At 67.9% G+C, this 56870-nt stretch carries 53 protein-coding genes, 2 tRNA genes and 1 pseudogene (1 of these 56 running past the window's edge); 42 read left to right on the forward strand and 14 right to left on the reverse strand.

Going from position 1 to position 56870, the window contains the following annotated elements:
- Nucleotides 1-253: 253 nt before the first annotated feature.
- The 5 genes from FJX73_07015 to FJX73_07035 all read left to right on the forward strand — a co-directional run bounded on the left by FJX73_07015 (nucleotide 254) and on the right by FJX73_07035 (nucleotide 5265).
- Entirely contained in the window at nucleotides 254-547 is a 294-nt protein-coding gene (locus FJX73_07015; protein MBM3470527.1) for a GYD domain-containing protein, read from the forward strand.
- A 247-nt stretch (nucleotides 548-794) separates the two neighbouring features.
- On the forward strand, nucleotides 795-2417 hold the full coding sequence (locus FJX73_07020; protein ID MBM3470528.1) for a hypothetical protein: 1623 nt from the start codon (nucleotides 795-797) through the stop codon (nucleotides 2415-2417).
- 86 nt (nucleotides 2418-2503) lie between these two features.
- Nucleotides 2504-3424, forward strand: coding sequence for an ABC transporter permease (locus FJX73_07025; GenBank protein MBM3470529.1), 921 nt, complete (start codon nucleotides 2504-2506; stop codon nucleotides 3422-3424).
- The gene (locus tag FJX73_07030) at nucleotides 3421-4290 is read left to right on the forward strand and encodes an ABC transporter permease (protein ID MBM3470530.1); all 870 of its coding nucleotides are present in this window, start codon (nucleotides 3421-3423) and stop codon (nucleotides 4288-4290) included. Before FJX73_07025 ends, FJX73_07030 begins: the two co-directional genes overlap by 4 nt.
- Nucleotides 4291-4299: 9 nt before the next feature.
- Nucleotides 4300-5265, forward strand: a complete 966-nt coding sequence (locus FJX73_07035) for a succinylglutamate desuccinylase (protein MBM3470531.1) — start codon at nucleotides 4300-4302, stop codon at nucleotides 5263-5265.
- On the opposite strand, the gene FJX73_07040 is transcribed toward FJX73_07035, so the two are convergent.
- The 3 genes from FJX73_07040 to FJX73_07050 are packed head-to-tail and all read right to left on the reverse strand — an operon-like array spanning nucleotide 5252 to nucleotide 8877.
- Nucleotides 5252-7015 carry a M28 family peptidase gene (locus FJX73_07040; GenBank protein MBM3470532.1) on the reverse strand — a complete coding sequence of 588 codons (1764 nt, stop codon included), beginning with the start codon at nucleotides 7013-7015 and terminating at the stop codon, nucleotides 5252-5254. The two genes, FJX73_07035 and FJX73_07040, sit on opposite strands and share 14 nt — an antisense overlap.
- 25 nt (nucleotides 7016-7040) lie before the next feature.
- A complete protein-coding gene (locus FJX73_07045) occupies nucleotides 7041-7826 on the reverse strand; it encodes an SDR family oxidoreductase (protein MBM3470533.1) in 786 nt (261 codons plus the stop codon).
- Nucleotides 7819-8877 (reverse strand): ketopantoate reductase family protein, encoded by a 1059-nt coding sequence (locus FJX73_07050; GenBank protein ID MBM3470534.1) that lies wholly within the window; start codon nucleotides 8875-8877, stop codon nucleotides 7819-7821. The genes FJX73_07045 and FJX73_07050 overlap by 8 nt, the downstream gene beginning before the upstream one ends.
- A gap of 69 nt (nucleotides 8878-8946) precedes the next feature.
- On the opposite strand from FJX73_07050, the gene FJX73_07055 reads away from it, so the two are divergent.
- Nucleotides 8947-9022 (forward strand) — tRNA-Phe (locus FJX73_07055).
- A 34-nt stretch (nucleotides 9023-9056) separates the two neighbouring features.
- Here FJX73_07055 and FJX73_07060 read toward each other — a convergent pair.
- A pseudogene (locus tag FJX73_07060) lies at nucleotides 9057-9770 on the reverse strand (adenine deaminase).
- Between FJX73_07060 and FJX73_07065 the strand changes: the two are divergent.
- The 4 genes from FJX73_07065 to gltA all read left to right on the forward strand — a co-directional run bounded on the left by FJX73_07065 (nucleotide 9711) and on the right by gltA (nucleotide 13944).
- Nucleotides 9711-10556 (forward strand): hypothetical protein, encoded by an 846-nt coding sequence (locus FJX73_07065; protein MBM3470535.1) that lies wholly within the window; start codon nucleotides 9711-9713, stop codon nucleotides 10554-10556. The pseudogene FJX73_07060 and the gene FJX73_07065 sit on opposite strands and share 60 nt — an antisense overlap.
- A 293-nt stretch (nucleotides 10557-10849) precedes the next feature.
- Nucleotides 10850-11500, forward strand: a complete 651-nt coding sequence (locus FJX73_07070; GenBank protein ID MBM3470536.1) for an MBL fold metallo-hydrolase — start codon at nucleotides 10850-10852, stop codon at nucleotides 11498-11500.
- A gap of 126 nt (nucleotides 11501-11626) precedes the next feature.
- Entirely contained in the window at nucleotides 11627-12502 is an 876-nt protein-coding gene (locus FJX73_07075; protein ID MBM3470537.1) for a sulfide/dihydroorotate dehydrogenase-like FAD/NAD-binding protein, read from the forward strand.
- Entirely contained in the window at nucleotides 12499-13944 is a 1446-nt protein-coding gene (gene gltA / locus FJX73_07080; GenBank protein MBM3470538.1) for an NADPH-dependent glutamate synthase, read from the forward strand. Before FJX73_07075 ends, gltA begins: the two co-directional genes overlap by 4 nt.
- A gap of 13 nt (nucleotides 13945-13957) precedes the next feature.
- On the opposite strand, the gene FJX73_07085 is transcribed toward gltA, so the two are convergent.
- The gene (locus tag FJX73_07085) at nucleotides 13958-15445 is read right to left on the reverse strand and encodes a leucyl aminopeptidase (GenBank protein ID MBM3470539.1); all 1488 of its coding nucleotides are present in this window, start codon (nucleotides 15443-15445) and stop codon (nucleotides 13958-13960) included.
- Between the two features lie 44 nt (nucleotides 15446-15489).
- The gene (locus FJX73_07090) at nucleotides 15490-16716 is read right to left on the reverse strand and encodes an ornithine cyclodeaminase family protein (GenBank protein MBM3470540.1); all 1227 of its coding nucleotides are present in this window, start codon (nucleotides 16714-16716) and stop codon (nucleotides 15490-15492) included.
- On the opposite strand from FJX73_07090, the gene FJX73_07095 reads away from it, so the two are divergent.
- From FJX73_07095 to FJX73_07140, 10 genes are all read left to right on the forward strand, one after another.
- The gene (locus FJX73_07095; GenBank protein MBM3470541.1) at nucleotides 16639-17814 is read left to right on the forward strand and encodes an amidohydrolase; all 1176 of its coding nucleotides are present in this window, start codon (nucleotides 16639-16641) and stop codon (nucleotides 17812-17814) included. The genes FJX73_07090 and FJX73_07095 overlap by 78 nt on opposite strands.
- Before the next feature lie 96 nt (nucleotides 17815-17910).
- Nucleotides 17911-19272, forward strand: a complete 1362-nt coding sequence (locus FJX73_07100; GenBank protein MBM3470542.1) for a dipeptidase — start codon at nucleotides 17911-17913, stop codon at nucleotides 19270-19272.
- 13 nt (nucleotides 19273-19285) lie between these two features.
- Nucleotides 19286-20518, forward strand: a complete 1233-nt coding sequence (locus tag FJX73_07105) for a GGDEF domain-containing protein (GenBank protein ID MBM3470543.1) — start codon at nucleotides 19286-19288, stop codon at nucleotides 20516-20518.
- A gap of 71 nt (nucleotides 20519-20589) precedes the next feature.
- On the forward strand, nucleotides 20590-21027 hold the full coding sequence (locus FJX73_07110) for a small multi-drug export protein (protein MBM3470544.1): 438 nt from the start codon (nucleotides 20590-20592) through the stop codon (nucleotides 21025-21027).
- 119 nt (nucleotides 21028-21146) lie between these two features.
- A complete protein-coding gene (locus FJX73_07115) occupies nucleotides 21147-22697 on the forward strand; it encodes a glutathione ABC transporter substrate-binding protein (protein ID MBM3470545.1) in 1551 nt (516 codons plus the stop codon).
- A gap of 76 nt (nucleotides 22698-22773) precedes the next feature.
- Nucleotides 22774-23694 carry an ABC transporter permease gene (locus tag FJX73_07120; protein MBM3470546.1) on the forward strand — a complete coding sequence of 307 codons (921 nt, stop codon included), beginning with the start codon at nucleotides 22774-22776 and terminating at the stop codon, nucleotides 23692-23694.
- A complete protein-coding gene (locus FJX73_07125; protein ID MBM3470547.1) occupies nucleotides 23687-24571 on the forward strand; it encodes an ABC transporter permease in 885 nt (294 codons plus the stop codon). The genes FJX73_07120 and FJX73_07125 overlap by 8 nt, the downstream gene beginning before the upstream one ends.
- Before the next feature lie 29 nt (nucleotides 24572-24600).
- Nucleotides 24601-25077, forward strand: coding sequence for an adenosylmethionine decarboxylase (locus tag FJX73_07130; GenBank protein ID MBM3470548.1), 477 nt, complete (start codon nucleotides 24601-24603; stop codon nucleotides 25075-25077).
- Between the two features lie 39 nt (nucleotides 25078-25116).
- Nucleotides 25117-26010: an AEC family transporter gene (locus tag FJX73_07135; GenBank protein ID MBM3470549.1), complete on the forward strand. Its 894-nt coding sequence runs from the start codon at nucleotides 25117-25119 to the stop codon at nucleotides 26008-26010.
- Nucleotides 26007-27188, forward strand: coding sequence for an MFS transporter (locus FJX73_07140; GenBank protein ID MBM3470550.1), 1182 nt, complete (start codon nucleotides 26007-26009; stop codon nucleotides 27186-27188). Before FJX73_07135 ends, FJX73_07140 begins: the two co-directional genes overlap by 4 nt.
- Nucleotides 27189-27194: 6 nt before the next feature.
- Here FJX73_07140 and FJX73_07145 read toward each other — a convergent pair whose 3' ends face one another.
- Complete coding sequence (locus tag FJX73_07145) at nucleotides 27195-27437, reverse strand: Lrp/AsnC family transcriptional regulator (GenBank protein MBM3470551.1); 243 nt, start codon at nucleotides 27435-27437, stop codon at nucleotides 27195-27197.
- 24 nt (nucleotides 27438-27461) lie between these two features.
- Complete coding sequence (locus tag FJX73_07150; GenBank protein ID MBM3470552.1) at nucleotides 27462-27950, reverse strand: YggT family protein; 489 nt, start codon at nucleotides 27948-27950, stop codon at nucleotides 27462-27464.
- On the opposite strand from FJX73_07150, the gene FJX73_07155 reads away from it, so the two are divergent.
- The 5 genes from FJX73_07155 (at nucleotide 27822) to FJX73_07175 (ending at nucleotide 34951) form a co-directional block, all read left to right on the forward strand.
- Nucleotides 27822-29180 carry an alanyl-tRNA editing protein gene (locus tag FJX73_07155; protein ID MBM3470553.1) on the forward strand — a complete coding sequence of 453 codons (1359 nt, stop codon included), beginning with the start codon at nucleotides 27822-27824 and terminating at the stop codon, nucleotides 29178-29180. The two genes, FJX73_07150 and FJX73_07155, sit on opposite strands and share 129 nt — an antisense overlap.
- Entirely contained in the window at nucleotides 29110-29982 is an 873-nt protein-coding gene (locus FJX73_07160) for a cytochrome c biogenesis protein CcdA (GenBank protein ID MBM3470554.1), read from the forward strand. Before FJX73_07155 ends, FJX73_07160 begins: the two co-directional genes overlap by 71 nt.
- Complete coding sequence (locus FJX73_07165) at nucleotides 29841-31388, forward strand: PDZ domain-containing protein (protein MBM3470555.1); 1548 nt, start codon at nucleotides 29841-29843, stop codon at nucleotides 31386-31388. Before FJX73_07160 ends, FJX73_07165 begins: the two co-directional genes overlap by 142 nt.
- Nucleotides 31389-31398: 10 nt before the next feature.
- Nucleotides 31399-33225 (forward strand): ATPase, encoded by a 1827-nt coding sequence (locus FJX73_07170; GenBank protein ID MBM3470556.1) that lies wholly within the window; start codon nucleotides 31399-31401, stop codon nucleotides 33223-33225.
- A 217-nt stretch (nucleotides 33226-33442) separates the two neighbouring features.
- The gene (locus tag FJX73_07175; protein ID MBM3470557.1) at nucleotides 33443-34951 is read left to right on the forward strand and encodes a TrpB-like pyridoxal phosphate-dependent enzyme; all 1509 of its coding nucleotides are present in this window, start codon (nucleotides 33443-33445) and stop codon (nucleotides 34949-34951) included.
- Nucleotides 34952-35056: 105 nt separating this feature from the next.
- Here FJX73_07175 and FJX73_07180 read toward each other — a convergent pair whose 3' ends face one another.
- The 6 genes from FJX73_07180 to FJX73_07205 all read right to left on the reverse strand — a co-directional run bounded on the left by FJX73_07180 (nucleotide 35057) and on the right by FJX73_07205 (nucleotide 40005).
- Entirely contained in the window at nucleotides 35057-35482 is a 426-nt protein-coding gene (locus tag FJX73_07180; GenBank protein MBM3470558.1) for a type II toxin-antitoxin system VapC family toxin, read from the reverse strand.
- Nucleotides 35483-35488: 6 nt separating this feature from the next.
- On the reverse strand, nucleotides 35489-35827 hold the full coding sequence (locus FJX73_07185) for a type II toxin-antitoxin system Phd/YefM family antitoxin (GenBank protein MBM3470559.1): 339 nt from the start codon (nucleotides 35825-35827) through the stop codon (nucleotides 35489-35491).
- A gap of 21 nt (nucleotides 35828-35848) precedes the next feature.
- Nucleotides 35849-36802, reverse strand: coding sequence for an ABC transporter permease (locus FJX73_07190; GenBank protein ID MBM3470560.1), 954 nt, complete (start codon nucleotides 36800-36802; stop codon nucleotides 35849-35851).
- Complete coding sequence (locus FJX73_07195; GenBank protein MBM3470561.1) at nucleotides 36792-37727, reverse strand: ABC transporter ATP-binding protein; 936 nt, start codon at nucleotides 37725-37727, stop codon at nucleotides 36792-36794. The genes FJX73_07190 and FJX73_07195 overlap by 11 nt, the downstream gene beginning before the upstream one ends.
- Nucleotides 37724-38908, reverse strand: coding sequence for an ABC transporter substrate-binding protein (locus tag FJX73_07200; GenBank protein ID MBM3470562.1), 1185 nt, complete (start codon nucleotides 38906-38908; stop codon nucleotides 37724-37726). The genes FJX73_07195 and FJX73_07200 overlap by 4 nt, the downstream gene beginning before the upstream one ends.
- Nucleotides 38909-39177: 269 nt before the next feature.
- A complete protein-coding gene (locus FJX73_07205) occupies nucleotides 39178-40005 on the reverse strand; it encodes a metal-dependent transcriptional regulator (protein ID MBM3470563.1) in 828 nt (275 codons plus the stop codon).
- Here FJX73_07205 and lipB point away from each other — a divergent pair.
- The 17 genes from lipB to FJX73_07290 form a co-directional block, all read left to right on the forward strand.
- Nucleotides 40004-40699 (forward strand): lipoyl(octanoyl) transferase LipB, encoded by a 696-nt coding sequence (gene lipB, locus FJX73_07210; protein ID MBM3470564.1) that lies wholly within the window; start codon nucleotides 40004-40006, stop codon nucleotides 40697-40699. The genes FJX73_07205 and lipB overlap by 2 nt on opposite strands.
- 9 nt (nucleotides 40700-40708) lie before the next feature.
- Nucleotides 40709-41557: a hypothetical protein gene (locus FJX73_07215; protein ID MBM3470565.1), complete on the forward strand. Its 849-nt coding sequence runs from the start codon at nucleotides 40709-40711 to the stop codon at nucleotides 41555-41557.
- A gap of 32 nt (nucleotides 41558-41589) precedes the next feature.
- Complete coding sequence (locus FJX73_07220) at nucleotides 41590-42006, forward strand: M67 family metallopeptidase (protein ID MBM3470566.1); 417 nt, start codon at nucleotides 41590-41592, stop codon at nucleotides 42004-42006.
- Nucleotides 41946-42434, forward strand: coding sequence for an Rrf2 family transcriptional regulator (locus FJX73_07225; GenBank protein ID MBM3470567.1), 489 nt, complete (start codon nucleotides 41946-41948; stop codon nucleotides 42432-42434). The genes FJX73_07220 and FJX73_07225 overlap by 61 nt, the downstream gene beginning before the upstream one ends.
- A 57-nt stretch (nucleotides 42435-42491) precedes the next feature.
- Complete coding sequence (locus tag FJX73_07230; GenBank protein MBM3470568.1) at nucleotides 42492-43133, forward strand: sigma-70 family RNA polymerase sigma factor; 642 nt, start codon at nucleotides 42492-42494, stop codon at nucleotides 43131-43133.
- Nucleotides 43130-43366 carry a mycothiol system anti-sigma-R factor gene (locus tag FJX73_07235; protein MBM3470569.1) on the forward strand — a complete coding sequence of 79 codons (237 nt, stop codon included), beginning with the start codon at nucleotides 43130-43132 and terminating at the stop codon, nucleotides 43364-43366. Before FJX73_07230 ends, FJX73_07235 begins: the two co-directional genes overlap by 4 nt.
- Nucleotides 43367-43439: 73 nt before the next feature.
- Nucleotides 43440-43820: a RidA family protein gene (locus tag FJX73_07240; GenBank protein ID MBM3470570.1), complete on the forward strand. Its 381-nt coding sequence runs from the start codon at nucleotides 43440-43442 to the stop codon at nucleotides 43818-43820.
- 50 nt (nucleotides 43821-43870) lie between these two features.
- A tRNA-Gln gene (locus FJX73_07245) sits at nucleotides 43871-43944 on the forward strand.
- Nucleotides 43945-44380: 436 nt separating this feature from the next.
- Nucleotides 44381-45832, forward strand: coding sequence for a UDP-N-acetylglucosamine diphosphorylase/glucosamine-1-phosphate N-acetyltransferase (gene glmU / locus FJX73_07250; GenBank protein MBM3470571.1), 1452 nt, complete (start codon nucleotides 44381-44383; stop codon nucleotides 45830-45832).
- The gene (locus FJX73_07255; protein ID MBM3470572.1) at nucleotides 45819-46772 is read left to right on the forward strand and encodes a ribose-phosphate pyrophosphokinase; all 954 of its coding nucleotides are present in this window, start codon (nucleotides 45819-45821) and stop codon (nucleotides 46770-46772) included. Before glmU ends, FJX73_07255 begins: the two co-directional genes overlap by 14 nt.
- Before the next feature lie 9 nt (nucleotides 46773-46781).
- A complete protein-coding gene (locus FJX73_07260; protein ID MBM3470573.1) occupies nucleotides 46782-47882 on the forward strand; it encodes an undecaprenyl/decaprenyl-phosphate alpha-N-acetylglucosaminyl 1-phosphate transferase in 1101 nt (366 codons plus the stop codon).
- The gene (locus tag FJX73_07265; GenBank protein MBM3470574.1) at nucleotides 47879-49030 is read left to right on the forward strand and encodes a UDP-N-acetylglucosamine 2-epimerase (non-hydrolyzing); all 1152 of its coding nucleotides are present in this window, start codon (nucleotides 47879-47881) and stop codon (nucleotides 49028-49030) included. The genes FJX73_07260 and FJX73_07265 overlap by 4 nt, the downstream gene beginning before the upstream one ends.
- A 41-nt stretch (nucleotides 49031-49071) precedes the next feature.
- Nucleotides 49072-49383, forward strand: a complete 312-nt coding sequence (locus FJX73_07270) for a hypothetical protein (GenBank protein MBM3470575.1) — start codon at nucleotides 49072-49074, stop codon at nucleotides 49381-49383.
- Nucleotides 49384-49479: 96 nt separating this feature from the next.
- Entirely contained in the window at nucleotides 49480-51279 is a 1800-nt protein-coding gene (locus FJX73_07275) for a hypothetical protein (GenBank protein ID MBM3470576.1), read from the forward strand.
- A gap of 1 nt (nucleotide 51280) precedes the next feature.
- Nucleotides 51281-55675, forward strand: a complete 4395-nt coding sequence (locus FJX73_07280) for a DUF748 domain-containing protein (GenBank protein MBM3470577.1) — start codon at nucleotides 51281-51283, stop codon at nucleotides 55673-55675.
- Nucleotides 55676-55753: 78 nt separating this feature from the next.
- Complete coding sequence (locus FJX73_07285; protein MBM3470578.1) at nucleotides 55754-56404, forward strand: sigma-70 family RNA polymerase sigma factor; 651 nt, start codon at nucleotides 55754-55756, stop codon at nucleotides 56402-56404.
- Nucleotides 56405-56432: 28 nt separating this feature from the next.
- Nucleotides 56433-56870 carry the 5' portion of a hypothetical protein gene (locus FJX73_07290; protein ID MBM3470579.1) on the forward strand. The gene runs 192 nt beyond the window's last position, so 438 of the gene's 630 nt are visible here — the first part of the coding sequence; the start codon lies at nucleotides 56433-56435; its stop codon lies beyond the right edge, outside the window.

Below are 56870 nucleotides of genomic sequence, written 5' to 3' on the forward strand. Positions count from 1 at the left end.
GGTCTCAGGATGAACCTGCGGACGCGGCCTCGGTAGACTGATCGCCATCGTAAGGCTCTCCTTCCTCGCCCTCGTGGGTCAGTAATTTCGGCGGGGAAGTTGTCTCACCTCATGTTGACACGGAGGGTCTCGCCCGCGGAACACTTGCCTGATGTCCGTGTAATCGGGGAGGGGGTGCGGAGCAGGAAAGCCAGAGACCCCAGATCTCGTGCAGGACGGCACACCGGCTGAATGGATCCAGGGAGGTGACAAGATGCCTACGTACGTCATCTTGATGAACCTGACGGAGCAGGGCGTCAAGAACATCAAAGACGCCCCCTCACGGATCGAGGCAGCCTCCAAGTCCCTCGAGGCAGCCGGGGGGAAGATGAAGGGGTTCTACTCAACGATGGGGGAGTACGACTACGTGGTCATCGCGGAGGGTCCCAGCGACGAAGTAGCGATGCTGCAGCTCATAGGTCTGGGAGTCGCTGGCTACGTCAGGACGACGACGCTCAAGGCGTTCCCGCTGCCAGAGTTCGCGGAGCTCCTGAAGAAGCTGCCCTAGTCCGGCAGGTACGGGCAAGAAAGGGTAGAAGGTCTTGAGATCGGGAGCCGGTGTGCCGCCCTGTGCGGCGGTCCATACGACGAACCCGTAGCGGCGCCGCACGACTCCTGGCACATTGCCTCTTCCTCCGGCTGGCGGGCGCCCGAACTCGTTGCCCACAACCGCCGGCACGACGTGTCCCCCCGTCAGGAGCAGCGAAGGTATCGCGCCGGTTGCGGCGAATCACAGGCGAAACGCGGCGGGTGGAATGCACAGCACGCGCCGCAAAGGAGGGATAGGAATGACACGCGCTCGTTTAGGCCTGCTGGCGTCAGCCCTGGCCTTTGTGCTGGCAGCGGCACCGGTTAGTTCAGGGCCGGCAGCGCCTGTTCGGGGTGGCACGCTCACCATCGGTCGGCCGGTGGATGCCGTCTCGCTGGATCCGCACTTCGAGACCACGGCACCCGGCGCCTGGATCTACCAGATGATCCTGGAGCCGCTGGTCACCATGGGTCCGGACATGAGGATCCGGCCCAGCCTGGCAACGGCGTGGCAGGCAATGTCGCCCACGCGCATCCGGTTCACGCTGCGGCGCGATGTGAAGTTCCACGACGGGACCCCATTCAACGCGGCAGCCGTGAAGTTCACCTTCGATCGGGCGTTCGATCCGCGCAGCATCTCACGGTGGGCCAGCCTGGCCGGCCCGATCAAGGGTGTCGAGATTGTGGACGACTTCACGGCAGACCTGGTCACGACCGAGCCCTACGCCCCGCTGCTCCGCAGCGCCGCCATGGTCTTCGCCGGCATAGTAAGCCCCACCGCGGTCGGGCGTCTGGGCGCCGATTTTAGCCGGCGGCCCGTGGGTACGGGCCCGTTCAAGTTCGAGGAGTGGCGCACGAACGACCGGATCACCGTGGTTCGCAACGACGAATACTGGGGCCCGAAGGCGCACCTCGACCGCATCGTCTTCCGGGTGATTCCCGAGGAGTCGGCCCGGATGATCGCGCTGCGCACCGGCGAGGTGGACATGGTGCTTGTGCCGGCGCCGGCGCAGCTCGCCACGTTCGCGCGCGATCCGGGTTACACGCTGGCCCAGGCCACCGGACTGCGCGTGGTCTTCATCGGGATGAACCTCACCCGGTCCCCGCTCTCCGATGTTCGCGTGCGCCGCGCGCTGGTGATGGCATCCAACCGGAAGGCGATTCTGCAGAACATCCTGGAGGGTGCAGCAGGTCCGTCCGACGGCATCCTGGCTCCCGGGGTGTTCGGTTACAAGTCGCTGGGCCTCGACACGCTCTACCCCCACGACCCGGCGCGCGCCCGGGCGCTGATCCAGGAAGCAGGGTTCCGCCCCGGGCCCGACGGGATCATGCAGCGCGACGGCATCCCGCTGACGCTGACCCTCATTACGGCGCGAGGCAGGTACTTCAAGGACGCCGAGATCGCCGAGGCCTACCAGGCGCAGCTCCGCGAGATCGGGGTGCGGCTGGATATCAGCTTCCTGGAGTGGGCCACCGTGTTCACGATGGTGCGGGCTGCAGTCCTGGACGCCCACATGTTCGTGCTGGGATGGGTGACCACGACCGCCGACGCCGACTACACCCTGCTGCCCATGTTCCGATCCGACCAGGTCCCGCCGCGCGGCTGGAACACCTGGCGGTACTTCAACGCCGAGTTCGACAAACTCGTGGACCAAGCGCGCGTCAATCTCAGCCCGCGCGAGCGTGAGGAACTCTACGGGCGTGCGCAGGACATGATCGCGCGTGACATCATGTTTGTGCCCTTCTACGTGACGAAGGAGATCGCGTTGATGCGCTCCCACGTGAAGGATTTCGTGCCACACCCGATCGAGTACAATCAGGGCTTTCAATACGTGTGGATTCAGAAGTAGGCTCGGTTCGCCGTGGGGCGGAGGGGTTGGGATGCCCAGCCCCTCCCGCCCTGCACCGCGCAACTGCCGCCTGATCCTGACCTGACATGATGCGATTCGTCGCCCGCCGCCTCCTGGCGATGATCCCTGTGCTACTGGGGGTCATCCTCCTCATCATGGTGACGATAGACCTGATTCCCGGCGACCCGGCGGCCCTGATGCTCGGTCAAGGCGCGACCCCCGAGATGGTCGCGAAGCTGCGGGCCTCCCTCGACCTGGATCAACCGCTTCCGGTCAGGTACGTTCGATACATCGCCCGCCTGCTGCGCGGAGATCTGGGCCGCTCGGTCCGGGAAGGCCGCCAGGTGAACACCGAGATCGCCGATGTCTGGCCCGCGACCGTGCAGTTAGGCCTTGCAGCGATGACGCTCGCCGTCGCGATTGGCATACCGGTCGGAATGCTGTCGGCCCGCCGGCCCTACTCGCTGCTCGACAACCTGGTCCGCGTCGTCTCGCTGGCAGGTCTCTCGATGCCGATTTTCTGGACCGGGATCATGCTGGTCGTGGTGTTCAGTCTCTGGCTGGGATGGCTCCCTGCAGGCGGCCGGGGCTCGTGGTACCACCTCATCCTGCCGGCCGTGACCCTGGCCACGCCCAGCATTGCGATGCTGGCGCGCATGACGCGCTCGACGATGCTGGAGGTCCTGCGGGAGGATTTCATTCGGACCGCCCAGGCGAAAGGCGTGGCTACGCGCGGCGTGATGGTCCGCCACGCGCTGCGCAACGCGCTGATCCCGGTCGTGACCATCCTGGGCCTGCAGACCGGCCAGTTGCTCGGAGGTGCGGTGCTTACCGAGACGGTCTTCGCATGGCCGGGCATTGGGCGCATGCTCGTGCGCGCGATCTTCGCGCGCGACTACGTCCTCCTGCAGGGCGGCGTGCTGGTCCTGGCGGTCACGTTCGTAGTGATCAACCTCCTGGTGGATCTCTCGTACGCCTACCTGGATCCCCGGATCACCTACCAATGAAAGCGGCGGTGCACGACACACCTCACGTCTCGGCCGGGGCGGCCATGTGGAAGCGATTCCGCCGGAACCGGCTGGCGCTTATGGGTCTGGTGATCGTCGGGTTCCTGATGGTGTTGGCGATTCTATCCCCGGTGCTTGCCCCGGCCGACCCTGCCCGGCAGACGCTCGACGACAAGCGGATGGCTCCGGGCGCCAAGTACAAGTTGGGCGCCGACGAGTTTGGCCGCGACATCGCCAGCCGCCTGATCTACGGCAGCCGCGTCGCGTTGGTGGTGGGGCTTGTCTCGGTGCTGATAGCGCTGCTGTTGGGGATCGCGCTCGGCACCGCGGCGGGCTATCTAGGCGGCGGCGTGGATGAGGTGATCATGCGCGCCATGGACGTGCTGCTCGCGTTTCCCTACCTGCTGCTGGCGATTGCCATCGTGAGTGCCCTGGGGCCCGGCCTGGCGAACACGATCCTGGCAGTGGGCATCTGGGCCACACCCGCTTTTGCGCGCGTGGTCCGCGGGTCCGTGATATCCGTAAAGGAACAGGAGTACGTGCAGGCGGCCCGCGCGATAGGCGCCAGCACCTTCCGCATCGTCGTGCGGCACGTCCTGCCCAACTGCATCTCGGTTGTGGTAGTGTACTCGGCCCTCTACATGGCCAGCGCGATCCTGCTCGAAGCCGCGCTCTCCTTTCTGGGGCTGGGAATCCAACCGCCTACGCCTTCGTGGGGGTTGATGGTCAGCACCGGTCGCGACTACCTTGTGATAGCGCCTCATATCGCCACGTTCCCGGGGCTGGCAATCGCGTTCGCGGTGCTGGGGTTTAACCTCCTCGGCGACGGGCTCCGCGACGCGCTGGACCCAAAGCTCAGGACGTAGAGGTACCGGATGTCTCCTGGAGGAGCCATGAACGCCAACTTGGTCGTGGGCACTGCATCGGCCGGTTCCGGTGAGAAGGGGTTTGGCGCGCTGGAGGTCCCGGGCACCGGGGTGAGCATGCCCGTGGCGGTGATCCAGGGGCGCACACCCGGGCCGCGCGTGTGCATCACCGCAGGCGTACATGGCGCCGAATACGTCGGCATAGAGGCGGCCATACGCACGATCGGTGGCCTGGATCCTCTGGTGCTGTCGGGAACGGTTATCGTCGTGCCGGTGGTGAACACTCCTGCTTTCGCCGCCAGGTCAATCTATGTCTGCCCGCTGGACGGCAGGAACCTGAACCGGGTGTTCCCTGGCTCGCCGGAGGGCACACCCTCGGAGCGCATGGCCCACACGCTCCTTGCCTCCGCGATCAGCGGCGCCGATGCGTACATAGACCTGCACGGCGGCGATCTCAACGAGGCGCTGTTGCCGTTCACCATCTACTTCGGCGGTGCAGACCCCGAGGTCGTTGCGCGCTCATGCGCAATGGCCGAGGCCTTCGGCATCTCCCACATCATCGAGGGCTCGGTGGCGGGTTCCGCGTTCGAGGCCGCATCCGTGGCCGGGATACCAGCCATCCTTCCGGAAGCCGGCGGGCAGGGCATTCTCGACGAGTCCATGGTCGCGATCCACCTGCGCGGGATCACGAACGTGCTTTGCATGCTGGGTATCACCCCTGGGGTTGCGGAGCCGCCGGCCCGGCCGGTGCACGTCAAGCGGTTCCTGTGGCTGCGCTCGGACCACGCCGGTCTCTTCTATCCCCGCGTGGCCGTGGGCGACCGGGTGGTTGAAGGAGAGGTGCTCGGCGAGGTCCGCGACTGGTTTGGCCTGCGCCTCGCCCTGGTGAACAGCCCAGGGGATGGTTCTGTCCTCTTCCTGGTGACAACGCCGGCAACCAACCCCGGCGATCCGCTCCTGGCTATCGGCGCCTAATCCCTGCTCGCGCCTCGCGCGCGGTCGCCTCTGCCACCTCCGCGGCCAGGGACAGCGCGAACCGGACGGCGTTCAGGTCGCGCACCGCACGTACCTCGAGTTGGCAGGCCTCTTCGGGCGCGGCCGCCGCTAGCGCGCGGACCGCGTCCAGCAGCGGCGTGTCGTGCTGTTCGAGCGCCGCGTCGTGATCGAAACGGCCGTTCCTGGTGTAGTCCACGGGAATCAGCACGCGTCCAAGCGCCATCAGGCAGTTGTTCAGCGCGCGCACCGCCGGCTTCCGTGGCGAGGCACGCAAGGCGCTCGCAAGCCGGCCGAGGGCCTCGGTGGCTTCTACCAGGCGCTGCGCCTCGGCGATCGCCGGCCGCAGATCCACCCGCCGACCCGCGCCCTGCCGGAGCGAGCGAAGCTTCTTGAGCCAGGCGCGCGCAGTGGCCTGGTAGTCCAGCGGAAGGACCGGCTCTGTACAGAACGCGTGTACGATGCCCAGGTAGATCCTGCAGTCACGATCGAGCGCATCCGGGGCGATCTTGTCGGGCAGGTCCTCGGTGGTGTGCCACCACCAGCCCAGGCCTCCTGTCACGCCCCCGGTGCGGATGTTGAAGTCCTCACTGGCATTGGCAGAGCCCGCGGGCTGCTCGGACAGGCTCATGAGCAGCGAGGGAATGCCCACACCGAGGAACGACTGATCCCCGGCGCGACCGACGCGCCCTCCCTGGAACCGGCCGCCGGTCACCTCCGATATGACACGGTCGGCTACCCTGCTGGTCTCGGGCATCGCATAGGCGTGGGGGTTTATGACCGCGCCCCGGCCGCCGACCGAGTCCACGTTAACGTGCACGACGCACCGTTCGTCCAGTTCTTGCCAGTGATGGTCCGCATACCAGGTGGATCCCGAGTAGCGGCCGTGCGAGTGCCCGGACCAGAACGCCAGGCGCACTCCCCGGTAGCGTCGCACAGCCGCCAGCACCCGGGCGACCTCGATCATCGTTGCGTTGGCCGTGCCGTTGTCCATCGCGCCGCGGTGCCAGGAGTCCAGGTGTCCGGCCAGCAGCACGAACGTATCCTCGACCTCGCCGGGCAGGTCGGCGGTCAGCAGGGGGATCTTGCGCCAGCGTGTGTCCACCTCAGCGGTGATGCGCGCGCGCATCTCTCCGGCTACGACGGCTTTGCGCAGGATGTCTCCCTCGGTTTGCGCCACCGAGACCACCGGCACGCATGGCAGTTTGCGCGCCCCCTCGGGCGTGGGGCTTCCCCAGACCGGGGAGACGATCATCTCGTGGACGAGTGGGTCGCGGTTGAGGAAGATCAGCCCGGCGGCACCGGCCCTCTCCGCGGCGTGCACCCGATCAGGGGTGGCCAGCCCGTCAATCAATGCGATCCTTCCCGCCACACGGGCCGCGGCCAGTTCGGCGGATCGCCCGCTGCTCGCGTACACGGCCAGGGCCTCGACGCCTCCCGGCCCTGTGCCCGCCGCGAAAGAGTGTGTCACACAGGCCATTGACGCGCGCGGGCCGCGGTCTGGGATGATCACCAGCGAGGCCTCACCCGGCAGGCTGACTAGGGAGTCGTGCAGGATCAGGCGCGTGGAGCACCCGGCTGCGCGCAGCCGGCGCCGTACACAGTCGAAGGATTCCATCTCCTCCGGCGTCCCGGACAGTCGGACCCACCGGGCCAGGGCCTCGACATCGGCCATCAACCTCTTCGCGCTCACTTGATCGTAAGGGGCTGCCCCCTTGCCGCCTCCTGCCATCACGCGCCTCCTCACACCAGCATCCCTAGCCCAACATCCAACGTCCACCGTCCACGCTCAGCGTCTGTCCAGTTACGTATCCTGCTCCCTCCGAGGCGAAGAAGAGCACGGCGTGCGCGATCTCCTCCGGCGTGCCCAGGCGCTTGATCGCCAGGGCATTGAAGAACGCCTTCTGCCCCTCCGCGCCCAGCGCGTCCCACTGGCGCTGGGAGGAAGGGTTCGAGAGCACGAACCCCGGGGCCACCGAGTTCGCGGTGATACCGAACTGTCCCAGCTCGCGGGCGATCTGCCGGGTGAATCCGATCAGGCCGGCCTTGGCGCTGGCGTAGGCCTGGATCCCGGTCTGGCTGTAGCTCCGGCCCGCTCCTGAGGAGATGGTGACTATCCGCCCCCATCCCCGCGCCTTCATCCCCGGGGCCAACTCGCGCACCAGCAGGAACGCGGCCTCCAGGTTGACCGCGACGATCGCGCGCCAGTCGTCTTCCGAGACCTCTTCCACCGGTTGCGCCACCTGCCCGAGCACGCCCCCGGCGGAGTGCACCAGAATGTCTGCGCCGCCGTCTTGCGCGGTGATCTCGGTGACAAGGGCGCGCACCGCGTCCGGCCGGCTGACATCAACAAACCGGCCGACGGCAACGCTGCCCGCATCGCGACACCGGCGCACGGTCTCTTCAAGCGGCTCCTCCAGGACGTCGCACGCCCACACCTTGGCACCGGCCCGCGCCAGCGCTTCGGCGATCGCCGCGCCTATGCCGTGCGCCGTCCCGCTCACCACCGAGACCTTGCCCGCCAGCCCGCCGCTGCTACGCATGGACGCCCTCCGATCCGTAGGCCCGCGCGCTGATCGCAGCCAGGGCCGCGATGTTGTCCCACGACATCTGGCGCGCGCCGGATTCGATCTCAAGGATCATCCCGCCCAACGCCTCCACCAGGGGGATCGGCAGACCGTGCCGGAGCGCGCGGGCGCGCAGCTCGCTCACCATTGATTCCACCTCGGTCTTGCGTTTGCGGACCGCCAGGTCGCGCCAGATGCCGCTCTTCGCCTTCAACGACTTCCTGTTGAACGCCACCAGGGCATCGAGGCTGGCCTCGACTCTGCCGGCATCACGCCGCGGGGGAAAGGCAAAGGCCGGCGGGTCGAACCCGTCGAAGCCTTCCGGCCGCACGCCTTCGGCCGCGGCCACTGCCAGGACCTCGGCGGCCACGTTGCCAAGGACCGGCCGCGCGGTGGAATCGGAAAGCACGTCCGCGATCGGAGCGTCCACGAGCGCCGTGGTCTTCAGCATCGCTCCGTAGGCATGCTTGCCCCACAGATAACCCCAGATGTTGGAAGTGGCCTGAGCGTTTGGCATGAAGTCAAGCAGGACCTTGACCAATCGCCCCAGGCGGCCGCTCTCGGAGCCGTCGAGCTCGCCGACATAGAGTGCGCCCGAACCGCCGTACAGGATGCGGCCCGGCTCGAGGTAGTCGGCGCCGAAGTTCACGAAGGCCCCGATCGTCCTCTCACGTCCGACGATCGCCGCGATCCGTTCCTCGTTGAAGCCGTTCTGCATCGAGACAACCACACCGTTCGCTGCCAGGTAGGGGGCCAGCTGCGCCGTGGCCGGGTCGGTGTGCATGGTCTTCACTGCCAGGAACACCGTGCCCAACGGGTCGCGGATCTCCTGCGGAGTCACAGCCGGCGCCCTCACGGTGAACGTCTCGCCGCTGCCCTCGATGGTCAATCCGCGGTCGTTGATCGCGCGCACGTGCTCCTCGACGGCGTCCACAAACGTCACCCCGTGGCCGGCACGCACCAGGTAGGCGCCGATCGTTCCCCCTATCGCGCCGGCCCCAACGATGGTGATGTGGTCAGACGACATTTCCGCGACCTCCTTCCAGAATCGGCGTTGACCCGGCCCCGGCCGGTTGCTAGACTACAAAGCGCGGGTGCCGGGGTAGCTCAGGTGGTAGAGCGGCGGCCTGAAGAGCCGCGCGTCGGCAGTTCAACTCTGTCCCCCGGCACCAGATCCTCTCTGGACAGCAGCACACGATCACCGACGACATCCCACAGGCCCTGGTACGTCAGCCGGACGTACGGCAGCGAGTCAAACCCGAAGAACAGCAAACTGTAGGCCAGGTCGTGGTGGGCATAACCGCGCGCGCGCAGCAGGGCGGTGAGCGCCTCCAGATCAGCGGCCACCTCTCCCATGGGGCGCGGCGACATCATTCCTCCCAGCGGGAGGGGCAGCTCGAAGACCACGGCTCCTCCCTCGGCCAGAACCACGCCGCCGCCCAGATCCAGGGCACGCGACGCGGCCACGGCCATATCCCCGGGGTCGCGGCCCAACACGTACATCCCGGCGCCGCTGGTATAGGTGCTCGCCAGGCCACCGATGCTCTCCGCAAACCCGGACAGCAGGGCGCGGCACCGCCACCGGCCCGCGCTATCGAGCAGGACCATGCGAAGCACGCCCTCAGGCAGCTCCTTCCCGATTGCGATGTCGCGGCGGCGTGCGATGACCGTGTTCTCGAAGTGCATCGCCGGAGACGGCGACGGCAGCCCGTCCAGGGAGAAGAATGATGCGTCGGGTCGCCAGTCCCCCGGAGTGTACGGCCGCAGCCATCGGTCCCACGGCATCGCCGGGAGGTCCGCTACCAGACGGCCGTCCCGTGCCACCACTTTCCCCGCAGCGATCACGGCCTGCGGCATGGGATGATTGAGGCCCTCGAGCACGACGATGTCGGCACGCCGACCCGGCGCAAGGCCGCCCATCTCCTCGTCCAGCCCAAAGTAGGTCGCAGGGTTGACGGTTACCATCTGGTAGGCGGCCAGGGGGTCCACGCCAAGGCGCAGGGCCACATCCAGCAGGTGGTCCATGTATCCCTTACCGTGAACGAAGGTGGCGTTGGGACCATCGGGCGTCAGCATGATCCGGCCGGAGAAGCCACGGCTGCCGGTGACCACCGGCGCCAGCGCCGGCAGGTCCGGGCGCAGCGATCCGTGGCGCAGCATGACGTAGAGCCCTGCGCGCAGCCGCGCCAGGGCCTGCTCCGCGGTGATGGCTTCGTGGTCGGACGAAAACCCCGCGGCGACCAGCACCTGCATCCGGTCGGCGGAGACGCCCGGCGCGTGTCCTTCGACGCGGTGCCCGGCTGCGACCCCGCGCGTAATCCGCTCCAACAGCCCTGCCTCACCCGCGTACACCTGCGTCCACCGGGTGATCTCACCCAGGGTTCGGACGTCATCGAGCACCAGCAGCGCTTCCAGCCGCTCTTCGCTGAGGGTTGTGGGGTCGTGCGGGCTGTGCGCCTGGCCGTGCAGCCGGAGGAACCAGAAATACCTGAGAGGCAGCGCAGCCAGCGCGGCCAGCGCAGGGAGGGTCGCATCCGGTACGGTCAGGTTCAGCAGCATCAGGGTGTCGGCCACGATGGCCGTGGTGCCCCGTGGGAGCACCGCGCGCGCGAGTTCATCCGGGGTGTACATTGCCTGGGGATGCCCGTGCGGGTCAATGTACCCCGGCGCGACGACCCTACCTCGGGCTTCTACCATTACCGTTGAGGGCCCGGCTTCGAGTGGACGCTCACCCACATAGGCGATGCGTCCGGCGGCCACCGCCACCGTGCCCGGCAGGACTTCACCCGAGTAGACGTTGAGCACGCGGCCTCCGGTGACGAGAAGGTCCGGGGGCGCTTCTCCGCGGGCGACCGCCATCAGCGCCCGGGTCTCGTCTGGGGTCCGGTAGGTGCGCCTCACGGCGCACATTGTAGCACGAGAGAAGGAATGAGGACGCCAGGGATGAAACGCTTCGGTGACGCCGCGGACACCGCGAATGGAGGTGGAGGACCGTGGAGATTCGTTTCTACGGGCACGCGATGTTTGGCCTGACCGCCGGGGGCACCACAATCGTCATTGACCCGTTCAACGACGACGTCGGCTATCCCAGGCCGGACGTGGAGCCGGACGCCGTTGTCACCAGTCACGAGCACTCCGACCATGGCAGCGTTGAACTGATCCGGGGTCGCCCCAGGGTACTCCGCGGCCTGGCCGATGAGGGTAGGACCTGGGCCGCGCTCGACGCGCGCGTCGGGCCGGTGCACATTACCGGGGTGCCCACCTACCACGATACCGAGCAGGGACGCGCGCGCGGAAAGAATGCGGTCGCAGTCATTGAGGTGGAGGGTCTGCGCATTGCGCACCTGGGTGACCTGGGGCATGTGCTGACACCACAGCAGGTGAGCGCGATCGGCCAGGTGGACGTCCTGATGATTCCGGTCGGCGGGCACTTCACGATCGGTCCTGCTCAGGCCGACCAGGTCATCGCCCAACTGAAGCCGCGCGTGGTAATCCCGATGCACTACAAAACCGCGGTCAATGATTCGTGGCCTATCCGTAGGCTCGACGACTTCCTCCAGGGCAAGGCAGATGTGAAGCGGGTGGGCGCGACCGTGACCATCACGCACGCAGCGCTTCCGGTGGAGCAGGAGGTCTGGGTTCTCGCATAGCCCTGCCTCCACGGCCGGGCGCCCCCGGACGGCAAGGCTGCGCCTTATGCCCTAGTCGAACATCAGGTCGCGGCCTGATACGCCGTCTCCCTGTCCTTTCCTATGCTTGGAGCGGTGTGCGGACGCATGGATGATACCCTGGAAAGCCGCTTCCCGATTCTAGGCAAGTGGACGCTGGCACCTTCGATAGCGAGGTTTCGCATCCGGGCGCCCTTTGTCGCCCGCAAGCACAAGGCCGGCAACTTCGTGATCGTCCGCCTTGATGAGACCGGCGAACGCATTCCCCTTACGGTTGTGGAGTCCGACCCCATCGAGGGGTCCATTACCCTGATCGTTCAGGCGGTCGGGAAGACGACTAAGGCGCTGTGCGCCATGCAGGTCGGAGAGGCGCTGAGTGACGTCGTCGGCCCGCTGGGTAACCCCACGCCGGTCGAACGCCACGGCGCGGTCGCCTGCGTGGGCGGAGGGGTGGGCACCGCCGAGCTCTTCCCAATCGCGTGCGCCCTGCGCGACGCGGGGAACACCGTGCACGCGATCGTCGGCGCGCGGACGCGGGATCTTATTGTCCTCGAGCAGGAGATGCGTGAGTGCTCGGCCACCCTGGCCGTCACCACGGACGACGGCTCCTACGGCCGCAAGGGGCTCGTCACGGACGCCCTTACGTCACTCCTGGACGAGCACCCGGAAATAGCGGTCGTCTACGCCATCGGCCCGCTGGTCATGATGAGGGCCGTCGCCGACCTTGCGGCGAAGCGCGGAGTCAAGACCATCGTCAGCCTGAACACGATCATGATTGACGGGACCGGCATGTGCGGCGGCTGTCGCGTGACGATTGACGGCAAGACGAAGTTCGCGTGCGTGGACGGCCCCGAGTTCGAAGCCGCCGGCGTGGACTTCGACGAACTGATCGCTCGAAACCGATCCTACCTGGACATGGAGCGGATTGCCGACGAACGGTGCTCCTGCAAGCTCGCAGCCGCCTCCGGCGAGCGCTCGCGATGAAGGGCGCCAATCCCCTCAAGCCCGCGGAGCGACTGAAGATCCCGCGCCAGCGCCCGGCAGAGCAGTCGCCGGAAGAGCGCCGCGGCAACTTCCTCGAGGTGTGCCTGGGGATTGACGAGACCGCCGCGCTCCTCGAGGCCTCGCGGTGCCTGGAGTGCAAGGATCCCGTCTGCGTCAAGGGTTGCCCGGTTAGCATTGACATCCGGGGATTCGTTGACCTGGTGGTGCAACGAGACTACGCCGGCGCGATCAACAAGATCCGCGAAGCCAACTACCTGCCGGGGATCTGCGGACGGGTTTGTCCGCAGGAGTCACAGTGCGAGCAGCTCTGCGTGCTCGGGAAGAAGTACACGCCGTTGGCGATTGGGAAACTGGAGCGGTTCGCCGCCGATTACGAGCTCCAGCACAACCTCTTTACCGATCCCCCGATGCCGGACCTGCGCGAGGAGAAGGTGGCGATAGTCGGCTCGGGTCCTTCGGGCCTGACCTGCGCCGCCGAGCTCGCCAGGATGGGCTACCGCGTAACGATCTTCGAGGCACTGCACGCGCCCGGCGGCGTGCTCAGGTACGGGATCCCCGAGTTCCGCCTTCCGCGCGACATCCTGGATCTGGAGATCGATCGCGTGCGGTCGCTCGGGGTGGAGATCGTCACGAACTTCGTCGTGGGCAGAACGGCCACGATTGACGAGTTGATGGGCGAGTGGGGCTTCAAGGCCGTATACCTTGCCACTGGCGCCGGAACGCCATACTTCATGGGCATCCCGGGCGAGAGCCTGGTCGGCGTCTATTCGGCCAACGAGTTCCTCTCCCGCGTGAACCTCATGAAGGCGTACCGTTTCCCAGAGTACGACACGCCGGTGAGGGTTGGCAGGCAGGCAGCGGTGATCGGAGGAGGGAACACGGCCATGGACGCTGTCCGCACGGCCCTCCGGTTGGGCGCCGAAGACGCCTACCTCATCTACCGCCGGTCGCGCGACGAGATGCCGGCGCGCGTGGAAGAGGTCCATCACGCCGAGGAAGAAGGCGTGCAGTTCATGCTGCTGACCACCCCGACCCGCATCCTGGGCGATGCGAACAACTGCGTGTGCGGCATCGAATGCCAGCGGATGGAGCTTGGCGAGCCGGACGCCTCAGGACGCCGCAGGCCGATTCCCGTTCCAGGGTCGGAGTTCATCGTGCCGGTGCAGACGGTCGTAATGGCAATCGGCCAGATGCCCAATCCGATCATTCAGTCCACCACGCCCGGATTGAAGACAAGCTCTCGGGGAACCGTGGTCGCAGGCGAGGACCAGGCGACCAGCCGGCCCGGCGTGTTTGCCGGAGGCGATCTGGCGCGGGGCGGCGCGACCGTGATTCTGGCCATGCGCGACGGCAAGCAGGCAGCCGCCGCGATCGATCGGTATCTGCACCCGGCCCCCGAGACCCCGGCGCAGACAGCTTAGTCCCGCGATAGTACTATTCCCGCGCGGTTAGATACTCCAACAGCGTCCGGACGCCGTATCCCGAGGCACCCTTGGGCTGGGTGGCGGTCGTGCCCTCTTCCTTGTCCAGGTATGCCACGGGCGCGATGTCCAAGTGGGCCCAGGGTATGCGACCTGCAAACTCCCGGATGAAGATGGCGCCCTTCTGCGCGCCCCCCGGACGGGTGCCGGAGTTCTTGATGTCCGCCACGTCGCTGCGCATGGCCTGGCGATACTCCTCGTAGAGCGGCAGCTGGACCAGCCGCTCTCCTGCCCTGCTGGCCGCCGCCATCAGGCGGTCCATCAGTGCCTGGTCTGTCCCCATCAGGGCAGCGGCGTACGGGCCCAGGGCAATGCTGGCCGCGCCGGTGAGGGTAGCCAGGTCAACGATCTCGCTCGGTTCGCCCGCGGCCAGGTGCGCCACGGCGTCGGCCAGGATCAGCCGGCCCTCGGCGTCGGTGTTTGTAATCTCGACGGTCGTGCCGTTGAGCCCTCGGAAGACGTCACCCGGCCGAATCGCCCGGCTGCCGACGGCGTTCTCGACGGCCGCGATCGCGGCGGTTACGCGCACCTGCGGCGCGAGCAAGGGCAGGGCGCGCATGACCGCGAGCACGGCCGCGGCGCCGGCCATGTCGCCCTTCATGGTGGCCATGCTCTCGGCGGGCTTGAGATCGAGGCCGCCGGAGTCAAACGTCACGCCCTTGCCGGCCAGCGCCACCGTGCGCTTGGGCCTAGTCGGGGCATACTCCAGCAGGATCAAGCGAGGCGTGTGCGCGCTGGCCCCGCCCACCGCCATTATCATCTCCATCCCCCGCTTCTTGAGATCCGAAGGTCCCCACACCTGGACCTTGAGCTTCGTGCCCCTCGCGGCGCGGCGGGCCTGCGCTGCAAGCGCGTCCGGGGTGAGGATGTTGGCGGGCTCGTTGACCAGGTCGCGGGCGAAGTTGACCGCGTCGGCCACCACCTGTCCCCGCCGGCGCCCGGCTTCCACCGCGGCGGCCTCTGCGCGGTTGGCGGCCAGCAACTCCAGGTGGACGGTGTGGCCCTTCTCCTTGCGGTACTTGGAGAACGCGTAGGTTCCCAGCAGCGCGCCCTCGGTCCGCGCAGCCGCGACCGCGGTCGGCTCCCAGTTCCGGTGCTGGAAGGGCGGAAAGGCCAGGCGCGTCAGGCGGCGCCCGGAAGTGGCCCGGGCCACCGACGCGGCGGCCAGCCGCAGCCGGTCCACCGTGAAGGCGTCACGATCGCCCAGCCCCACCACTGCCAGGCGTCCGGCCGGAAGACGGCCGTGTGTGTGGACGAACACCACCTTGCCGGCCTCTGCGGTGAACTGCTCTTCGTGGAGCACGCGGGCCAGCAGGCCGCCGAGCGCGTGGTCCACCTTTGCGGCGATGCCCTCGAGCCGCGCAGGCCCGCCAAACACCCCCAGGGCCAGCACATCACAGCGGTGCGCTGTAGGATCGGCAACGGTCACGCGGACGGTCACGGCTCTCCTCCTTTGTCAACTGTAACTCCATTTCAACTGTCACCCTAGCGGTCTGGCCTGGACCGAATGGTCGAGAGGGGTATCTCCTCACCCACCCCGGCCTCGACGGCCCGGCGGTACAGCAGCTCAAGCGTCACAACGTCTTCCATGGCAATGCCCTGGGACTCGAAGAGCGTAATCTGTTCCTGCCGGCTCCTCCCGGGGCTGGCCCCGGTCACTATGCTTCCCAGCTCGGTCACCCTTTCCCAGACCACCTCCCCGGCCGCGGCAGGGGTGATGAGATCGCCGCACTCGATGCGCGCCTGCTCCAGGGAGTCCACGGCTATCAGATCGCTGCGGCGGACGGCCTCCGCGTCCAGTTCCTGTCGCGCCGCCGCGTTGGAGCCGATGGCGTTGACGTGAACGCCGGGCCGCAGCCAGGCCCCCATGAGCACCGGCTCCTTCGCGGACGTGGCTGTAACGACTATCTCCGAGCCCTCCGCCGCTTCCTGCGCGCTCGCGACGGCCACTACCTCGACTCCCAGCTCCGCCGTCACTTCAGCCGCAAACGCCTCCCGCCGCCCCTCCGACCGGCTGTACACTTTCACCAGCGCCACCGGCCGGACACGCGACACGGCCGCTACCTGACTGCGGGCCTGCCACCCGCTTCCGATGATACCGAGCGTGCCACCGCCGGCGCGGGCCAGGTACCTGGTCGCTACCCCGCTCGCCGCGCCGGTCCGCATCTGTCCCAGGCGGTCGGCCTCAGCGATCAGCACGGGCTCGCCGTCCTCGAACCTGTAGAGCACCGCGATGAACCGCGATCCGGCCGGAGTGGAGGCGTAGGACTTGACGCCCGTGACGCCAAGGGCGGGCGCGGACGCGTGCATCACGTGCAGCGTGCCCGAAGGCGTCACCGACCTGCTGCGGGGGCGGTTGGAGCCCGTGCCATCTCCCAGGAAGCGAAACCCGGCCTCGACGGCGGCGATCACATCGTCCATGGTGAGAAGCAGGCCCACATCACTTTCGCGGAGCAGCAGCGCCATCTCATCTCCCGGCGGCCTGGTGAGGCCGGAAAGCACCGTCGTTCCTGTGAGGTTCCCCAGCCCAGGCAGGCCTTCCTCCAGAGGCGGGAACAATCCGCGGGTGCGGCCGTCGGTGGTGGCGAAGGGCTTCCCGCGGTCTGGGCGAACCATGGGTGTGGGAGGTATGCGATGACCGAACATTTGTTCGATAACATTGAAGCCCACCGCGAGGGGCTGGTAACGCTGCGGCGCGACCTGCACGCCCATCCTGAGCTGGCCTTCCAGGAGGAAAGAACCGCAGGGATCGTGGAAGCCCGGCTGCGGGCCGCCGGACTGGAGGTCCGAACCGGGCTGGCCCAAACCGGCGTAGTCGGAATCCTGCGTGGGGGCATGCCCGGGCGCACCGTTCTCGTCCGCGCGGACATGGACGGCCTGCCCATTCAGGAGGCGAGCGAGGTGCCGTACCGGAGCCGGATCCCGGGCTGCATGCACGCCTGCGGGCACGACGGCCATACCGCGATCGCGGTGATCCTGGCTGAGATCCTGTCCGGGCGCCGGGCTGAGATGGCAGGCACGCTGGTCTTCGCCTTCCAGCCCGCAGAGGAGATCACCTCGGGCGCGTTGCCGATGATCGAGGCGGGTGTGATGGACGCCCCGCCAGTGGACGCAGTCGTGGGGCTCCACCTATGGAACGACCTCCCGGTCGGGACCGTGGCATTGAGTCCAGGCCCGGTCTTCGGTTCGGTGGACGAGATCATGATCTCCGTCGAGGGTCGGGGCGGGCACGGCGCCATTCCCCACCAGGCGGTTGATCCGATTGTGGCCGCCGCCCACGCGGTCACCGCCCTCCAGACCATAGTCAGCCGCGAGACGGCCCCACTCGACGCGGTCGTGGTGACCGTCGGCACGATCCACGCCGGCACGGCGTTCAACATCATTCCCGATCGCGTGGAGATGCGCGGGACGGTCAGGGCGTTCACCGGGGAGATCCGCGAGCGCACTCTGCGTCGCGTCGAGGAGATGGTGGCTGCGGTGGCCAGGGCGGTTCGCTGCGAGGCCACGGTGACCAGCCGGTTTGGGTGCCCGCCGGCGGTCAACGACCCGGCGGTCACCGCCATCGTACGGGAGGTGGCCGCAACGGTCGTCGCCGGCGAGCACGTCGTGGACCTGAGACCAACGACCGGCAGCGACGACGTCGCCTACTTCCTCCAGCGCGCCCCTGGATGCTACTTCGCGGTCGGGTCCCACAACCGCGATCGCGGCCTGGATGCCGCGCACCATAATCCCCGGTTCGACTTCGACGAGGAGGCGCTGGTCATCGGCGCGAAGGTCCTGGGTGGAGCGGCATTGAGGCTGCTCGAGTAGGCCGGGCTGGGCCGCACTGCCCAGCGGCTGCGGGCAGGCCGGGCTGGGCCCCTCCGCCCGGAGGACCGGACCGGGCTCCGTCGAATGATTTGGCCCATGGATCAGGCAGTCGCCTATGCCCGCGAGCAAGACGGCCGCTTTCTTTCCGAGCTGATCGAGTTCCTTCGGATTCCCAGCGTAAGCACCGCGCCCGAGAGGGCCACGGACGTCGCACGAGCCGCGGCGTGGATCGCCGGGCACCTGGAGCGGATCGGACTTCGCAGCCGCGTCGAGCCCACCGATCTACACCCCATCGTGCGGGCCGACTGGCTGGGCGCACCCGGCCGGCCTACGGTTCTGTGCTACGGCCACTTCGACGTGCAGCCGCCTGATCCGTTGGGCCTCTGGAACTCCCCGCCGTTTGAGCCCACGGTCGAGCAGGGGTCGCTCTACGCGCGCGGCGCGTCCGACGACAAGGGGCAGTTGTTCACGCACGTCAAGGCCGTGGAGGCGATCCTGCGCACCGTGGGCTCGCTCCCGGTCAACGTGAAGTTCTTGCTGGAGGGCGAGGAGGAGATCGGCAGCCCGTCCCTTGCGGCCTATGTTCCGCGTCACCGTAGATCCCTGACCGCCGACGCCGCCCTGGTCAGCGACGGCGCGCTGTTCGCGCCGGGGTTGCCCACGCTTACCACCGGGCTGCGCGGAATGCTCTACACCGAGATCGAGGTCAAAGGGGCCGGCGCCGACCTCCACTCAGGCCAGTACGGAGGCGCGGCGCCCAACGCCGTCGGAGCGCTAGTGCAGATCCTGGCCACGCTGAAGGACCGGCGGGGTCGCATCCGGATTTCCGGATACTATGGCAGGGTCCGGCCGCCGGAAGAAGCCGAGCGGTCTGCCTGGGCGCGGCTTCCATTCGACGAGGCCGCGTTCTGCAACGAGATCGGAACGGCCGTGGCCCCGGGCGAGGAGGGCTACCCCATTCTGGAGCGTCTGTGGGCCCGCCCGACGCTTGACGTGCACGGCATCGCCGGCGGGTTCACCGGAACCGGCATGAAGACGGTGATCCCGTCCTGCGCAACGGCCAAGGTGAGCATGCGTTTGGTTCCGGACCAGAACCCGGAGCGAGTCTTCAAGCAGCTGGAGAGGTTCGTGCGCCGTCACGCGCCGCCCGGGGTGCGCGTGGACGTGCGTCATCTCGCGTCATCGCCGCCTGTCCTGGTGTCTTCCGACGCGCCGCCGGTGCGCGCGGCGGCACGCTCACTGGAGGCGGTCTTTGGCGTGCCCCCGGTCTATGTGCGGAGCGGGGGCAGCATTCCGGCGGTTTCCGCCTTCGACAGGACCTTGAAAGCCCCCGCGGTCCTAATGGGGTTCGGGCTGCCCGACGACAACCTGCACGCGCCTAACGAGAAGTTTGCCCTGGTGAACTTCAGGCAGGGGATTGAAGCGACTATTCGCTTCTTCCACGAGTTCGGAGGGTAGTGGAGGAGCATCCATGGAGCGACCCATGACCGCGAACAGCACAAGCACACAGGACTTCCCCCTGCGATTCCGCTGGTTGTCCGGCGTGGTCGGCACAGTCGGCCTGGCGCTGGTGGCGGCAGCGCTGCTGCGCCTACCCAATGTTCCGTGGGATGTGTGGCTGCTCTTCGGCACCGTGTCCCTGCTCTCCGGGGTAATCGTCTTCCCACTGCCCATGGGCGTCACGTACCATCCGCAGGGCGGCATCTCGCTTGCCGTGCTGTTCCTGTTTGGCTGGGAGGCAGCCGTGATAGTGAACCTGCTGGGGATGACGGTCTTCTGGACTCACTCGAGGCGGCCGGTCTGGCGTGCCGCGTATGACCTCGGAAACGTCGGCTGCAGCCTGCTGCTGGCGGCCTCGGTCGCCCCGCTGGGAGCCGCGGGCTTGACCACGGGAATGCTGGCCTGGTTCATTCTCGGTGGCGGGATTCACGCCCTGGCCAACACGGCGTTCACCGTCTCCGGCCGGATGGTGCAGCAGGGTGGCGCGTGGCCGATGACCCCAAGATCCGTCCTTCGCATCACGGCGCTGTCGGGAAGCATGGCACTGGCAGCCATTGTCATCGTGCTCCTGTTCGATTCGTTCGGTGAGGCAGGCGCGCTGTTGGGGTTCGCGTCGTGGCTGCTGGCGAGCGTGGCGCTCAAGGGCAACTACGAGGCCCATGCGGCCAGCGAGCGCCACGCGGACACGAACCGCCGCCTCGAGGAGGCGCTTGTTGCGGTCGAGCGCCTGTCCATCACCGATCCGCTCACCGGGCTGTACAACCGGCGGCACTTCCGGATCCGCCTGGAGGAGGAGTTCAGGCGTGAAGCCCGCGATGCCTCGCCGTTCAGCCTGCTGCTGCTCGACCTGGGCGGGTTCAAGGCGATCAACGACGCCCACGGCCACCTGGCCGGCGACATCGTCCTCCAGCAGTTCGCCCGGCTACTGGACGGCGCGGTGCGCCCCGGTGACCTGGTCTTCCGGTACGGTGGAGACGAGTTCGCCATAGTCATGCCCCGGACCGCGCGCCGGAATGCCGAAGCCGCCGTGGCGCGTCTAGAGGCGCTCGTGTCCCAGACCCCCTTCCTGGTTGGTACCAAGCGGCTGTACATAGAGCTGGACGTGGGCATCGCCGTGGCCCCAGAGGACGGTACAGACGCGGATGCGCTTGTCCACTGCGCGGATACCGCCATGTACAGCGCCCGCGGGCGCCGCCGCGGGTGAATCACGCTGGCGTCATCATTCAGGTGAGGCACTGGCTGGAAGGCCTGAGCGCTTTCGAGCAGGCGCTCGGGGTGGTGGCCCTCACGCTCGTTCCGTGGATTGAGTTGCGCGGCTCGATCCCGCTTGGGATCGCGCTGGGGCTGCATCCCCTGGTGGCCATGGCGATCGCGGTGGCGGCCAACTGCGCCATCATCGTCCCCGGGTACTTCGCGCTCGAGTTGTTCTACGACCGGCTGTTCTCGCGCTTTGCTCCTTTCCGCCGGGCGGTGGAACGCGTGAGGGCAAAGGGGGCCGGGCTCGTCGAGCGATACGAACTCCTGGGCCTGGCGCTGTTCGTCGCGGTGCCGCTCCCGGGCACCGGCGCCTACTCGGGGACTCTGCTGGCGTGGCTGCTGGGCATGAACCGGCCGCGCGCATGGGTTGCGATCGCGGTGGGCGTGACGCTGGCCGGCGTGGTTGTTACGCTGGCGGCATCCGGAGTACTTGCCGCGGTCCGGCGGTTCATCTAGAATAAGAATTCAAGGTGCCGACGAGCAGACGCAGGAAGCACCCGCTCCACACTGAAGAGATAGGACACTCCCGAATTCCAAAGGAGGGATCAGATCGCGTGCGAAGAGTCCTGGCCCTGATGGCTGCCATTGCCCTGACCGGCGCGCTTGTCATTTCCGCGGCCGCGGCGCCGGCGGTGACGCCTACGCGCGGTGGAACGCTCATCGTTGGATCTGGGGTGGACGCGGTGACACTCGACGCGCCCATGATTACCGATTCCCCGAGCGCGACCGTGGCAGAGCACATGGTCGAGTCCCTCTATAGGTTGACCCCCGAGGGCAGGATCGTGCCGATGCTGGCTCTTGGGCACACCGTGTCCCCGGACGGCCGGACATGGACGGTCCGGCTGCGCACCGGCGTCCGGTTCCACGACGGGACTCCGTTTGACGCCGAGGCGGCCAAGTTCAACCTTGATCGCATGCTCGACCCGGCCACCCGCGCGGCGTTCCGATTTCTGCTCTGCGGACCCGCGACGTGCGTGACGAGCGTCACGGTAGTTGACTCCTCGACGATCCGCCTGGTCACCAATACCACGTTCGCGCCGCTGCTGGCGCACCTTACCCACAGCTCCATGGGCATGCAGAGCCCGACCGCCGTCCGGCGGCTGGGCGTGGACTATGCCCGGCAGCCCGTGGGAACCGGCGCCTTCAAGTTTAAGGAATGGGTGCGCGGCGATCGGGTGGTGATGACCCGCAACGACGACTACTGGGGGGAGAAGGCATTCCTGGACGAGGTGCAGTTCCGCGTGATCCCGGATGACGGTGCGCGCGTGGCGGCCCTGGAAGCGGGCTCGATTCACGTGGCCGTGCGCGTCCCTCCGCGCGAGATTGAGCGGTTGAAGGGCGCCCGGGACTTCACGGTCTCGGTGGACGATAGCCTGCGCACGATCTACGTGGGTTTCAACGTGACGCGGCCGCCGTTCAACGATGGACGCCTGCGCCGGGCGCTGAACCACGCGGTGAACAAGCGGGCGATCGTGAACGGTGCACTGTATGGAACAGCCCGCGTCTCCGATGCGCCGATTGTCCCGGCTATTGAGGGTTACTCCAAGATCATGACCTACGAATGGGACCTGGAGCGAGCCGAGGCGCTGCTGCGTGAGGCGGGCTACACCAGGGCCCGCCCATTGCGCGCCGTGTTCCACCATCCGTCCGGGCGATACATACGCGACGCCGAGATCGCCGCAAGCATCCAGGGACTCGTGCGCCGCGCGGGCATCGAACTCGAACTGAGGACGATGGAATGGGGGGCCTACCTTGCCCTAACCAACCGGCCGCAACCGGAGAACGACGTCCAGATGTACATGCTCGGGTGGGGTACCGTGACCGGCGACGCCGACTACGGCCTCTATGCCCTGTTCCACTCGTCGCAGTGGGTGCCGGCGGGCTCCAACCGGAGCTTCTACAAGAACGAGCGCGTTGACGCGCTGCTCGATCGTGGCCGGTCTACAATGGATCAGGCGGAGCGCAACAAGATCTACGCCGATGCGATGAAGGTCATCATGGACGACGCGCCCTGGCTGTTCCTGCACAGCGAGTCGCAGGTGACCGGCATCAGGCACACCGCTCAGGGGGTGGTCGTCCATCCCGCGGAGCGCGTAGAGTTGTTCAAGGCCTGGATACGACGCTAGAGAGATCCGAAACGACTAGGCTGGAAGGACGAGGGGGGAGGGGGTTTGTGCCCTCCCCTTCTCACGGCTACTGAACATGTGGGCGTACATCGTCAAACGACTCCTGCTTTCCATTCCTGTCATCTTCGGCGTGGCGTTCATGGTGTTCGCAATGGTGCGGATTGTTCCCGGGGATCCCGCTCGGATCATCGCCGGGGAGGCGGCGACGCAGGAGATCGTCGAGGGGATCCGCAAGGACATGGGCCTGGACCAGCCGCTGCTGAAGCAGTTTGCCACGTTTGTGGGGAACGTGCTGCGCGGCGACTTCGGGCGTTCGGTGCGGTCCAAAGCGCCGGTGGCCGGCGAGGTCGCCGCGCGTCTGCCGAACACCATCAGGCTGGCAACGGCTGGTCTCTGCGTCGCTGTCGTCGTCGGGGTCTCAGCGGGCATCATCTCGGCCATTCGTCCCTACTCTTGGATGGACACGGTGGTCATGCTCGTGGCGCTGGCCGGGCTCTCGATGCCGGTGTTCTGGTCCGGCCTGATGCTGATCCTGATCTTCGCGGTCTGGCTTGGATGGCTACCCGCCGTGGGGACCGGTGGCATGGCGCACCTCGTGCTGCCCGCGGTCACTCTGGGCATGTCGACCGCGGCCATCATCGCCCGCATGTCTCGCTCCAGCATGCTGGAGGTGCTGCGGAGTGACTACATCCGCACGGCGCGCGCCAAAGGTCTGGCCGAGGCCGCCGTCGTCAACCGCCACGCGTTCCGCAACGCCTTGATCCCGGTCATCACCGTTGTGGGTCTGCAGATGGGTACGCTGCTCTCCGGGGCAGTCCTGACGGAGACGGTGTTCGCGTGGCCGGGTATCGGCCGGCTGCTGGTTGAAGGCATCCTGTCCCGCGACTATCCCATCGTACAGGCCTCGGTGCTGGTGGTCGCGATGGCGTTCGTGATGGTGAATCTCACAGTTGATGTGCTCTACGCGGTCGTGGACCCGCGGATCCACTATGACTGATATGACTCAGCCCTCCAGGATCGCCCTGCGGCCAACGCGCTCGCGCGCCCGGATGGTGTGGACGCAGTTCCGTCGCAACCGGGCCGGGCTCGTGGGTCTGGTGCTCCTGTCCGTGTTCCTGAGCGCGGGTCTCTTTGCGCCGGTGCTGGCGCCGTACGACCCCTACGAGATCGAGCTCGAATCCGGCCTGAAGAGGCCGGGACCCGGGCACTTGCTGGGGCAGGACGAACTGGGGCGCGACATGCTCAGCCGCATCATCTACGGCGCCCGCCTCTCGCTGGTGATCGGCGTCATAGCCGTTACAATCGGGGTGGGGATCGGTGTTCCGGTCGGCGCCATCTCCGGCTACTTCGGAGGGTTGCCGGATCTCTTGGTGCAGCGCGTGATTGACATCATGCTGGCGTTTCCGGGCATCCTGCTGGCGATCGTGCTCGTTGCGGTCCTGGGGGTGGGACTCGTTCAGGTCATGGTGGCGGTGGGGATCGTGTCAATCCCGGTCTATGCGCGATTGGTGCGCGGACAGGTCCTCTCATTGCGGTCGCAGGAGTTCGTGGACGCGGCGCGGGCCGTGGGGGCTACCAGCGGGAGGGTAATCTGGCGTCACGTACTGCCCAACACGCTGGCCGTGGTCATCGTTCAATCCACCCTGCAGATCGCCTCGGCGATTCTCGCGGCGGCGGCCCTGGGCTTCCTGGGACTTGGAGCCCAGCCGCCTGCCGCGGAGTGGGGCTCGATGCTGAGCAACGCCCGGCAGTACATACGCCTGGCGCCGCACAGCGTGATGTTCCCGGGGTTGGCCATCATGATGACCGTACTGGGGTTCAACCTGCTCGGCGATGCAATCCGGGACGCGCTGGACCCGCGGATGCGGATATAGCCCAATGCCTGAGGGGGAGGAGGTGGGAGATGGATCCGATCGGACACCACTACATCGTTGAGGCTTCTGGATGCAATCCCGAGATCATCGGTAAGGTTGAGACGGTTGAACAGATTCTGGTGCGTGCCGCCGAGGTGGCCCAGGTCACCGTCTGGTCTATCTCCTTCCACCGGTTCAACCCCAACGGCGTCTCCGGCGTGGTCGTCATCTCCGAGTCGCACCTCTCCGTCCACACATGGCCTGAGTACGGATATGTTGCCCTTGACATCTTCACCTGCGGCAACGACGCGAAGCCCGAGGCGGCCGTGGAGCACGCGCTCAAGGAGTTCAAGGCCCGGACGATGCACATCACCGAGGTAACCCGGGGGCTGGAGGAGGGCGACCGCCAGTACTTCCACAGCATCGTCACCTGGGAGGAAACGCTACCCACAAAGGACGACAAGAGACGATCGAAGGCAGCGAAGCGCCCAAAGAGGCCGTCGCGCCCGGCGTTCCGAGCCCGCTAGCAAGACGCGCCCGGGGCGGCGCTCCGATGGGGGACTGCAGTGGCACTGCTTTCAGTCGTTCTGCCCATAGTGTTGCTCATAGCGGCCGGGTACCTGCTCGCCCGCTTGATTCCGATCGAAGTCCAGTCGTTATCCCGCGTGACCATATACCTGCTCACGCCCAGTCTCGTGTTCGCCGCGCTGGTGCGCGCCGACGTGTCGGCCGCAGCCGCCGCGAGGCTGATCGGGCTCATCGTGGCGCAGTTCGGAGTGCTGCTCGTCGTCGCGCTGCTCGCAGGCCGGCTGATGCGGCTGGCACCGCTCCAGCGCAGCGGGCTGGCCGTGTCAACGGTTCTCTACAACGCGGGCAACTACGGGATTCCGGTCGCCCTGTTCGCTTTCGGCGAGGAAGGAGTTCGCCTGGCCACGCTCATCTTCGTGGTTTCGGCGATCCTCATGCACTCGGTGGGGGTGTTCCTGGCCTCGGCTGGCAGGAACAGGCCCGCCCATGCTGTCCTCGATATCTTCCGCCTGCCACTCATCTACGCCGCGATCGCGGGCGTGGTCTTCGCGTACCAGGGGTGGATGTTGCCGGTGGCACTGTGGCGCCCGATCGAGCTCATGGCCCAGGGCGCGATTCCCGTGCTGCTGATCACCCTTGGGGTGCAGCTTTCGCAGGCACGACCCTCGGGCGTGAGCGCGCCCCTTGGCGTCTCCACGGTCCTGCGGCTCGTCGTCTCACCGCTGTTGACGGTCGCCCTGGCGCCCTGGTTCGGCATCGCCGGTCTGACCCGCGACGTCGCGGTGATGTCCACGGCGATGCCGACCGCGATCAACGCGTTCCTGATCGCCGCGCAGTTTGACGCTGCTCCTGATTTCGTGGCCAGCGCGGTCTTCCTGACCACCGTGGCCAGTTTCGTCTCGATCCCGATCGTTCTGGTGCTGCTTCCGTGAACCCGGGTAGGCCGCGCGCGCCATCGTGGTCACGCCTGGGCGTCCTGTCCTTCGCCCACTTCACCAACGATCTCTATGCCGCCTTCCTGGCGCCCCTGCTGCCGCTGGTGGTCGCCAAGTTCAGCATCTCGCTGGCGCTTGCCGGCCTTCTCGGCAGCGCTTACAATCTCTCGTCCGCGTTCTCCCAGCCGTTTTTCGGGATGGCGGCCGACCGCGTTCCGCGGCCTGTGTTCACCGTTCTGGGCGCGCTCGTCACGGTGGTCATGATGGGACTGCTCGGGCTCGCGCCCTCCTACCACGCGATGCTCGCGGTGCTCTTCATCGCAGGCCTGGGCACCGCGGCGTTTCACCCCCAGTCGTTCTCGGCCGCCGGGGCCGTGAGCGGGGACAGCCGGGGAGCCGGGATCTCACTGTTCATCGCGGGTGGTGAGCTGGGATATTCGCTGGGCCCGGTCTACGTGGCCGCGATCGTGGGTGCGATCGGGCTCGCCGGAACCGCAGTGGCCGCGCTTCCGGGCGTGGTGGCCTGCCTCCTGCTCTGGAGGCTCGCCGGCTCCTGGTGGTCTGATCTGGAGACGCCCACCCGGGTGGGCCTGGGCTCCGAAGTCCGGCGGCATGGGCGAGCCCTGGTATTGATCTGGCTCGTGGTGGTGCTAAGGAGCGTGGTCACGCTCGGGCACGTCCTGTTCATCCCGCTCCTGCTGCGCGGTCGCGGAGAGACGCTGATGATGGGAGGGACCGCGGTCTTTCTCTTTGGAGGGGTCGGCTCAATCGGCGGCCTGGTCGGCGGGGCGCTCTCCGACCGGATCGGACGGCGCGCCGTGATGGCGATCTCGCTGATTGCAGCCGCGCCCCTGCTCGTGCTCTTCGGCAGCATCGAGGGCGCCTGGGGTTTGGTGCCGCTGGCTCTGGGTGGCTTCATGCTCTTCCTGGCGGCCCCGGTCAGCATAGTGATGGCTCAGGAGATGTTCCCCTCACGGGCAAGCCTGGCCAGCAGCATGGTGACCGGGATGGCTTGGGGAACCGCAGGCCTTTCCATGACGCTGATCGGTGCGATTGCCGACAAGATCGGGCTGGCCCAGACCCTGTCGGCAAGCGTCGGCCTCTTCCTGATCGCGCTGGTGGCAATCTGGGCGCTTCCGGCGCAGCCTCCGCGCGCAAGGACTACGCTGGACTGATCCCGCTCACCTCTCGCTGACCGGTGTGACCACGCAGGTTGTCGTCCGCGTGACGCCGGTTGTCTCCTGAAACCGGGAGACGATCAGCCTGCCCAGCGTGTCCATGCTCTCGGTTTCCACGAACGCGATGATGTCTGTAGGCCCGGTAACGGCGTGGGCCATCTTGACCCCCGGCGTCCGCACAATGTGCGCCAGCGCGTCAGAAAGCTTGCCTGGCAGGATGCGTATGAGCACGTACGCCTGGACCATCGCTTCTCCCTCCTCCGTTCGATTTCACGGTCGCAGCGTCACCAGCAGATCCACGAGCAGGTTGCGCACCAGATAGAGCAACAGAATGGCGACAATCGGTGACAGGTCGAGGCCCCCGGCTGCCGGTATTACCCTCCGTATCGGATCCAGGATGGGCGAAGTGAGATCGTGGACCACCTTGACCGCGGGATGGCGGAGGGCCGGAAACCACGAGAGCACCACGCGCACGAAGATGAGCGTGGTGATGATCTTGTACACCAGGTCGAGGAAGTAGATCAGCTCCAGCATCCGTTTCTCCCGTTGCGGTTCTCTGCGGAGCGCGGAGTCCTGTTTCGATTGTAGCAAGCGTGTCCCGGGCAGGCAACGAACCCTGATGCCCGCAGGTTGCGGAGCCCGGCATCCCGCGCGATCTGGCGCGGGGGGAGGGTCCGGCCGACCGTCGAAGACTGCCGGAAGAGCCCGAGATCCCTCGACCGCGAGGTTTGGACCGTGACGGTGAAGCTCTTCCACCATGACGCGTACGTGCGCGAGTTCACCTCTGTTGTGACGGGCGTGCGCCACATCGAAGGCAGGGTCACCGCGGTCGCGCTGGCGGAGACGGCGTTCTACCCGGCGTCCGGCGGCCAGCCCGCGGATCAAGGTCACCTCGACGCCTGGGAGGTAACGGATGCGCTGGAAGAGGACGGCGAGATCTGGCACGCCGTTCGGCCGTCTGGGCAGGGACAGGTCGCCGGATCCCTCGCCACGCTGCGGGAAGGCCTATCTGTCGCAGGATCCCTCGACTGGGAGCGGCGCTTCGATCACATGCAGCAGCACACCGGTCAGCACATCCTCTCAGAGGCTTTCCTGCAGGCGCTGGGCGCGGAGACGCTCTCCGTTCACATAGGCGCCACCTGCACGCTGGACCTGGATCTTTCCCGCCTTGACGATGAAGCCGTCGCGCGCGTGGAGGATCTGGCCAACACGATCGTCACCGAGAACCGGGTGGTGGCCGCGCGCGAGGTCGGGATTCAAGAGGCGGTCGCGGTGGGATTGCGCCGCCCGCCCAAACAGGCCGGGCGGATACGGGTGGTGGAGGTGGCGGGTTTCGACCGCTCGGCCTGCGGCGGTACACATGTTCGCGCTACCGGCGAGGTCGGGACAATCGCGCTCCTGCGCCACGAGCGGCACAAGGGGGGCGTGCGGGTGGGCTTCCAGTGCGGGGGGCGCGCGCTGCGCCACTATCGGTGGGCGCGGGGGTTGATCACCTCCATTGCCACCGAGCTCACGGTGGGCGAGCCCGACCTGGCCGGCGCGATCGGGCGTCTCTCGAGCCGTGCGAGGGAGATGGAGCGCACTCTGGAGGCCGCGCGCATGGAACTGCTGGGGTACGAGGCCAGGGATCTCCTGGCGCGAGCGGCCTCACATGGCGCAGCGGCCAGCGCCGCAGGCCCCACGGTAGTCGCCGCGGCCTATGATGGCCGTGCCATCGAGAACCTGCGCGCCCTGGCCCGCATGCTCACGGCGCAGACGGACTGCGTTGCGATCCTGGCCGCCGATCCGGGCCGCCGCTTGCTGGTGGCGCGCAGCCCGGCCGTGGCCGTGGATGCGGCCGCGGTGCTGCGCGAGACCGTTGCCGCGTTTGGCGGCCGGGGCGGCGGCAAGCCCGAGGCAGCCGAGGGCGCGGCGCCCGATGCGCCCTCGACCGCGGCCCTGGTGGACGCCGCGCGCCTGGCCCTGCTGCGCTGGGCAGCCCCAGGGTAGGTCGCGGGGGGCACGGCGCCGCCAGGCCTGCCCGCGGCCCCACACGAAGGTGGTGCTGTGGCATAATACCCGTATGACCGAGGTAGGCCTGATTCTGGCCTTCACGGCCGGCGTGCTGGGTTTCCTGAGTCCGTGCATCGTGCCGTTGATCCCGGGCTACCTTTCGTTCGTCTCCGGGCTCTCCCTGGCCGAGATGAGCGTGGAGGAGAGGCGCCGACACCTGGGCCGGATGCTGTCGGCCACAGGCCTGTTCGTCCTGGGCTTCGCCACCATCTTCACCGCGATGGGTGCCTCGGCCTCGGCCCTGGGCGCCCTGGTGATAGAGAACCGCCTGCTGCTGACACGCCTGGGAGGCACGCTTGTGATCTTCATGGGCCTGGGCGTGCTGGGGGTTGTCCGGGTGCCAGGGCTCTCGCGTGAGCACCGTTTCCAGGTGCGACGCCGTCCCTTTGGGATGATAGGCGCGTTTCCCATCGGTATGGCGTTCGGCTTCGCGTGGACACCGTGCGTGGGCCCTGTGCTCACCGCGGTGCTGACGATGGCGGCGACCGCGCAGACAGCGTCAAGCGGTGCGCTGCTGCTGTTTGCGTATTCGCTCGGGCTCGGCCTGCCGTTTCTCGTGGCGGCCGCGCTGATGACCGCCGCGTTCGATGCCGTGGGATGGCTGCGCCGACATGCCCGCTCGGTTTCGACCGTCAGCGGGGTCTTTCTCGTCGTGATGGGCGGCGCCATGGTGACCGACCTGTTGTACGCGTTCAACACCTGGATCATTCGGCTGGTGCCGTTCCGGCCCGCCATCTGAGGTCCAGCAAACTAGGAGAACTTGCTATGAGGCCATTCGCAACCCGGGGGGCGCGACTGCACCTCCCCGTAGCACTCCTGCTGCTGTCCCTGGTCGTCGTGCCCCTGGCAGCGACACCTCCTGTGCAGGCCGCCGACGCAGGCCTCCCGCTGGAGGCGCTGGGCTTGCTCCGCGAGCGGTACGTGGATCCCGTGGACTCCGTAGTTCTATTGAACGGGGCGATCGGCGGGCTGCGCTCGGCGCTTTCAGCAGCGGGCATCCAGGCCGATTTCGCGGACATCCCGCAAGGCACCCCGAATGGGCAGGCCGATGCCGCGTTCCGCGCGCGGTTTGGCACCGCGGTCGCCGCCTCGGGCGGCCGGGTCTCAGGCGCCTCGCTGGCCTACGCCGCGATCCGGGCCATGACCGCTGTGCTGCGCGACTCTCACACCGGCTTCCTCACCCCAGAGCAGAACCGCGAGCGGCAGGCGCAGCATCGCCAGCAGGCGGCGTTCTCGGGCATCGGTGTGGTGCTGATGCCGCGCGAGGGGCGCTTCTACGTGCGCGATGTCATACCCGGCGGCCCGGCAGAGGCCGTCGGCGTGCAGCCGCTGGACCGCATACTGAGAATTGACGCAATCCCCACCGCCGGGCTCCAGGTGGAGCAGGTGGCCGGTACGATTCGTGGTTCGGCAGGGACCTCGGTTACGCTCACGCTCGACCGCCCCGGTCGAGCGGGCGCGATCACGCTGACCGTGATGCGGGCTCCGATCCAGATCCCCGCGATCTTCCAGGCCCGCGTTCTCGATGGCGGGATCGGCTACCTGCAGCTCTACCAGTTCTTTACCCGTACTGGGCAGGAGTTCCGCCAGGCGCTGGACCGGATGCTCGCCGGCGGGATGCGTGCGCTGGTGCTCGACCTCCGCTCCAACAGCGGCGGCTACCTGCACGAGCTGACCGCGGTTGCGAACGCCCTGCTGCTCCCGGGCAGGCCCATCTACCAGGAGACTTCGCGCGGGGGTAGCACGCGCATGGTTCGGACTACGGCGGCTCCGATACTGCCTTCGCACGTGCCCGTGGTCGTCCTCATTGACGAGGGAAGCGCGTCGGCGGCCGAACTGCTCGCCGCTGCGCTGCAGGAGCACGGCCGCGCGATGCTGATGGGCGCGAAGACCGGCGGCGCGGTCGAGGCCGGCGTGCTGTACGATCTCTCGGACGGCTCGGCGCTCAGCGTGACCGTGCTTCGGCTCTCCACTGGGATGGGGAGGCGCCTGGAAGGGATCGGGGTCTCTCCCGATGTCGCGGTGACGCTCGCGGTCGCCGACCTGGACCAGGGCCGCGACACCCAGCTCCAGCGCGGAGTGCTGGCGGCCCGGCAGCGGCTGGGCCTGGCGCGCAAGGCGGCCCCGGCTGCCGCCGGCCGATAGGGGATTCGAGATGCTGCCTTCAGAGCGCCTGCGCGACAAGCTGATAGTGATGAACGGCAAGGGCACCCAGGTCTACCGGAACCTGGCCGGCGCCTACCGTTTCGATCGGTTCGAGCTCCACCTGGACGCGATACACCCCGACCCCTCCTCCCCGTACTGCTGGGCCCGCGTGCGCATGGACCAGGCCGAGGCCCAGGTCCCGCCGGCGCTGTGGCAGAGCCCATCCGGCCGGTTGGCGGTGGAGGACTTCCTGTCGCGCGGCGTGCACGAGGCCATAGGACGCCTCATCCGCACCCGGTGGCAGGGGAAGACAGCGCCCGTGGCCATACATGCGGGCGGGGGGGAGATCCTGAGGCGATCGTGCTGCACGGTCGGCGACGAGTTCGTGGAGATCCGGCTGACGATCGGGCTCCCTGCCGAGGGACGCAAGGTCCTGGCAAAGCCGGCAGGGACGCTGCTCTTCGATGATCTGCCCGCGGTGGTTCAGGCCGGTCTGGTGTGGGCGAACCTCGACGCGGCTGCCGGATTGCGTCATCGCGACACGCTGGAGGATTACCTGGCCCTGCGGGAGGCGCTGGACGAGCTCGGGCTGGCCGCGTTTGTCGCCGACGGCTCGGTGCTGCCGAGGGATGATGGCTCGGGTGACCGGCCGCTGCGCGGCGGTCGCGCCGTCTCCCTGCATGCTCCGGACGAACTGGCCACCACGGTTGTCCTGCCCCACCGTGGCGTGGTGCGCGGGCTGGGCATTCGCCGCGGCGTCACCGTGATAGCCGGAGGGGCCTTCAGCGGAAAGACCACGCTCCTGGCTGCGCTATCTGCCGGCGTGTATCCCCACGTCCCAGGGGACGGCCGCGAACTCGTGTCCACGCTTCCGGACGCGGTGCGGATCATCTCCGAGCCCGGCCGGCGCGTCGAGCGGGTGGACGTCAGCGCTTTCCTCCGGGAACTGCCGCATCGCCCGGACGCGACCACGCTGTCGTCCGAGCACGTCACAGGTACTGTATCCATGGCCGTGGGAGTCGCGGAGGCCGTAGAGACCGGGTCCCGCCTGCTGCTGTTTGATGAGGACGACAGCACGGTTGCGTTCCTGGTGCGGGATGCGGCGATGCAGCAACTGGTTCCGGCTGGGCACGAAGCCGCGATACCGCTCGTGGACCGCCTCCGGGCGCTGTGGGAAGTGCACGGCGTCTCGTCGGTGGTCGCCACCGGGAGTCTTGGGGAGTACCTCGACGTGGCGGACACGGTAATCGTCATGGAAGGGTTCCAGCCCCACGCTGCGATCGACCGGGCGCGCACCATCGTCGCGGGATTCACCGGGCTTCGCGCCCGCACCCGCGGGGAGTTTGGCATGCCGATGCCGCGCTGCCCGCTGCCTCGGGGGTTTGGCGGGCTCCGGGGGCGTGGCCACCGGACCGAGCCGCGCGGCCGCGCGGAGATCGGCATCGGGCGTGAAACGATCAACACAGCAGCGCTCGGGCAGCTCGTGGGAGCGGGCCAGGCATGCGCGGCCGGCGACGCGATCCTCTACGCGCTTGCGAAGGGCTACGTTGACGGAAACGTCTCTGTGGCCGAGATCCTCGACCGCGTCTTCGCGGACATCGAGGCGCACGGGTTTGGCGTGCTGGCGACCGAAGGGAGTCATGCAGGTGGCTACGCGCTGCCCAGGCGGCACGAGGTGGCCGCCGTGCTGAACCGGATGCGCGCCCTGCAGGTGCGGACGCGACGGGCGATACAAGAGACCGCGGCGCTTCCGGAACCGGCTCCGCCCCCGCCAGATCCTGCGGCCGATCAGGTCGAGCCGCCAGAAGGAGATCCGTCACCGCCGGCGAACAAGTAGTTTAATCGCCCGATGACCGGGACGAGTACGCGCCAGGCGGGCGCGCAGAGAGCTGCTCAGGTGGAAGGCAGCCGCCGCGCGGCGCGGAATGGACCCGAGAGGGGTGCGGTGAACGCGGGCCGGGCTCGGATAGGTCGCTAGCCCGGCGAGCAACTAGCCGTACCGGCCGCCCGCCGATACCGGGCTCAAGCGCCGCAGGGTCCGGCCGCGCCGTCTCATGGTGCCGGCGCACAGCCTGCTCCTGCGGAAACTGGGTGGCACCACGGAACCGGCCTCCGTCCCATTTCGGAGGCCGGTAGTCTTATATCCGGGGAGCGCGGGTCGCACCACCCGCGCGCATGCCCCCAGATCAGGGGAGGTGCTGGAAGTGGACTCTACCAAGATCGTGTTAGGCGAACGCGACGTTCCAAGGGCCTGGTACAATATCGCCGCGGACCTGCCGGTGCCGCCGGCGGCGGTGCTTCACCCGGGGACCAGGCAGCCCATCGGCCCGGCGGATCTTGCGCCGTTGTTCCCGATGGAGCTCATCATGCAGGAGGTCAGCACCGAGCGCGAGATCGAGATCCCCAAGCCGGTGCGCGATGTGTACCGCATGTGGCGGCCAACGCCACTGTACCGGGCGCGGCGGCTGGAGGCGGCACTCGACACCCCGGCCCGCATCTACTACAAGTACGAGGGCACCAGCCCGGCCGGTAGCCACAAACCCAACACCGCGGTGGCGCAGGCCTTCTACAACAAGCAGGAGGGAGTGCGGCGGCTGGCCACCGAGACCGGCGCCGGCCAGTGGGGCAGCGCGCTGGCGCTGGCGTGCCGTCTGTTCGGTCTCGACTGCACCGTGTACATGGTGCGCGTCTCCTACGACCAGAAGCCCTACCGCAAACTCATGATGCAGACCTGGGGCGCGGACGTGCTCTCCAGCCCCACCGACCGCACCCACGCCGGGCGGGCGATCCTCGAGAAGACGCCGGATTCACCCGGCAGTCTGGGCATTGCCATCAGCGAGGCGGTGGAGGACGCCGCGACCCACGACGACACCAAGTACTCGCTGGGCAGCGTGCTCAACCACGTGATGCTGCACCAGACCGTCATCGGGCTGGAAGCGCGCCGCCAGATGGAGATGGCAGGCGACGCTCCCGACGTCGTCATTGGCTGCGTCGGCGGCGGCAGCAACTTCTCCGGCCTGGCGTTCCCGTTCATGCCCGAGAAGTTCAAGGGCGGCGGTAGTCGTTTCGTCGCGGTCGAACCCCAAGCGTGCCCGACGCTGACCCGTGGCGATTACCTCTACGACTTCGGCGACACGGCGGCGACCACGCCGCTGGTGAAGATGTACACCCTGGGACACACGTTTGTGCCCCCGGGCATTCACGCGGGCGGGCTGCGGTACCACGGCGACTCCCCGCTGCTCTGCCTGCTCTACCACCACAAGTACATCGAGGCCGTGGCCTACCAGCAGCGGACGGTCTTCGACGCCGCGCTTCAGTTCGCGCGCACCGAGGGGATCATCCCGGCGCCCGAGGCGGCGCACGCCGTGCGCAAGGCGATTGACGAGGCGCTGGAAGCGAAGGAGGAAGGCCGGCCGCGGGTGATCCTCTTTGGGCTCTCCGGCCACGGCCACTTCGACATGGCGGCCTACGAGGCGCACCTGGCAGGTCGACTCGAGGACTTCGCCTACCCAGAGGAGGCGATCAAGGCGGCGATGCGGGAGCTGGCGGTGCTGCAGCCTTAGCGGCTACGGGCGAGTGATCGTGCGAAGGGCGGCGAGGGCTTCAGTAACCTCCCGCCCTTTCGCTTCGATCAGATTGGCTCAGGTGCCGGGCTGGACAGAGGCAAGCTATGCCTCGTCGCCCGGGCGCAGCGTGGGAACGACGCCTCTGAGGCGGCGCCGCTGCTCCAGGTCCAGCGTGACGAGCGTGCTTCCAAACTGCAGGGCGACCGCGCCGTAGACCGCATCGCTGCCGCGCAGCCGGTGCTGCGCAGCCAGATCGGCCGCCCGCTCGGCCAGCCTGGCGTCGAGAGTGATCAAGAGCAGGTGTGGAAGCCGGCGGAGGGCCGCGACAAAACGGCGCGCCAGGTCGGCATCCATTCGTCCTCGGCCGATCGCGCCGGCCACCTCAGGGAGCAACAGGGTTGGGGCGATGATAGGGGATGCTGAATCGCGCAACCGGGACAGGAATCGCTGGCTTTCCAGGTGGCCCGGCTCACCGGGGTTGAAGGCGTTGAGGAAGACGCTGGCATCAACGGTGTAGGGTCCTGCCACCGCCCATCACCTGCGCATCTTCGATAGGAGTTCGGCGCTGGATTTGCGCGTTCGCCAGCCCTTTGCGATCTGTTCGCCGAGCCGCACCAACTCATCCCACGCGGCTCCGCCATCTTCGAGAGACGATGCCTGCCCTTCTGCCGGGATGGCATCCAAAGGCGCCAGGATGGCCACCGCCTTTCCCCGATAAGTGATGACGTAGCGGGCCCGCCGCTCCCGGACCGCGCGGAGAATCTGCGAGGCGCGGATCTTCAGCTCGCGAACGCCGGACTCGGGCACCTGGCACTCCCCACGAGTGGTCACATCTGTGACTACATCCACATTGTGCACGTGGAGTTGGGCGATGTCAACGCGACGCGCCCGAGGCTAGGCCCTTACCTCCTGCCGCTGGAACGCCACGTAGGCACCGGCGAACAGCAAGATGACCGTGGCGATCATGCCCGTGAACTGGGGCCAGACCAGCAGCAGACTCTGGGAGAGCGGCAGGAGCGTGCCCCGCACCGCGCCTTCGAGCTGCGTGATCAGGACAGGACCCAGCGCGCGCACGTCCGGGTTGAGCAGCGCCAGCACGGTCTCCGAGTAGAGCGTGTTGGGCGAGAGCCGCGACAGGAACAGGCGGAAGTTGGCCAAGGCCAGCTCGGTCTCCGGTCCACCGGTGGCCGTCGCGCTGATGATGTTGAAGAACAGGCCTGCCAGGATCTCCCAGAACACCGCGAAGAACAGCCAGACGGCGATCGTCGCCATGGCCGAGGTGGCCGGCTGGCGAAACACCACCGAGAACAGCATCGCCAGCGCCAGCCACACCCCGCCGTAGGCCAGGGTGGCGAGGATGAACGCGAGTCCACGCGCCACCTCGCGGCCCTCCGGCACCACGCCCAGCCGCAGGATGCCCAACCCGGTCACCAGCAGCCACAGCGCCAGCAGTGTGATGCCCAGGGTGAAGATGCCTGCCAGGAACTTGCCCAGCAGCACGGCGTCGCGGTAGATGGGCTGCGCCAGCACCCGGCTGAGGGTCCGGCGCATGTACTCGCCGTTGATCGCGTCGAACGCCAGGGCGATGGCCGTGAGAGGGATCAGGAAGCCCATGAACGCCACGAACGAGGGCAGTGGGTCCTGAGCAGAGGTAAGGATCTTCAGGTAGAGGAAGGGGTCCTCCCCGATGGTCTGACGCAGTGTCTGCGTGGCCGCGAACACCGTGCCGATCGCGGTCAGGAGGATCAGGCCTTCCAGCAGCCGCATCCGGACGCTGGTCAGGTGGTCGGCCAGCTCTTTGAGTACAATGGCCCCCAGGCCGGTCCAGGGCGAGCCTCTACGCTTCATGGCGGGCCTCCTGGAAGTAACGGGCATAGACGTCGTCCAGCGTGGCGCGTTCCAGGCTCAACCCGAGGAGTTGGCCGCCCCCGGCCACAACCCGGCGGGCCACCTCGGCGCGGCAGTCGTGCTGGGCTTCCACAAGGCAGGCGCCCGGGCGCTCCTGCGCAACGCGCACCACGCCGGGGATCCCGCCGAGCAGCCGCTCCAGGCCGTCGCCCGTGGCCTCCACGGCGATTCGAAACGCGCCGCCCAGCACCCGCTCGCTCAGCGCGTCCACGCTGCCCTCGAGGACCAGCCGTCCCTTGTGGAAGAGACCGACCCGATCGCAGACCGCCTGCACCTGTTGGAGCAGGTGTGAGGACAGGAGTACCGTGATGCCCCGCGCCTTCAACCCCCGGATCATTACAAGGAACTCACCGGCGGCCTCGGGATCGAGGCCCATCGTGGGCTCGTCCAGGATCGCCACCTGAGGCCGTTTCATGAGCACCTCGGTCAGCCCCAGCCGCTGGCGCATGCCGCGCGAGTATGTCGCCACCGGCCGGTCCGCCACTTCCGAGAGCCCTGCGCCGGAGAGCGCCTCGTCAATTCGCGCCTCGGCCTCGGGCCGGGGGATCCCGTTGAGACGCGCGGTGTACCTGAGGTTATCGCGCGCGGTCAACTCGTCGTAGAATCCGACCGAGTCAGGCATGTAGCCGACCCGTCGCTTCACCTCCAGGGGATTGCGCAGGGGGTCTTCTCCCAGCACCCGGGCCGATCCGGAGGTCGGCTCTGTCAGGCCCAGCAGCATCAGGATGGTCGTTGTCTTGCCCGAGCCGTTCGGGCCCAGCAGGCCGAAGACCTCACCGGTCTGCAGGCGAAGGTTCAGCGACTCGACGGCCACGATCGGGCCGTAGCGCTTGGTCAACCCCTGCGTCTCGATAACCGTGCTCATCTCCGACCGTAGCGCGAAACCACCAGGCTGACGACGCCCAGGGCGACCGCGATGACGATGACGCCCACGATGCCCCACAGCGTCGAGGTGAACACCGTGACGCGAAAGTCGGCCGACGACGACGAGTCGCCGGCAGTGGCCCGCAGCGTCAGCATGTAGTCGCCTGCGATCGCCTTGGACGAAGGCCGTACGGTTGCCGTCACCTGCACTTCACCCTTGGGCGCGATCTCCTCGATCCGCGACGGATCGAACTTGACCGACCACCCGGTCGGCTCATAAGAGGAAACCTCGACCCCACGCGCAGGAGATGTGCCCCGGTTCTTGACGACCACCTTTATCGGGGTGTCCCGTCCGGCGTATGCCCGCCCGGACAGCCGTCCCTCGGGCGTAGTGATCGAGAGATCTGGACGGCCGGTAACCTCTATGGTGAGCTTGACCTCTGCCCTGGCCTCGCCGCTGATGGCCCGGATGCTCAGCGCGTGCGTCCCCGCAGAAACGTCCTGGGGAAGAGTTACCTCCGCGTCGAGGTCGCGCGACTCACCGGCCTTGACCGGAAGACTGGTCACCTGCTGGCTGCCGAAAGCAGGCGTGAACGCCACCTGGAAGCCCTTAGGCATCTGCGCCTCGAGACTGACCAGCATGTCCTTTTCGCTCTCGTTCTTTATCGTCAGCCGGTACCTGAAGCTGGACGTCCCCGGACCCCGGAGCACAGGGAGTTCGGCCTGGAGCTCGAGGCGGCCCGGCAGGACCTGGCCCAGCGTGAGGGCCAGCGGCAACTCCGCCGCAACCCCCTGCCCTTGCGCGGTCAGCAAGAACCTGTACGTTCCGGCCCTGGCGCCTGGTGGCGGGTCAAGCCGGACGCTCAGCGACGCCTCCTGGTCGGTTCCAACCGCCACCGCGGTCACGGTGCGGCCGGCGCCGAGGAAACTGACCTTCCAACCCGGCATGCCCTTGGTCACAGCCAGCGTTACGACCTGCGGTGGCAGCCCGTAGTTCTTGACGGTGAGCGCGAGCGTGACCGGCTCGCCGGCCCGCACGGTCTGGCTGGGATATGGCGTCGAGAGCCCTAGCCCCCGGTATCCAGGGGTTGGTTCAGGGCTGGGACCGGCGACCGCGGCGCCCGGGGCGCACAGGGACAGCGCGAGCCCCGCGGTCAGGATCAGGATCAACATGCGTGGCATCTACACACCTCCGTGGATCTCGAACGTCGCGGGCCAGTGGCCCGCCGGAGCAGTATCCGGTTGTGTATTTTCCGGTTTCTTCCGGCTTATTGCAAGGGGGGAGATGCCACCGACCCGCGCGGATGTCGTGGTCCGCATCCTGCGGGTTCGCTGATCCGCTCGAAACCCCGGAGGGGACGGCCATCTCGAAGACGCCGCGGCAGCGCCCCTGCCGTCCCCTCCGCCCGGACCGCCCGGCTATCGTGGCGGGCGGCTCTCTCCCTGCTCTCTCACGTCCGTGGCGCCTGGGGTTCGTTACGCTCCCGGCGTACGAAGAGCCGCCTGGCCATCTCCAGGCCCAGGGCCCGGACCTGGCTCCCGACCTGCAGGGTGATCGGTCCGCCCAGCGCGGTCGTCTCCCTTACCACAAGGGTCGTGCCCGGAACCAGACCCAGGTCCACCAGGTGGGTCACGAACGGCTCATCCTCCTCCGGGATACAGACCAGCACGGCGTGATCCCCCACATCCAGCTGGGCAACGGTGACCAGGGACTGGACCGGCGGCGCGCTGTCGCCCGGGATCGGCAGGCCATGCGGGCAGATGGCAGGATTGCCTAGCACGACTGCCATGCGCGCTTCGACCTCCGGGCTGATCACGTGCTCGAGCTTGCACGCCTCGGCGTAGACCCGGGGCAGTTCTATCTTCAAGACGTCCGAGAGCAGGCGCTCGGCAAGACGCAGCCGCCGTACCACCCGGGTGGCGGTCTGCATCCCCTTCCTGGTCAGGATGTGCCCCTCCCCTGTTACGGAGTGCAGGAGCCCCTGTGCCTCCAGCCGCTTCAGCATCTCGTAGGATGCCGGCGGAGAAACGGCCATGTACTCGGCCACCTTCGAGATCGTGACCGGTGGCGCGGTCTGCGCCAGGGTGTAGACCGCCTTGAGGTACATCTCGGTCCGCTCGGTCTTGGAGATGTCGTGGACGGTCATCGGCAGATCTCCCTGCTGCGACCCTGATAAGGTACTTTGCGCGTCCAGCCGGCCAAATCCCTGCATGCCCTCCACGCCGGGAAGGCCATCCCTTGTTGCACCGCCGCGGCTCTGGTACGCTTCGCGTATCATGAAGGCGGCGCGCGGCTGGCTGCTCGACCTGGGCGGAAACCAGGTGCCCTTCGCCGAGGCCTGGGCGCTGCAGAAGTACCTGGTGGCCGCGCGCCAGCACGGCGAGATCCCGGACGTGCTGGTGCTGCTGGAGCATCCGCCGGTGGTGACGCTCGGCCGCAGCGGAAAGGCGGAGCACCTCCGCGCTACACGCGAGGAAATGCTGTCGGCCGGCATCGAGCTGTTCAGGATAGAGCGCGGCGGCAGCGCTACCTACCACGGCCCAGGGCAGCTCGTCGGCTACCCGATCGTGGACCTGCGGCTGGTGAACGAGGATATCGTGCGCTACGTCAGGGCGCTGGAGGCGACGATCATTGACACGCTGGGGGCATTCGGGATAGCGGCGGGCCGCGAACCAGGCCTTCCCGGGGTCTGGGTTGCCGGCGCCAAGATATGCGCGCTGGGGGTGGCTGTTCAGCGCCGGGTGACCATGCACGGCTTCGCCCTCAACGTCACCACCGGGCTCGGCGGGTTCTCGCTGATCAACGCCTGCGGGCTGGACCGCCCGGTGACCTCGATGAGCGCGGTCCTGGGGCGCCCGGTGGATATCGCCGGAGTGCGCCGGGTCTATTCCGAGCAGTTCAGCCGGGCGTTTGGCATAGACCTTGTCCAGGTCACGGCCGCAGACCTGGAACAGGCCCGCGCGCTGGTGTAGGATCGTACCATGTCAAATGCCTCCCGGCCGTCCCTGGCCTCACAGGGTCCCTCGTTGCCCGACCTGCACATCGTTCCCTCGGCGTCGCTGCTGCTGCACGAGGAGTGCGACCCCGGCCGCGTGGAGCGGCTGGCGCGCGTGCTCATCGCCGACGGCGTGCTGCGCAACCCCCCGATTGTCGCGCAACTGGACGGCGGCGCCTACGTCGTTCTTGACGGGGCCAACCGCGTAACCGCGCTCCAGCAGGCCGGGTTCCCGGATCAGCTCGTCCAGGTAGTGGACTACGCCGATCCCAACGTTGTGCTCGAGGTCTGGTCGCACCTGCTTCAGGACGACGGCGTGTTGATCAGGGGTGAAGGATCGCCCTCCCTTGCATGGCGGCCGATGCAGGAAGAGGCGATGCGTGCCGGGCTCGAGCACGGAGATCTGGCCTGCGGGGTCCTGGGTGCGGACCGTGCCTTCGGTCTTCCCTCGGGCGGCGAGTTGGCCGACCGGATCAGGGCGCTGGCCGGGGTGGTGGCTCGCTACAAGGGGCGCGTGCCGATCTTCCGCGTCCAGGGCTCGGACCTGGGCGACCTCGCCCGCGAGTACGGCCGGGCAGCGGCGCTGGTGCTCTTCCCGCGCTTCACCAAGCAGGACATCGGCGCGATCGCCCGCCTCCCGGTGAAGCTTCCCACCGGCATCAGCCGCCACGTGGTGCCGCAGCGCGCGCTGCGGGTGAACCTCGACCTGGCGCTGCTGCGCGCGGAGCAGCCCGCGGCTGAAAAGCAGGCGCTGCTCGACGCGCTTGTCCACGCGCGGCTCCTGGAGCACCGCGTGCGCCACTACCCCGAGCCCACGGTCCTCTACGACGAGTGACCGCGCCGGCAGGGATGGCCACGAACGGTCCGATGGCTCTTGAGATCGGCTTGGCGCAGGCGGTGGCCATCGTGTACCACGCGCGCCAACAGTACCCCAACGAGTGCTGCGGTCTGGTCGCAGGCCGGGGCAGCCGCGTCGAGCGCGTCTTCTTGGGGACGAACGTGGAGCGCAGCCCGTTCACCTACCGCTTTGATCCCCAAGAGCAATTCCGGTTCTTCAGGGAGATGGACGTGCTGGGGTTGGAATTGCTGGGAATCTACCATTCGCACCCGCGGTCGCCGGCCTACCCTTCCCAGACCGACATCGCGCAGGCATTCTACCCCGAGGCGGCGTATCTCATAGTGTCGCTCCCCTCGGCGGACGCGCCGGCGGCCGAAGTCGAGGTGTGCGCGTTCAGGATACAGGGTGGCGTCATTGCCGAAGAGGAACTGACGGTGGCGTTGTGAAGGTTTCCGCGCGGGCCGAGTACGGCATCCGGGCCCTGATTGAGTTGGCCGCCCATTACGGCCGCGGTCCGATTCACAGCCAGGACATCGCCACGCGGCAGAGACTGCCGGAGCCGTATCTCCACCAACTGATGACGGCCCTGCGCGGGGCAGGGCTGGTTGTAAGCAAGCGGGGGCCCTCGGGAGGTCACGCGCTCTCGCGCCCGCCGGAGCAGATAACTCTGCGCGAGGTGTTCGCGGTCCTGGAAGGAACCACCGCCCCCTGGTGGTGCGTGGAGGAAGATGCCCCTGGTTGCGAGTATGCTTCTGATTGCGTCCTGCAGCCAGTCTGGCGCGCGGTTCGGGGCGCCGCGGAGAGCGTGTTGGACCGGTTGACACTGGCGGACCTGCGGGCGGACGGTCTGCGCCAGCCCGTAGCGCGGAAGTAGCCGGGTCATCGGGCAGGGAATGTTCGACCACGCCCCTCCGTTAGCCGGAGGGAGCCAATGGGTGCCGTGCTTGTGACTCCTGATCCTCCCTATGTGGCGGTGTCGGATGAGGACCGCGCGCGGTTCGAGGCGCTCGTCGGCGGGCATCTCGACGGCCTGTACAGCTCCGCGCTGAGGCTGACGCGCAACCGCACCGCCGCCGAGGACCTGGTCCAGGACACCTTCCTGAAGGCCTGGCGCTCGTTCCGGACTTTCCAGGCCGGCACCAACGCCCGCGCCTGGCTCTACAAGATCCTGATGAACGCGTACATAGACGGCTACCGCCGGTCCTCGCGCCTTCCCGAGGAGGTGGACCAGGAGGACATCGGCGACTTCTACCTGTACGCCAAGGCCCAGGAGAGCGAGGAGTACCGCAAGGCGGGCGATCCCGAGGAGATCCTGCTCTCACACGTGATGGACGCCGACGTGAAGGAAGCCCTGGAGCAGGTTCCTGAGCCGTTTCGGGCCGCGGTTATCCTGGCCGACCTGGAGGAGTTCTCGTACAAGGAGATCGCTGAGATACTGGGCATACCGGTGGGTACGGTGATGTCGCGGTTGTACAGGGGACGCCGCCACCTGCAGCGGTTGCTGTGGGACTACGCGCGTAGGGCCGGATATGCGCGCGACGAGATCGGCTCGCAATCCGTGGTGCCGCCATGAGCGAAGTAGACTGCAACGTGGTCCTTGAGCGCCTCTGGGCCTTCCTGGACGGCGAGACCGATGAGGCGTCTTGTCGCGAGCTGGAGGCCCACATCGAGGCCTGCCTGCACTGCCGCAACCACGCCGATTTCGAGCGGCGGCTGCGGGCGGTGATCCAGGCGAAGTGCCGTGACGAGCGGGCCCCGCTTGCGCTGCGCGCCGCGCTCGACCGCCTCTTGAGCGGTTCCCAGTAGGCGTACCTGCCAGGGGATCGCCCCAGGTTTCTCGAACACCCTGACAGACGATCCCCACATTCAGGAGGGTTCCATGCCCAAGGAAGTCATCCGCAGCGACGGCGCACCGATGCCCATCGGCCCGTACTCGCAGGCCATCCGTGTTTCAGGAATGCTCTACCTTTCGGGCCAGATCGCGCTCGATCCCGGGACAGGGCAGTTCCTAGGAGGCGACATCAAGACCCAGACCCGCAGGGTGCTCCAGAACCTCGCGGCGGTCCTGGAGGCGGCCGGGTCGTCTCCCGACCGCGTTGTCAAGACCACGGTCTTTCTCAAGGACATGAACGATTTCGGGCCCATGAACGAGGAGTACGCCAGCTTCTTCCGGGAGTTGCCCCCGGCCCGCTCGACGGTGGCGGTGGCCAAGCTGCCGCGGGACGCGCTGGTGGAGATCGAGGCGATCGCGCTGGCGTAGGCGCGGCGGGCAGGGTTTTCGGGTAAGATTGCCTTGTGAGGCTTCTGCGCTGGGGGGTCGGCTAACGGCAAGCCGGCGGTCTTTGGAACCGCAAATTCAGGTTCGATTCCTGGCCCCCCAGCCAGCGTTCCAATAGGTCATCTGTCTCGCGTCGGCGAGGAAGCGAACAACGATCGATCAGCTCGCAACTATGGTGGCGAACGGGATTCACGCCCTCCAGGAAGAGATGCGCGAGGGCTTTCGAGTGGCGCGAGAGCACCTCGGCGAGCATGGCCATCGGCTTAATAGCATTGAGACCGAACTCAAAGATCATGGCGTTCGTCTCGACCGAATCGAGCGAAAGCTCGACAATACGATTGGGCGAGTAGACGACTACGGCGTCCGGCTTGAGTGGCTGGAGAGGTCAAGGAAGTCCTGATCGTTTCGATAGGCAAAGGTCCCGCAAGAAGGCTGTTCGAAGGTCGTCCATGATCTCCAGCCAGAGGCATCCCCGGAGCAGAGGAATCCTCCCCACGGCCAAGAATCCCCAAGCAGACAGCCCGCTGCGGTGGAGTGCCGGTATGCGTGAGATCGAAGCGGTCGTGCTGGCCGCGGGGAAGGGCAAGCGGATGGTCTCCGCCCTTCCCAAAGTGCTTCATCCAATCTGTGGACGGCCAATGCTGGCGTACGTGCTGGACACCCTGGCAGCCGTGGGCGTCTCAGCCCCCATCGTGGTCATCGGGCACGAAGGGGGAGCGGTGCGCGCGGCGATGGGCGAGGGCCTGCGCTATGCCGTGCAGGAGGAACAACTGGGCACGGGGCACGCCGTCATGCAGGCGCTGCCCCACCTGGAGGGGTACGTCGGCACCGTGCTGGTCGTCTACGGCGACGTGCCTTTTCTCCGTCCCGAGACGATCGAGACCCTGCTGGCGCACCACCGGTCTCAAGGCGCCTCCGCGACGATCCTCACAGATCTGCGCGACGATCCCTCCGGCTACGGCAGGGTGCTGCGCGACGCGAGCGGCAACGTGCGGCGCATCGTCGAGGAGGCCGACGCTTCACCGCAGGAGCGCGAGGTTCGCGAGATCAACGCCGGGATGTACGCCATCGAGTGCGGCGCCCTGAGGGATTCCCTGCGCGCCCTGCAGCCGGCCAACGCGCAGGGCGAGTACTACCTGACCGATGCGGTCACATCCCTGTTGGAGGGCGGCCACACCGTTGCCGCGGTCGTCGTGGCCTCCAGCCAGGAGGCCACCGGGATCAACAGCCGCGCCGATCTGGCCCGGGCCGAGGCCGCGATGCGCGCGGCGCTGCTTGACGCGCTGATGGCTTCTGGGGTGACGATCACGGATCCCCAGACGACGTACGTGCACGCCGGAGTGCGCGTGGGTCGCGACACCGTGCTCCACCCCGGGACTGTTCTCGAGGGACGCACGACGATCGGTGAGGCCTGCACCATTGGCCCAGGAGCCCGCCTGGCCGACGCAGGGGTCGGCAACGGTGTGACCATCGTCTACTCCACCGTTACCGCCGGGGTGGTCGGCGAGGGCAGCCGCATCGGCCCCTACAGTCACCTGCGGCCCGGGGTGCGTCTGGGCCGGTTCGTCGAGGTGGGCAACTTCGCGGAGATCAAGAACGCCACGATCGGCGACCGCACGAAGGTGCACCACATGAGCTACATAGGCGACGCCACCGTCGGCGCCGGGGTCAACATCGGCGCAGGGACAGTTACGTGCAACTACGACGGGCGCACGAAGCACCACACAATCATAGAGGACGAAGCGTTCATCGGAAGCGACACGATGCTGATCGCGCCCGTTCGGGTGGGACGCGCCGCGGTGACAGGCGCGGGATCCGTGGTCCGGCGCGAAGTGCCGCCGGGAGGTGTGGCCGTTGGAATGCCCGCCCGGGTCATCAGGCGGAGGCCCGTGCCCGAGGTGCCTGCGGCCGCGGCGATCACGGAGCAGGCCGGCCAAAACACCGAGCAGGCCGACAAGAATACGGAGCAAGCCGGCCAGAATGATGCGCCTTAAGGTCTTCAGCGGCTCCGCCAACCCAGGGCTTGCCGAGGAGATCGCCGAGCACCTGGGCCTCCCGCTCGGCGAGATGGAGACCTACCGATTTGCCGACGGTGAAGTCAGCGTGCGCATCGTCGAGAGCGTAAGGGGCGCGGACGTCTTCGTGATCCAGCCGATGAGCCCGCCGGTCAACGAGCACCTGGTCGAGCTGCTGGTGATCCTCGACGCCCTGCGGCGCGCGTCGGCCGGTCGGGTCACGGCGGTCATTCCCTATCTCGGGTACGCGCGACAGGACCGCAAGACCAGACCGCGCGAGCCGATCACCTCGAAGCTGGTCGCCAACCTGCTGACCGCCTCGGGCGCGGATCGCATCCTGGCAGTAGATCTCCACACTGGGCAGATCTGGGGGTTCTTCGACATCCCGCTCGACCACCTGCCGTCCCGGATGCTGCTTGCCGCCTACTTCAAGGAGAAGAAGCTCAAGAACGTGGTCGTTGTCTCGCCCGACATCGGAGGCACCGGCCGAGCCCGCGAGTTCGCCGCCGAGATGGGAGCACCCATCGCGATCATTGACAAGCGGCGGGACAAGCCCAACCAGGTCAAGGAGATCACCCACGTCATCGGCAAGGTCTACCGCCGGACCGCGATCGTGGTGGACGACATCGTGGATACCGCCGGCACGCTGGTGGTAGCCGCCTCGGCGCTGATCGGTCGAGGGGTAGAAGAGGTGTACGCCTGCTGCTCCCACCCGATCCTATCGGGCCCGGCCGTGGACCGCCTGGCCGCGAGCCCGATCCGGGAACTGGTCGTCACGAATACCGTGCCGGTCTCGGTCTCGAAGCGGATAGACAAGGTGCGCGTCGTGTCCATAGCCCCCATGCTCGCCGAGGCGATCACGCGGATTCACGAGGACCGTTCGGTCAGCACGCTCTTTGGCGAGCCCGCTGCCCGGTAGGAGAACCGTGTGCCGGAGATAGGGTGGTCCATCCCAGGGTTCCTTGCCGTTGGGCTGGTGGCGCTGGCGGCGACCAACGCTCTCGCGCCCGTCGTACGCCGGATGGCGCGGCGCCTCGGCGCGATTGACTACCCGGGCGGCCGCCGGATCAACACACGGCCGACGCCGCGACTGGGCGGCGTGGCGATCTTCCTCGGTTTCACCGCCGCCGCTGTCGTGGCCATGTTCGTGACCCGGCCCATCGAACTCGTGGGGACCGGCTCCGAGCTCTTCATCCGGATTCCCATTGCCGCGCACACGGACCGAGCGATCCTCGGCATCATGCTGGGCGGCACGTTTCTCATGGCCGTCGGGGTCTACGACGACCTGCGAGGCATGCACCCTGCGCTGAAGTTCCTGGCGATGCTGGCCGCGGCCTCGGTGCTGATACCCTTCGGGCTCACCACCCAGTTCCTGTCGAACCCGCTTACCGGCAAGATGATCGTACTGGGGCCATGGGGCGCCGTGCTGACGGTGGTGTGGGTGGTCGCCGTGGTCAACATCATCAACTTCATAGACGGCGTGGACGGCCTGGCCGCCGGCATCGTGGCGATCGCCGGGACGACGCTGCTGCTCACCGCGGCGCACAAGCGCGACGTTGTTGCGATCTCGCTGGCCGCGGCGCTGGTGGGGAGCTCGGTCGGGTTCCTTCGGCACAACTTCAACCCCGCCCGCATCTTCATGGGCGACTCGGGCTCAATGTTCCTCGGCTACGTCCTCGGGGGACTCTCGGTGATGGGCCTTTACAAGTCCTACACCGCGCTATCGCTGGCGGTGCCGATTCTGGCGCTGGGCGTGCCGATCGTGGACACCGCCTTTGCCATCTTCCGGCGCCTCCGAAGCGGCCGGCCCATATACCTTCCCGATCGCGGGCATCTTCACCACCGGCTGCTGGATCGGGGGCTGACGCAGCGACAGACGGTCTTCCTGCTCTACATGGTCAGCGCGGTACTCGGCCTGGGTGCCCTGGCGCTGGCCGGCGTGAACAGAACCGGCTCGATTGCCACGCTGGGCGTCATCGCGTTGATCCTTCTGATCGGTGCCCGCCGTATGGGCCTGCTGACCCGATGAGTTCAGGCCGGCTGCGGATCATGACGGTCTTCGGGACCCGGCCCGAGGCCGTGAAGATGGCACCCGTGATTGCCCGCCTGCGCGCGAGCGACGAGTTCGAGCCGATCGTGGTGGTGACCGCGCAGCACCGGGAGATGCTCGATCAGGTGCTGCGGCTGTTTGATATCAGGCCTGATCGCGACCTGGACATCATGCTGCCGGAGCAGTCCCTCTTTGACATCAGCGTCCGGGCGCTGGGGGGGCTCGATCCGGTCCTCGAAGAGTTTCGCCCGGCGATGGTGCTCGTACAGGGCGACGCCTCCTCGACGATGCTGGGGGCGATGGCCGCGTTCTATCATCGCATCCCGGTGGGGCACGTTGAGGCCGGGCTGCGCACCGGAGACAAGTACCAACCGTTTCCAGAGGAGATGAACCGCCGCCTGACATCCGCGCTGGCCGACCTGCACTTCGCGCCCACCGCCCAGGCCCGGGCACACCTGCTGCGGGAAGGGATCCCGGCGGACCGCGTCTGGATCACCGGCAACACGGTCATTGACGCGCTCGCGGAGATCGTCCGGCGTCCCGAGACCGATCTGCCGCCGGGCCTGCCCCTGCTGGATGGCCGGCGCGTTGTCCTGGTAACCACGCACCGCCGCGAGAACTGGGGCGAGCCGCTCAGGCAGATCTACCTGGCGTTGCTCGACCTGCTGGACCGCTTTCCCGACATCGTGGTTGTCTTCTCCGTGCACCGCAATCCCGCCGTGCGCCGCGCGGCCGAGGAGATACTGGGCGGACACCCGAGGGCACACCTCATCGAACCTCCTGACTACGCCCCGTTCGTCCGGCTGATGGCGCGGGCCTACCTGATCCTCTCGGATTCGGGCGGCGTGCAGGAAGAAGCGCCCTCGCTGGGCACGCCCGTGATGGTGCTGCGCGAGGTCACCGAGCGGCCCGAGGGCATCCAGGCCGGAACCGTGGAGCTGGTCGGCACCTCGCGCGAGCGGATAGCGTCCCGTGCCGGCAGGTTGCTGGCCGACCCATCTGCGCGGGAGGCGATGGCCCACGCCCGCAACCCGTACGGGGACGGGCGGGCCGCGTCGCGGATCGTGGACGCGATGCGGTACTGGTTCGGTCGCACCGCGCAGCCGCCGGAGGAGTTCACCGGGTGAACCCCGGGCGTGCGCAGCCCGTATGCTATAATGAGGACAACATGCGCACGTCTGCCGCGATCGGACTGGCCGTCGGAATCGCGCTGCTGTGGGCTCCCATGTCGGCCCCCGCGGCCCCCAAGGCGCTGGTGGAGGTCAAGGCCACCTTGAGGGGCGAAGTACTGGCCGAGGGACTGGCCAAGGTGGGCGACAACGTCAGCGAGGGCGACCCTCTTGTGTTCGTCAGGACGCAGACCGGTCGTGCAGTGGCGGCCAGGGCCACCGTGGACGGCCGCATTGCCGAGATGCTCGTCGGACTTGGTACGGTTATTCGAGATCTCGGTACTGTTGTTGCCCGCATCGAACCCAAGTAAGCGGGGAGTCGTGCCCGCCGAGAGAACACCGCGTGCCGGAGACGGGGGGAGGGCCCCGTCGTTTTTCTTGGCCGAGCCCGCAACAGGGGGTGTGCAGTGAGGAATCGGTTGAAGGCGCTGGCCGTGATGCTCGCCCTGGCCGTGCCAGCGGTTACGATGCCCGTGGTCGGGGCCGCGGCGCAGACGCCGGCGATCATGCCGCTCGCCGAGATCAGGCCCGGGATGAAGGGCGCGGGCAAGACCGTGATCTACGGCCAGCGGATCGAGGAGTTCCAGTTCGAGGTCATTGACATAATGCAGTCCGGCGGCGGACCGGTGGGCACGGACAAGCTGATCCTGTTCCGCATGTACGGACCGCTCGTGGAGAAGACCGGCGGTACCGCTGCCGGCATGAGCGGCAGCCCGATGTACATCAACGGCAGGTTGATCGGCGCGCTCAGCGCCGCCTTCTCATGGCAGTCGCCCAAGCGGGACATCGCGCTGGCCACCCCGATCGAGGAGATGCTCAAGGTCCTGGAACGCCGCCGTCCCAGCGGCCAGCGGCCACGCGTGTACCACGCCTCGCGCACGCTGACGATCGGCGGCCGCGCCGTGGACCGCGTGCTGGTTGCGCCCACCCCGGGGCTGGCGCGCCGCTACGAGGCGGCAGGCCGCGCCGGCATCGCGGTAGCCACCCCTGCGGTGGCCACCTTCGCGCGGGGGCTGAGCCCGCGTGCCGCCCGCATCCTGGCTGACCTGATCCAACCGATGGGTCACGAGATCCTGCAGGGACATGGCGGCCGCGGCGACTTCGTGGCCGCGCCCATCGCGCCGGGCAGCTCGGTTGGGATACAGCAGATCCGCGGGGACGTTGACTTCGGTGGCATCTGCTCCGTTACAGCGCGCATCGGCAACCGCGTGCTGGTCTGCGGCCATCCCTGGGACAACCTGGGCGATGTTGAGTACATCCTCACGGCGTCGGAGATCCTGACGGTCCTGCGCGCCCTGCCGCGCCCGTTCAAGGTCGGGAACCTGGGCGCGATGATCGGGCTCATAGACCAGGACCGGGGCGGCGCGGTCGCCGGCTCGCTCGGGCCGCTGCCGCGGCTGTTCAACCTGCGCGTGATCGTGACGGACATGGACACGGGCTCGCGCGTCCAGCTTGGCGCGCAGATGATCCGCCGGCGCGACATGGCGCGGCTGCTCGCCCCACTGGCGGCACTCTCCGCCACGGAGAGGGCGCGCAGCCAGGGCGGCGGGGAAGGAACCGCGACCGTCAAGCTGACGCTTCGGGCCAAGGGCCTGCCCTCGCCGATCGTTCGGGAGAACATGTTCTACAGTACCCGCGACGTGGCCGTGGCATCAGTGCTCGACATAGTGGACGCGATGGAGCTGGCGTTCTACAACGATCTGCGCCGGCTGGATCCGTACGATCTCACCGTGGAGACATCGCTCACCCGCAGGCGCGTGACCGCCTCGATCGTGGAGGCCGAGGCCGCTTCCCGTGAGGTCAGCCCCGGAGGCACGCTGCTGGTCCGCGTCGTCCTCCAGCCCTACCTGGCCGATAGCCGCGTGACGCGGCTCATCGAGGTCCCGATCCCGCGCGACTTCCCACGGGGGCCGGCGGTGGTCGCGGTGCGCTCGGCCGGCATGGATTCCGCGAGGGTACCCCTGGAAGTCCAGCTGGGACAGGCGCTTGGCGCCGAGCCCGAGCCCTGGGGCGTGGACACCTTGGAGAACGCGCTCAGGTTCTTCGAGGGCTTCGGGAGAAACACCGACATCCTGGTCCGGGTCCTGCCGTACGGGCTGCCGGCCACCCAGACCGAGTTCACTCGTTTCGACGTGCCAGCGGCCAGGTTCATCAGGACCGACTGGGTGATCCAGGGGTCCGAGCGGATACCGATTCTGATCCGCTGAGATGCGGACCCGCAAGAGCACGAACCGTTCTGCCTCCTGGGTTGCGGTGTTGGTGGCAGTCCTGGTCTTCTGCGGTGCATCGGCATGGGCACTGGAAGCCCTGCGGCACCGGGCGCGGGAGATGGCGGTCGCGGCGCTGGGCGCAGGCCTGGGGAGCGATATCGCCATCGGCGGCATCCGTGGCGACCCCTGGCAGGGTGTGGTCCTGGAGGCGGTCAGCCTGCCCGGGCCTCCGGATTCCAGACGCCCGCTGCTCACCGCACGCAGGGCAACGCTTGCCTTCGACACGCAGGCCCTGGTCCGTGCCCTTGCCCGCCGGAGCGGGATCGCGCGCAGCATCGAGCAGGTGATTCTGGATGAGCCCGTTCTGGCGCTTGAGCGTGACGCCTCAGGGGCCTGGAACATCCCGCCTGCTCTTGGACGCATAGCCGGTCCGCCCGGCGCCCCCGCGTTCGTGGGCCGGGTCATCGTACGCAATGGGACGGTGGAGTTCGTGGATCGCCGCCGCGTGGCGCCGGAGGTCTTCCGGACGCGGATGGCGGGCGTCAACGGATCCGCTGACTTCGCCGGGGCGCCACGCATCGCGCTGCGGGCATCGTTCCAGGAGGAACGAGGAGGCAATCGGTCCCCGGGAAGGTTGCAGGGCACCTACACCACCTCCTCGCGCACCCTGGATCTCGATCTGGAGGCCTCCGATGGGGATGCCGGCGCCTGGGGGCCCTACCTGATGCCGGGGAGGGACATCCGCATAACCGGCGGGCGGTTCGGCGGGTCGCTGCACCTGCTGTGGACGCGGACGGGCGTACGATCGTTCACCGACTACTACGGCCGCATCGCGGTGCGCGACGGACGCGCCGACGTGCCATCGCGGCGCGCGGTGGTCAGTGGCGTGCTGGGCGAGATAGAGATGAGCAGCGGGCGTATCCGAAGTCCGCTTCTCCGGGGAGCCATTGACGGGGTCCCGCTGGAGGTGAGCGGCGAGGCCAGCTTCAACGGAGAGCCGTATCTTGATCTGGTAGTGCGGTCCGCCGCCGCTGAGATGACCACGCTGGGAAGGTTGCTCTACCCCCGCGCTCCTCACCGTCTCGCCGGCATCGCCGCGGGCGAGGTCCGCGTGAGCGGGCCGTTCCGCGCTCTGCGGGCGGAAGGACGCATCGAGATGGCGAGGGCGCGGCTCGATGCCCTGCCGCTCAGCGGTGCGTCAACTGAGTTCACTCTGCAGAACCAGTGGCTGAGTCTTGTCAATGCCCGCGGCGATGTCGCAGGAGGCACGGCGCGCGGCAGCGCCTGGTGGGCGGTCGGCGCGCCCGAGTTCTCGCTCGCGGCGCGCCTGGAGGGCGCGGACGCGGCGATCCTGCCGCGCTGGGTTCCCGCGGTCCCTTCCGGGCTTCGCGGGCGCATTGGTGGCAGCATCGCCGCGGTGGGTGGGGGAAGGGGCCTCACGCTCGCCGGGCGCGCCTTTCTTGTGGGCGCCGCCGCCGGCGATGTCACGCTCGACTCACTCGAGGCCTCCTTCCGCTCGGGTTCAGGCGGCATCGCGCTGGAGCACCTGCGCCTCGGCCGCGGAGAGGCCTGGGCAATCGCCAGCGGATACCTGCGTCCGGGCGGCGACATTGCGCTGGAGGCACGGGCCGGGGCGGTCGAGCTCTCTCAGCTGCCGCCTTCACTCGCCCGCGAAGGCCTTTCCGGTCGCGCCGACTTCGCGGGTCGGGTGCTTGGATCGCTCCGGGATCCCGAACTGGCCGGCACGGTCCTAGTACGAGAGGGCGCCTTTGCAGGGCTGGATTTCGATGTCGCCCGGGGAGGTGTGACCCTCAGGCAGAGCGGTATCCGCCTGGACGGCCTGGCCGTGCGCTCGGGCCGCGCGCACCTCCGCGCCGCGGGTTCGCTGACCTGGCGCCCGGTCGCGACCCTGGCGCTGGACGTTGAGGTGGAGCGGGCACCGGCGGCCGCGCTGGGCAAGGCGATGGCCCTGTCCATGCCTGTGGGCGGCCTGGCTGACGGCAGTGCCCGGATCGAGGGCCCCCTGGCGCGGCCCTCTGCCGCGGGCACGGTGGCGCTGCGCGAGGTCGAGGCAGGAGGGCAGATTGCAGACCAGGCGTCTGCCTCCTTCCAGTGGGATGGTACACGCCTGGTCGTGACCGGCGGACTGCTCCGGCGGCGGGATTCCGAGGTCAGCTTCTCGGGTGTCTACCATCGGCGCAGCGGTCTGGCGTTTGACCTGGCGGCCCGCCGGCTGGATCTCGCCGACCTTACCCTGCCCGCTTCCAACACCGCGCCGATGGAAGGCCGGTTCGACGCCGTCGGCCGGATCACCGGGCTTCCGGCATCGCCCGCAGTGGCCCTAACCTTCACGTCACCGGATCTTGTGTTGAACGGCACGCGATTCGATCAGACCTCTGGGGAGATGAGATGGAAGGCCGGCACTCTGCGCGTGCAGCCGCTGGTTCTGCGCGCCCGGAGCGAGCGGTATGAGGTCACGGGCGAGATAAGGACTGGTTCGATCCCCGGCGCCACGCTGTCCGCGACGGTGGCGGATGGCCGGCTCTCGACGCTGCTGGGCCTGGCCGGTGTGCGACTTGCCTTTCCGCTGGACGGTACCGTCTCGGGATCCGCCGACCTGGACGGACCGATGGCGAACCCCACTGCCCGCCTGGATCTCAGGATGGCATCAGGCAAACTCGGCACCCACACAATCGAGGGCGGAGGGGCCGATCTGGTCCTGAGCGACGGTTTCCTGACGGTGCGGGAGTTCGAGTTGCGGTCCGGGCGCGGGAGGATCGCCGCCGCAGGGCGGTTGAACCTGCGCGGCGAGAACCAGATTGAGTTGAGCGGCACCGATCTCGAGTTGGACTTCCTCCGGCCGGTTCTGCGCCTGCGCAGGCCACTGACCGGCCGCCTCGACTTCACGATGCAGTTGGGAGGCACACTGGCCACGCCCGAGATAGGGTTTGCGCTGGAGATCGCCCGCGGCGGCGTGGAGGGTGCCACGTTCGACTCCCTCGTGGCGAACGCCTACTACCGTGAGGGGCTGCTTCAGGTGCAGCAGGCGCTTCTCGTGCAGAGCGGGCACAAGCTACGACTATCGGGCAGCCTGCCCTTCAACCCTGCCCTGGGGCGCTTCGATGAGCGCAGGCCCGTGGACCTCCGTCTGGGGCTGGCCGATGTCAACCTCGGACTGCTCCGATTGGCTACCGATTTCGTGGAAGAAGGAACCGGAGCCGTAGAGGGCGAGGTCCGTATCGGTGGAACTGTGGGCGCTCCGCGGCTGGCCGGCGGCGTGCGCGTCCAGGACGGCCGGCTGCGCCTGCGCGGCATGCAGGCACCGGTCGAATCGCTGCGCCTTGCGCTGCAGTTCGACGAGACCACCGTCCGCGTGGCCGAGGGAACGGCACGCCTGGGCGATGGCACCGTGCGCCTGGAGGGAGCCGCACGGATCCTGGGCGTTTCCTCCACCAGGCCGGTGCTCGCGGTTTCCGAGGATGCACCACTTGTGCTGCACGCGTCTGGTGCGCGGGTTGCGGTCCCTCCATACGTGGACGCCCGCGCGTCGGGATCGGTGCGCCTTTGGGGAACGCTTGGTGACGCGCGCCGTCCGCCCACGGCAGAGGGCCGGTTGACCGTCTCAGAGGGAACCGTAAGCATAACCTCGGCCGCCGGTCCCCCGATCGCCCCGCGCCTGCCGCTGGCATTTCGCGGCCTGCAGTTCGATGCCGGTCGCGGTCTTGCCGTCAACATCGGTGGCCTCAAGTTCGACATCGTGCCCGGGGGCTCGCTGTTGCTCACAGGGACGCTGCGCAACCCCATGCTCGAGGGCACCGTTCATGCCCAGGAGGGGACCGTGGCCGCGCTGGGCGCCGTGTTCAGTCTGAGGGAAGGAACGGCCACGTTTCAGCCGCACATGGGACTCCGCCCGGTCATCTCGGCCCGCGCTGATACGCAGGCAGGGGCGACGCACATCACGCTGGGCGTTCGCGGAACCGCGCCTGACGGATTGACCCTCGACCTGCACTCCGATCCGGAACGACCCCGCGCCGAGATCGTGGCCCTGCTTGCCCAGCAGGCCGGTTTCACGCGCCTCATCGAGGGAGACGTGGAGGGCGCGCTCCGGGCGGAAATCGGCCGGCTGCTGTTTGGACGGGTAAGTCTTGCGCTGGGCCGCGCGGTCGGTCTGACCGAACTCGTCATCGAGTACGACTTCGAGCGACCGCTGACGCTACGCGCAGGGAAGCGGCTGCTACCCAACCTGTACCTCACCGCACAGACTACCTTTGAAGAGCGCACGCGGTGGCTGTGGGCCCTGGAGTACCGATTCAGTCGCGCCTGGCAGTTCGCCCTGCGCTCGGACTCGGCCGGCCACTGGGACGCGATCTTCTGGTACGCCACCCGCTTCTAGTCCTCCTACAGGAAATCGGGACCGCGGGTCGAACGCTCCAATCGCTGGGGCTTGGCTCCGGCGGAGGGCAATCCGGCCGTGTTCTCTGACTACCTGCGGGAACTGCAGAAGGTTGCGCTGCTGACCCCCTCCGAGGAGGCCGAGCACTGGGAGGCCTTCAGGGTCCGCGGCGACGCCGCGAGCCGGCTCCGCCTGATCGAGGCCTATCAGCCCCTCGTCTTCAAGGTGGTCATGCTGCTTCGTCCCCCCGAACCGTTGCTCATGGACCTGATCCAGGAAGGAGCCGTGGGGCTGATAGAGGCCGTGGAGCGATTCGATCCCGATCGAGGGGTCCGGTTCTCGACCTTCGCCTCCTATCGCATCAGGGGCCGGGCGCTCAACGCGCTGGATCGCGTCCGGATCGAGGTCTCGCTGGACCAGGTGCTGGCGGCCGCCGATGAGCCCTATCCCCTGGCACGCCTGGCCGATCCCGACGCCGCCCTGGCGCTGGCCGTTGTCGAAGACCGCACGGTGGTTGCCCGCGTCCTGGCAGCGATCGAAGCGCTCCCGCCGCGAGAGCGCAGGGTGCTGGATGCCGTGGTGAACGCCAGGGAGCCGCGACACATTGCGCGCGAGCTGCGGATCAGCCTTTCCCACTTCTACCGACTGCAGAAGCAGGCCCTGGAACACCTGCGCACGGTGCTGGGGCCGGAGGCCATGCACCAGCCGCAACGCGCACCGGGATATTAGGATTGCCACGCGGCTGGGGGGAGCAGGTATGGAGCAGGATAACAAGGGACTCACCGAGCGTATATCCTTCGCAGAGAACTGGCTGGCCCGGGCGCGGCAGCAGGTAGAGGACGGCCACCGTGAGCGAGGATTGCTCACCCTGGTGCTGGCCGCGGCCGAGGTCCGTCTCGCACGCGAGGCCGGCGGGCCGGCCGCGCGGCTCCGGCCGGACAGGCGCGCGCTGTCGGGCTGGATCGCCGCAGGGATGACCGTGCTCTCCGCAGCCACGCTCATCTTCCTGGTCGTTCCGCGCACCGCTGGCCCGACGGACGTGCACAGCGGCCAGGCACCGCCGGTTGTCTTCCTCTCAGGAGGCACGGGCGCCATGCTGGACCTGGTGACGGTTCCACCGCCCGCGGCAGAGAAGACGGTTACCAGGACGATAATCGTCCGGGTGCCCGTGACGATAACGAAGGGTGCTGCGCCG

This window comes from Armatimonadota bacterium, from assembly GCA_016869025.1.
Lineage (GTDB): Bacteria > Sysuimicrobiota > Sysuimicrobiia > Sysuimicrobiales > Humicultoraceae > VGFA01.

Excerpts from the sequence above, each read along its gene's own strand:
- FJX73_07130 (MBM3470548.1), top strand. The coding sequence starts at position 24,601 with ATGGATCCGATCGGACACCACTACATCGTTGAGGCTTCTGGATGCAAT.
- FJX73_07120 (MBM3470546.1), top strand. The coding sequence starts at position 22,774 with ATGTGGGCGTACATCGTCAAACGACTCCTGCTTTCCATTCCTGTCATC.
- FJX73_07125 (MBM3470547.1), top strand. The coding sequence starts at position 23,687 with ATGACTGATATGACTCAGCCCTCCAGGATCGCCCTGCGGCCAACGCGC.
- FJX73_07145 (MBM3470551.1), bottom strand. The coding sequence starts at position 27,437 with ATGGTCCAGGCGTACGTGCTCATACGCATCCTGCCAGGCAAGCTTTCT.
- FJX73_07045 (MBM3470533.1), bottom strand. The coding sequence starts at position 7,826 with ATGCGTAGCAGCGGCGGGCTGGCGGGCAAGGTCTCGGTGGTGAGCGGG.
- FJX73_07215 (MBM3470565.1), top strand. The coding sequence starts at position 40,709 with ATGTCAAATGCCTCCCGGCCGTCCCTGGCCTCACAGGGTCCCTCGTTG.
- FJX73_07075 (MBM3470537.1), top strand. The coding sequence starts at position 11,627 with ATGGATGATACCCTGGAAAGCCGCTTCCCGATTCTAGGCAAGTGGACG.
- FJX73_07160 (MBM3470554.1), top strand. The coding sequence starts at position 29,110 with ATGCGCCCTCGACCGCGGCCCTGGTGGACGCCGCGCGCCTGGCCCTGC.
- gltA (MBM3470538.1), top strand. The coding sequence starts at position 12,499 with ATGAAGGGCGCCAATCCCCTCAAGCCCGCGGAGCGACTGAAGATCCCG.
- FJX73_07265 (MBM3470574.1), top strand. The coding sequence starts at position 47,879 with ATGAGTTCAGGCCGGCTGCGGATCATGACGGTCTTCGGGACCCGGCCC.
- FJX73_07105 (MBM3470543.1), top strand. The coding sequence starts at position 19,286 with ATGGAGCGACCCATGACCGCGAACAGCACAAGCACACAGGACTTCCCC.
- FJX73_07035 (MBM3470531.1), top strand. The coding sequence starts at position 4,300 with ATGTCTCCTGGAGGAGCCATGAACGCCAACTTGGTCGTGGGCACTGCA.
- glmU (MBM3470571.1), top strand. The coding sequence starts at position 44,381 with ATGCGTGAGATCGAAGCGGTCGTGCTGGCCGCGGGGAAGGGCAAGCGG.
- FJX73_07040 (MBM3470532.1), bottom strand. The coding sequence starts at position 7,015 with ATGGCAGGAGGCGGCAAGGGGGCAGCCCCTTACGATCAAGTGAGCGCG.
- FJX73_07115 (MBM3470545.1), top strand. The coding sequence starts at position 21,147 with ATGGCTGCCATTGCCCTGACCGGCGCGCTTGTCATTTCCGCGGCCGCG.
- FJX73_07255 (MBM3470572.1), top strand. The coding sequence starts at position 45,819 with ATGATGCGCCTTAAGGTCTTCAGCGGCTCCGCCAACCCAGGGCTTGCC.
- FJX73_07170 (MBM3470556.1), top strand. The coding sequence starts at position 31,399 with ATGCTGCCTTCAGAGCGCCTGCGCGACAAGCTGATAGTGATGAACGGC.
- lipB (MBM3470564.1), top strand. The coding sequence starts at position 40,004 with ATGAAGGCGGCGCGCGGCTGGCTGCTCGACCTGGGCGGAAACCAGGTG.
- FJX73_07240 (MBM3470570.1), top strand. The coding sequence starts at position 43,440 with ATGCCCAAGGAAGTCATCCGCAGCGACGGCGCACCGATGCCCATCGGC.
- FJX73_07175 (MBM3470557.1), top strand. The coding sequence starts at position 33,443 with ATGGTGCCGGCGCACAGCCTGCTCCTGCGGAAACTGGGTGGCACCACG.
- FJX73_07025 (MBM3470529.1), top strand. The coding sequence starts at position 2,504 with ATGATGCGATTCGTCGCCCGCCGCCTCCTGGCGATGATCCCTGTGCTA.
- FJX73_07230 (MBM3470568.1), top strand. The coding sequence starts at position 42,492 with ATGGGTGCCGTGCTTGTGACTCCTGATCCTCCCTATGTGGCGGTGTCG.
- FJX73_07205 (MBM3470563.1), bottom strand. The coding sequence starts at position 40,005 with ATGATACGCGAAGCGTACCAGAGCCGCGGCGGTGCAACAAGGGATGGC.
- FJX73_07220 (MBM3470566.1), top strand. The coding sequence starts at position 41,590 with ATGGCTCTTGAGATCGGCTTGGCGCAGGCGGTGGCCATCGTGTACCAC.
- FJX73_07165 (MBM3470555.1), top strand. The coding sequence starts at position 29,841 with ATGGCTGCGCCGACATGCCCGCTCGGTTTCGACCGTCAGCGGGGTCTT.
- FJX73_07095 (MBM3470541.1), top strand. The coding sequence starts at position 16,639 with ATGACCGAACATTTGTTCGATAACATTGAAGCCCACCGCGAGGGGCTG.
- FJX73_07090 (MBM3470540.1), bottom strand. The coding sequence starts at position 16,716 with ATGGGCGTGCAGGTCGCGCCGCAGCGTTACCAGCCCCTCGCGGTGGGC.
- FJX73_07235 (MBM3470569.1), top strand. The coding sequence starts at position 43,130 with ATGAGCGAAGTAGACTGCAACGTGGTCCTTGAGCGCCTCTGGGCCTTC.
- FJX73_07020 (MBM3470528.1), top strand. The coding sequence starts at position 795 with ATGCACAGCACGCGCCGCAAAGGAGGGATAGGAATGACACGCGCTCGT.
- FJX73_07270 (MBM3470575.1), top strand. The coding sequence starts at position 49,072 with ATGCGCACGTCTGCCGCGATCGGACTGGCCGTCGGAATCGCGCTGCTG.
- FJX73_07200 (MBM3470562.1), bottom strand. The coding sequence starts at position 38,908 with ATGCCACGCATGTTGATCCTGATCCTGACCGCGGGGCTCGCGCTGTCC.
- FJX73_07100 (MBM3470542.1), top strand. The coding sequence starts at position 17,911 with ATGGATCAGGCAGTCGCCTATGCCCGCGAGCAAGACGGCCGCTTTCTT.
- FJX73_07065 (MBM3470535.1), top strand. The coding sequence starts at position 9,711 with ATGATTGAGGCCCTCGAGCACGACGATGTCGGCACGCCGACCCGGCGC.
- FJX73_07015 (MBM3470527.1), top strand. The coding sequence starts at position 254 with ATGCCTACGTACGTCATCTTGATGAACCTGACGGAGCAGGGCGTCAAG.
- FJX73_07195 (MBM3470561.1), bottom strand. The coding sequence starts at position 37,727 with ATGAGCACGGTTATCGAGACGCAGGGGTTGACCAAGCGCTACGGCCCG.
- FJX73_07190 (MBM3470560.1), bottom strand. The coding sequence starts at position 36,802 with ATGAAGCGTAGAGGCTCGCCCTGGACCGGCCTGGGGGCCATTGTACTC.
- FJX73_07050 (MBM3470534.1), bottom strand. The coding sequence starts at position 8,877 with ATGTCGTCTGACCACATCACCATCGTTGGGGCCGGCGCGATAGGGGGA.
- FJX73_07030 (MBM3470530.1), top strand. The coding sequence starts at position 3,421 with ATGAAAGCGGCGGTGCACGACACACCTCACGTCTCGGCCGGGGCGGCC.
- FJX73_07150 (MBM3470552.1), bottom strand. The coding sequence starts at position 27,950 with ATGGTGGAAGAGCTTCACCGTCACGGTCCAAACCTCGCGGTCGAGGGA.
- FJX73_07280 (MBM3470577.1), top strand. The coding sequence starts at position 51,281 with ATGCGGACCCGCAAGAGCACGAACCGTTCTGCCTCCTGGGTTGCGGTG.